The organism is Corynebacterium sp. HMSC077G07 (genome assembly GCF_001809225.1).
GTDB lineage: Bacteria > Actinomycetota > Actinomycetes > Mycobacteriales > Mycobacteriaceae > Corynebacterium > Corynebacterium jeikeium_D.
Genome location: NZ_KV796550.1, coordinates 1 through 57671, shown reverse-complemented (window position 1 = coordinate 57671; position 57671 = coordinate 1). Strand labels below are relative to the sequence as shown.

Below are 57671 nucleotides of genomic sequence, written 5' to 3'. Positions count from 1 at the left end.
GCTCCTGAGTCAGGAAGGTTTCCCACTTCTGAGTCTTGACCCCTTCGGAAGTCACGGCCGGATCGCTCCAGTCGGCATAGAAGGAGCCGTCGCCAGCAGCCGGCGCAACCAGAGTGATGTTGTCATTGGCGAAGGTCTGAGCAATGTGACCCGACCAAATCCAACCGGACGCGCCCTTATTAAAGCCCCACAGACCGTCGAGCATGTACAGGGACGCATCGCCGCCACCAGTAGCCGCCTTAATCTGAACCGGAATATTGCGGTTCATAGCCGGCGAGAAGACCTGGCAGTACTGAACCCACCAGTTGTATGGATCCCACTCACAGCCTGGACGCAGTCGATCACGGTTTGGATCAGCACTCGCATCCTTCGCGGATGCGAGCATGATGCCACCAAACACCATTGCAACAGCCACAAGGGCAGCTACGACCTTCACCGTGAAGTTACGACTCACTGCAGTAAAGCTCATCGTTCTCCTCTTTACTTTCGGACTTACCTCCGCGCCAGACTTTTCGGAGGCAGTCGCTTACGCGAGCTTTCGCTTTTCTGCTTCCAGTTGTGACGCGACAACTGGAGACCCCACAAAAGAATCTCGAGTATGTAACGATACTCAATCGTTTCCCTACATCCAAGTTTAAATCGTAATCATTCCGTAATATTTCTCACATTTCTCCCCAAAACTATCCACCACAAGGAGAAACAATGTTTACCAGCATGGAATTACAAAATTGTAATTCTGCCCCCGGCTGATCCGTAGGACTAACTGAGAAACCTAAAACACGCCTACAAGAACCCCAAACACAACCTAAGTACTAACGAGGTACAGAAAAGCCCATGCACCCCTCGGTGCATGGGCTTTCAGCTACCACCCGAACCCGACGAGAACCCGACGGAAATCGCAGTTCGCTTAAAGGGAAAAGAACAGGAAACTACCCCAGAACTGGAACAGCGTAGACAGCGATGGCAATGGACAGCAGCCACAGCACAGCCAGTGCCTGCAGCGGACGGTCCTTGAGCGCAATCTCATCCGGGCTTCCTGCATCACCACGGTCAACGTCGGCTGCGAAGCGCAGGATGGCCACAGTGAATGGAACCATCGAGATCTCGTACCAAATAGCCGAAGTCGACGAAGTGCCCGGCGTGCGGCCCATCTCAAAGCCCCACAGCGCGTAGCTCAGTACCACGGCGGTCGCAGCGAGGGTCCACACAAAGCGCAGGTAAGTCGCGGTGTAACCCTGCAACGACTTACGAATCTTCTTACCTGTGCGCTCCGCCAACAGCAGCTCAGCGTAACGCTTACCGGCTGCCATGAACAGCGAACCAAAGGCCGCAACCAGCAAGAACCACTGGGACAGGTTGATGTTGGCAGCAACACCGCCGGCCATTGCACGCAGCATGAAACCCGAGGACACCAGCGCAATATCAATCACCGGCTGATGCTTCAGACCAAAGCAGTAACCGAGCTGCAGCGCAATGTATACAGCCACAACAATTGCTAGCCCCGGCCCCTCAGAGGCAAACCAGGACACCGCAATCGAACCAATAATCAGCGCGACCGCCATAATGTACGCCATGCTCACCGGCAGTACGCCAGCGGCAATTGGGCGGAAGCGCTTGGTTGGGTGCGCACGATCAGCCTCGACATCGCGGGCATCATTAATCAGGTAAATCGACGATGCTGCCAAACAGAAGGCCACAAACGCCACCAGGATGTCGACGGTCAGCGTGCCGATCGAACGTCCCGAGTCCATGATCTCGTTGCCGGCTGCCAGTGGAGCCGCAATGACCAGGACGTTCTTCACCCACTGCTTCGGGCGAAGCGCCTTGATCATGCCGTCCAGCAGATTCTTCGGCGGATGCCCCTGCGGGTGCGCAGGCTCATCGATACCGGAAGTGTGCGGCTCGGACCCAATCCTTGATTGAGAAGCTCGCAGCTGGTTGGCCGACACATTGGCCAAGTTGTCGTTCTCCGCCTGTGTCACTGTGCATTCCTTTCCGCAATGGAGGGCTGTCCACCCTGGTTATGCTGCGCCTTTTTCGGCTCGATGACCTTATCACCTATCTTGTCCACCGCAAGAGCAGTGGCTGTACCCAGCGCTGCTCCGAGAGCGACATCGGTTGGGTAATGAACTCCCAGCACCAGGCGGGAGAGCATGATTGCCGGCACACCCACAGCCGGGGCTGCCGGGTAACCCAACTTTGCAATCCCCACCAGCGCCGCCGTCGTCGACGTCGCGTGCGAGGACGGGAAACTCAGCTTGCTCGGCGTACCAACGCCGATTGCTATACGACGATCATGGGGACGCGGGCGACGGACAATGCGCTTAAGCACCACCGATGCCGCATGCGAGGTAAAGGCGGCCACACCGACCTTTGCCCAGCCAATGCATCGCTCCTTATCCACCGCCGCCCCGAGGGCAGCGAGCCCCATCCACCCAAGGGCGTGCTCACCGAAATAGCTCATGGCACGCGCGGTGGGCAGCACACCCGGGACGTCGTTAAGCGTGTGCTGAATATTAACGAGAACGTCGGACTCACCGAACGGATCGCCTTTAATTTTCGAAGACATTCGCCCAGGCCTTCCTACTGGTCAGATCGTCATAGGCTGCGCGGTAGCGTGCCTGCATTTGCTCGAACCGCTCGTCAACCTGCTTTTGCAGCTCCCAGGATTCTTCCAGCAGAGCCTTGGCCTTGTCGCGGTCACGCTGGCGATACACCACGCCACGGCCGTCAGCGGTGGTGACCGTTGCGCCATCCAGACGCGACAGGGAGAACCAACGAGCCTCCAGCGGCGCCAGGTTTGCCTGCGGCACCGCATGGTGCTCGGAGTTTTCCGGGCGCACGCTGTGAAGCAAGCCCTTGGCCAGCCAACCGACCTTCTTCAGCTTGCCCAGGCGACCACCGACATCCTTTGTCGGAATCCCCGGAATACCGGAGGGCTTTGGCAGATCGCCTGCACTCGGCAGCACAACCGCGTCGGGGAAGCTCTTGCGCAGGGCATTGATGCGCGGCAGCGAAGATTCGAGAATGTCGAACAGATGCTCCGGACCTGCCAGGAAGTCCTTCATGGCTTCGTTTTGGATGGCAACAGTGGAGTACTCCAGGCACAGGAGGTGCTTGAATGTGGCCTTGCGCATGGAACGCACGATACCGGCAGCATTGCCCTCGTGCTGAAGAGCCGCGACAATCAAGCGGTTGCGCAGGTGGAAGTACGCCTGCCAGTCAATGGCGTCGTCCTTGTCCGACCAGGCCATATGCCAAATTGCGACGCCCGGCCACGTGGCCGTCGGAAAGCCTGCCTTGCCTGCGCGCAAACCGTATTCGGCATCGTCCCACTTAATAAACAGTGGCAGCGGCTGACCGATCGTCTCAGCAGCGACGCGCGGAATCAAGCACATCCACCAGCCGTTGAACTCAACATCGATGCGACGGTGAAGGTCCTTCGAATCAACAACCTCACCGGTTGCGTTGGTGCCATGCTCCCCGCGATCGCGCAGCGGGTGCGCATAAAAGTCGTGGTCATAGTGGACGTGCGGAGCGGAAGTCCACATGAAGTCGTGGCGGCCGATAACTTCACCCATCGAGTGCAAGTGGCTGCGCTCCTGCAGGTTCAGCATCTGACCGCCGACCAGCATCGGGGACTTCGCGAACCGGCCGACAGCAACCGCACGCAGAATGGAATCCGGTTCGATGGCGATGTCGTCATCCATGTAGAGAATGAACGGACTATCGGTCGCACGCTTCGAATCCGAATCCGGACCGCCCAGGGCCTCATACATAATGCGGGAGTACCCGCCGGAACCACCGAGATTTCCCTGCGGGAAGATACGCAGGCGGTCACCAAAGTGCTCGGCGACAGCATCGAAGCCCGGCTCATCTGCCGGGTGCTTAGTGCCCTGATCAGGCATCAAAACAGCATCGATGATGGCATCGACCTCAGGATCCGAGGACAGCGCCTCAAGAGCAGCAACTGCGTCGGTCGGGCGATTGAACGTCGGGATACCGATAGTGACGCGCCCCTCCGGCGCCGGGTGCTCCGTGCCGTCCGGGTACGTCTGGCTCGGCGCCTCGATATCGGAGTACCAACCTGCGGAGTGGATTACCACGTCCGTCTCACAGGTGAGGTCGAACCAAATCCAGCCGCCGTCTTCAAATTGCGTCAGCGGTACTGGAATTTCGCAGACGTGCACATCCTTGCCGTCCACCTTGGCTTCTACACCTTCGGCCGCCGCACCCAGATCACCGACAACTTCGCCGGTCACGGCGATGCGTGCACCGTCAATCTTCGAACGGTAAATGTCCACACGCGCAGTACCAGACAGCTCTAGGCGCAGGACAACATTGTCCAGATTCGTCCACCGGCGCCAGTAGCTGGCCGGAAAAGCATTGAAGTAGGTTTCAAAACTAACTTCATCACCCGCCGGAATAGTGGCTGAGGTGCGGGAATGTGCTTGCACACGACCGGCATTAGTCTCCGGCTCAACCAAGTAGAGCGAGCGGACATCACGGGGCTCACCCAACTTTGGCAGCAAAATCCGCTGCAGGCGTTCAACGGCAAGGCTTGACGACGTTGTCGGGGTATGTGTCCGCTTTTGTTCAGGCTGTGATGCCATGAGACGTATCAACCACTTTCCGAAAGGTCTACCGGGGGTGTTGCCGCCGATAAGTTACCGACGTTTCTATCTCATAGCATCCTAGTGCCCGTGGCGGATTGCCTCTTGTTGCCACGCTAGCGACAGCCCAGAATGTGAAAGCCCCTACGCGCTGCGGACTATCTGCTGCACATAGGGGCTTTTTCGTTCAGTTTGTAGTTTTAAGCTCCGAGGAAACCTTCGATGCGGGCCTTGGAGTTCTGGAGGTTACGATCCCAGGTCGGCCAATCGTGGATACCGGTCTGCTCGTATTCAAACGTGGCATCCAGACCGGAGGTACGAGCACGCAACTCAAACTCGCGGGTGGACAAGCGGGACAGCGACTCCAGCGCAACGCCGCCGGCCTTCGGGACGACCCGGTAGAGATTCTTCGGGTCACGAACCTCATCCGGAACACCATTTGCCGAGGTAATAACCAGATCCAGCCCCTTCATCTTCTCGACATTCAGGTACGGATCATTACGGACACGCTCCGCTGACATAGGCGCACCCCACATGTCGAAGGAGCTGTAGCCAGCCGACAGCTGAGCAGCCTCAATTGCCGTGGTCATACCCGGCGCAGTGGTGTGCAGGTAACCGGAGAAGGCAAGAGCCTGACCGAACTGGTCTCGGTGGTTGTATGCCAGCGACAGTGCAGCAGATGCACCCATGGACAGACCTGCAATGGAGTTACCAGTGCGAGAAATGCCGAACTCACGCTCAAGGTAAACCGGCAGTTCCTGAGTTAAGAAGGTCTCCCACATGTTTACAAACGGACCGTGCACACTAACCGACGGACGCTTCCAGTCGGTGTAGAAGCTACCGCCGCCACCACCTGGAATAACCAGGTTGACGTTGGATCCTTCAAAAGTACGTGGGGCGTTACCGTGCTCCACCCAGTCAGAGGCATCAGCCGGGCTACGCAGACCATCTAGCAGGTAGAGAGCCTTGTTACCACCATTGGCAGAGGCCACAATCTGAACCGGAATATTACGGTCCATGGCCGGCGAATAAACCTGGCACTTCTGGGTGAAGTACTGGTACGAATCCCACTCACAACCCGGGCGCAGCGAGCCTCGGTCACCCGCCGCGCTCGCGGCCGGCGCCATGGTCAATGCAGACGCGGCCACAGCTACTGCGGACGCAACGGCTGCAACCTTTCGACGCCAACCACGGAAAGTAGAGGTGATTTTCACGTGTGCATTCTCCTCACAATGTGCGATTCCCCACGGCCGGTGGGAACTATCAGGCGTGTTTCCGCTTCAGGGAATTACCTTAAGAAACAATAAATCTTCGACAAACTTACCCGCATTCACTGTCGTTTTCCAGCAGAACACGTCGAGACCCCACTTTTCGGCGGGTTCTGGTATCCGCATTTTTACTGCGCAAGCCCCCGCAGCTCGCGCGACTCCCGCGCCCCGCGCCAGGTAATAATCGCGCCAGCCGCCGCGATTAGCACGATGCCCAGCGCCATGGACCAAGTCACTCGGTCACCGGAAAACGCCCAGCCCAGGATTGCACCGATGACCGGGTCCAGTGCAAAGAGCGTGCCGACGACCGCCGCTGAGACAATCCCCGCAGCGATGGTGTCCATCACGTAGGGAATAACAGCGCCAATAAACCCGGAAATAACGATGGTGGCCCACATCGAACCGTCGACAAGCGGTGCAGCGGAAACAGAAAATGGCGCGAGCACGATTGCTGCGACGACCACTGACAGCGCCAGGTCGGGCATGCCGCCGCCCTCGGTGCTGCCCATTCGGGCGGAGAAGAGCGTGTAAGCGCCGAAGAAGATTGCACCGATTGCGGCGTAACCAATGCCGATAATGTCAAGGTCATTGGAGGGCTGGGCAATCAGGGCAACGCCGATGAAAGCGACGATGGCCCATAGGCGGGAGCGCCACATTTTCAGCCCCAGGAAGGACACGACGCAGGGGCCGAGGAAGTCGATGGTGACGGCGACGCCCTGCGGGAGGCGCGCGATGGCTGCGTACACCATCATGCTCATCATGCCCATGGCGATGCCGTAGACCACGATGTTGATGGCGCGGGCGCGGGTCATCCCGGACAGTTTTGGCCGGAACAGAACCACCATAATGATGGCGGCGGCGGTCATGCGCAGGCCCGATATGCCCGGCGCGCCGACCGTGGAAAGCATGCCAGTGACCAGCACGGCTGCAGCCTGGGTACCAAGAGAACCGATAAGAACCAGAATGACAGGTGCCACTGGCAGGGTGAGAAACTTGTTCACACGCTGCAGCAATGGCCCCTGCTGGGGAACTTCGGTTTGGGTTTTCTCACGCGACACTCGCGCAATACTAGCGCGGGAGCCGGAAGCGGCAAATTAGTGCCCGCGCTCCTGCTCGATTGCTTCGCCGTCGTTGAAGAACGGCGCAATCTTGTTGTCGAACATCGACAGTGCAGAACCGATTGCCATGTGCATGTCCAGGTATTGGTAGGTGCCCAGACGACCACCGAAGAGAACCTTGTTCTCCTGCGCTTCTGCTGCAGCGAGCTTGCGGTAGGCCTCCAGCATCTCGCGGTCTTCCGGAGTGTTGATCGGGTAGTACACCTCGTCGTCATCGTCGGCGAAGCGGGAGTATTCCTTAACAATTACTGTCTTGTCCTTGACGTAATCGCGCTCCGGGTGGAAGTGGCGGAACTCGTGGATACGGGTGTACGGCACATCCGCATCGTTGTAGTTCATCACTGGAGTGCCCTGGAAATCGCCGGTGTTGACAACCTCCATCTCGAAGTCCAGCGTGCGCCAACCCAGCTTGCCCTCTGCGTAGTCGAAGTAGCGGTCCAGCGGGCCGGTGTAGACGACCGGGGCGTCCGGGGATACAGCGCGCAGTTCGTCGCGCACCTCGAACCAGTCGGCATCGACAACGACGTCAATCTTGTCGGAGGTCACCATGTTTTCCAGCCAGGCGGTGTAGCCGTCGACAGGCAGACCTTCGTAGGTGTCGTTGAAGTAGCGGTTATTAAAGGTGTAGCGAACTGGCAGGCGGGTGATGTTGCCAGCCGGCAGGTTCTTCGGGTCGGTCTGCCACTGCTTGGCGGTGTAGTGCTTGACAAAGGCCTCGTACAGCGGGCGGCCAATCAGGGAGATGGCCTTTTCCTCAAGGTTCTTCGCGTCACGTGGATCCAGGCCATCGGTCTGGTCCTTAATCAGCTGACGAGCCTCGTCCGGGCTGTAGTACTTGCCGAAGAACTGGTTGATCAGCCCCAGCCCCATCGGGAACTGGTATGCGGTGCCCTTGTACATAGCGAACACGCGGTGCTGGTAGTCGGTGAAGTCAGTGAACTGGTTGACGTAGTCCCACACCCTCTTATTAGAGGTATGGAACAGGTGCGCACCGTACTTGTGCACCTCGATGCCAGTCTCCGGCTCTGCCTCCGAGTAGGCGTTGCCGCCGATGTGGTTGCGGCGTTCGACAACGAGCACGCGCTTACCCAGCTCAGTGGCGGTCCGCTCAGCAACGGTCAAACCGAAGAAACCCGAACCGACCACGATGAGGTCGTAGGTGTTGTCCTTGATGTCCTGTAGGGACTTCGGAGCAAATTCATTGGCAGTGGTGTTCTTTTCGCTACTCACGCCTTAAAACCTATTGCATTTCCATCCGGTTTGCGGGTGTACACGCGGGCTTTACGACGTCCACGTGAGCCCAGCCCAACGTTCGTTTGGTCACATTATTTGATAATTTTCCCAAAATTAACGAGGAAACACAGATGTCTCACTAGATTTTTTTAGTCACACTGGTAACATCCTCCTCAGAATTTTCTGTTGCTTTGCAACTTTCCTTCCCTTCGACCCCGGGTAGACCTCGGGTCGATAACCCTGTACCCCATTTTTTTGGAGCTTTTACCGTGCCAACTCGCCGTCGCATCAATGCCCCGTCGATGGGCCGTCGCACCTTCCTCTATGGACTGGCAGCTACTACTGCCGCAGCTCCGCTAGCAACATGGGGTATTCGCCAGGCCCCTACTCTGGTTGAAAGCCCAGGCGTAGGCCCCATCGCGGCCAAGATCTCAACATCGCCGCTGGTTGACGCTGTCACGATGATGATTGACGACGCAGCCGTCGGCACGCATGCCATTACCGATGCCCTGCACCCGCTTCGCGGATTCGTGAAGGACATCACCCGCGACGAACCGTTCTCCCAGTTCGCCCTGACCTGGCCGGGCGATGACAATCTGCAGCTCTACGTTCGCGCCGAGCGCGAAGACGGCAGCTTTGGCCCGTGGTTCCACGCTGATTCACACGGTCCGATGAATAACTCCGGGCAGTCCGGCACCGAGCTGCTGTTCGTTGAGCCCACCCGTCGCGTGCAGGTGTCGACTGTCGGCCTGAACCTCCTCGAAGGCCTGGATCCCCGCAACATCATTGGTATCGACAACCTTGACCCCGCCACTATCGGCGATTCCCTGCAGGACCTCGTCAGCGCTACGGCCGCATTGTCCCTCAACGCTGTCCAGGCAGTTTTCATCGACGGCGTAGAGCAGGTCGGCGAGGTTATTCAGCCAGTTGCGTACGAGTCGTCGATTGCCGGCGCGCCAAATGTAATCAGCCGTGCAGCGTGGGGCGCAGATGAGTCCATCCGCAGCGGTTCGAGCTCCTACAGCACTTTCAAGGGCGCGTGCATCCACCACACCGCGGGTTCCAATAACTACTCAGAGTCCCAGGGACCAGCCATTGTCCGTGGCATTTATGCCTACCACGCAAATACGCTGGGCTGGGGCGATATTGGCTACAACGCGCTGGTCGATAAGTACGGCAACATCTACGAGGGCCGCTACGGCGGCCTGGACAAGAACATCGAGGGCGCACACGCAGGTGGCTTCAACAACGGCACCTTCGGTATCTCGGTGATGGGCAACCACGACCAGCTGGAGATTCCGGATGCGGCCGTCACCGCACTCGGCGAGATGGTCGGCTGGCGCATGAAGGTCGGTGGCGTCGATCCGATGTCCACCGCCGCACTGACCAGCGCCGGCTACTCGAAGGCACGCTACAGCTCCGGCCAGACCGTGAACCTCCCGGCCATCTTCGGTCACCGCGACACCGGCTACACCTCCTGCCCGGGCACCTTCGGCTACCAGCAGATGGATGCCATCCGCGCTGCAGCCAAAGCCAAGTTTGATGGTGCCGGTGGAGCGGATATCGCCGGCCGCTCGACGGATCCGAACAACCAGGACGGAGAGGCCGCCAGCATTCCGCCGATTCCGGGCACCGGCGAGTCGGGCGACAACGGCGGTTCCCTCGGAAACGTGGAAACGCCCACGCCAGGCGAGGTTGTTGGTGAGTTTCTAACTGAATCCCTGCCAACCAACCCTGCCGAAGCTACGCAGACCTGGTTCGCACCTCAGAACTAACCCCCCCGCTTATCTAATCCAGGCATAACCACATCACATTTGTGGTGTAACACCAGATTTTCGCAATCACCCAGGAGTTATTACCGTGTTTAGTCGCCGCCGCATCAATCGCCGCGCAGGTGCCAAGCAATCCTTGGTACTCGCTGCCGTGGCGACCCTTGCCCTGACACCCGTTGCCGTTGTCGGCGCAGGTGCCGCTTATGACCTCATTGAGGAAAACGGCGCCGGCCCCATCGACCCGGTTGTCCAGAGCAAGTCGCTTGCAGACAGCGTCTCCGTTCTCGTCGAAGATGCAGCAATCGCAACGCAGTCGCTTGCCGACGAAGCTCATCCCAACCGCGGTGTCGTCAAGGAAATTACCTCCGATACTGAGTTTTCCCAGTTTGCGCTGACGTGGGCCGGTGACCCTGATATCGCCAGCTTCGTCCGCGCCGAGCGAGCAGACGGCTCCTGGTCCGACTGGTTCAGCGTTGACCCGGACTACCCCGCTGAAGGCAATGGCAACGGCCTGAACGGAACGGAGCTCATCTACATCGAGCCAACCAAGCGCGTTCAGGTTTCCACCCACGGACTTAACATCTTCGGTCCGGGTTCCGGCGTGGATCTGAAGGACATCAAGGGCGCTGAGAAGCTGGATTTGTCCAAGCTCAACCTCGACGAGATTAATGCCGAGGGCGCCAAGAAGGCCGTGGAGGATGCAAAGGATTCCGCTACGGATGCGGCCAAGGATGTCGCCGAGGCCGCTTCCGACTACCAGCAGACTCCGGATGCAGCTCCTGGGGACGCACTCGATGACCCGACTGCTCCGAACGCTAACGACGCTGCAAATCTGGACTCGCCGAACCTCCCAGTGAAGTGGACGGACATCGAGCCGGTCGCCGATGAACTGCCGATCGACCAGGTCGACGCAGTGCTAATCGACGGCCAGGCTGCTGCATCCGGCATCGACCCAATTGTGGATGCCAAGAATGTCACGGGCATGCCGAAGGTCATTACCCGTGCCGGCTGGGGCGCCAACGAGAATAACCGCTGTAAGGGCGCGGACTACGACAGCAAGCTTGTCGGTGCCACCGTGCACCACACCGCCGGTTCAAACAACTACTCCGAGAGCCAGTCCGCTGGTATCGTCCGCGGCATCTACCAGTACCACGCACAGACTCTGGGCTGGTGCGACATCGGATACAACGCCCTTGTCGACAAGTACGGCAACATCTACGAGGGCCGCTACGGTGGGCTGGATAAGAATGTCCAGGGCGCACACGCAGGTGGCTTCAACACCGGCACTTTCGGCATCTCCATGATGGGTAACTACTCTTCGGTTGCTCCCAGTGAGGCTGCACTGAACTCGGTGGGCAATATGATCGGTTGGCGCCTGAAGGTCGCCGGCATCAAGCCGACCGGCCAGATCCAGATGACTTCGGGTGGCACCAGCTACTCCAAGTACGGATACGGTAAGCAGGTCACTCTGCCGACAATCTTCGCACACCGCGACGTTGGTAACACCACCTGCCCAGGTGATGCTGGCTACACGCAGATGAGCAAGATCCGCTCGATTGCCGAGAAGAAGTACAACTCTCTCACCAGCGGAAAGATTGATAATGAGGGCCCTGACGGCTTGATCGACCTCCTCGTTCCGCAGGATGAAAAGGACGATAAGACCGCCGAGGACACAGACTCGCAGTCGAGCACGTCGACCTCGACCACTTCGACCACCTCGGCATCCACGGGTACGTCCACGACCTCGTCCTCCGAGAAGTCCTCGAGCGCATCGAGCACCACTTCTTCGACAACGTCGAGCTCCGACTCGACCACCTCGGGTACTTCGAATACCTCGGAGCCAACCGACGCCACGAACACCGGTGACACTGCTACGGCTGACTCCTCCGCACCGTCGGCAAGCGAGCAGAGCAACTCCTCCTCGCCGAGCGCATCCGACGAGCAGCAAAAGGCACAAGCTCTGGAGACAGTCTCGGGTGCACGTTCGATGCTGGCCTCGGCGCTGGGCATGCTCGGCGCACCGGGGCTCGGACAGACCGCCGATGCGATTCTGGGTGCCGTTGGACGCTCGATTGAAAACGGCCCATCGATTGCTGACCTGCCGGTCCTGATTGACCAGATTATCACTATCAATGAGCAGAACGACCTGGCTGCCGAATGGCGCCAAGTCTCCGAGGAAATGGGCTCCGTTCTCGGTTACGCAATGTCCGGTATCCAGAGCGGTTCTACCGTAGCGAACAATGCTGGCCAGGCCGATGCCCTGCGCTACGTGAAGTTCTCCAACGGCGTAATCACCGACTCCGACACCACCGGCGCGCACGCTATCTGGGGCAAGATTGCTGATGAGTGGGCCCGCCAGGGCTTCGAGGTCGGCAAGCTGGGTGCCCCGACGAAGACCCAGGTGGTCGATGGAAACATCGAGCGCGCTGAGTTCCAGAACGGTTCAATCACCTTCGACCGCACCACCGGCGAAGTCAAGACCGAGCTGAAGTAAACGCTGTCGAGCGCTGGGTGAGCTAGCTGGCGCGGGAAAACCTCGAGGCTAGCTAGAACCAGCGCTCCAGCACACGAGCAACACCGTCATCATCATTGGTGGCGGTGATTTCGTCTGCAATCTCCTTGACGTTGTCAGCCGCATTGCCCATGGCCACACCCGTGCCCGCCCACGACAGCATCTCGATATCGTTCGGCATGTCACCGAAGCAGACCACATCTTTCGCGGTCGCTCCGACCAGTTCAGATACGTATTCCAACCCGGCGCGCTTAGTCACGCCCGGCGCGGACACTTCCAAAAGCCCGTCCGGCATGGAGTAGGTCACGTGCGCCAAGCTCGCGTCAATTGCGGAAGCGACCAGCTCATATAGCTGGGCACTGTTCACATCTGAGTTTCGCAGCAAGAGTTTCGTCGCGGGTTCTGACAACACGGCCTCTTCAGCAAGCTCACCGTGCTCATCCGATTCCCACGCATGGTCATAGGACGGCGCCACCACAAAAAGCTCATCGATGGCATCATTCGCCGACGTCCCAGCGCGCTCTGCCGCAATGCCGATTCCACCGATGGATCGCGCCGCTTCGCGCGCATGCTTGACGACGTATCGCAGCGTCTCCGGCTTCAGTGTGTTGGCGGCAACCACTTCATCACGGCCGGAGTCGTAAATCACGGCGCCATTGGCACACACGCACAACGGCTGAACCGGCAGCTGCTCGAGCACTGGTTGCAACCACCGAGCCGGCCTTCCCGTGGCCAGCACCAACGGGGTTCCGCGGCGTAGCATTCGCGTGACGGCCTGTCGCAGGCGGGGAGTTACCCGCTCCCGCGAGTCGATGAACGTCCCGTCAATATCCGAAGCTACGAGTAGTGGGTGTAGTCTCTCGGTCACTTCGAACTACTTGCCGTCCTCGCTGTTGTCATCTTCACCGTCATCGCAGAACCGGTCGTGCAACAACTGCAGCGTTGCGGCTACTCCCCCATGCTCGACAGTGTCAATTACCCAGTCCGCGTTCTTCAGCAGGGACCAGTCCGCATCGGCCGTAACTACCGGCATGCCGACACGCTGTGTGGCTTCCTCAAAGTTCGAGCGACCGGCGAAAAGAATCGCGGTTTCTTCCTTGCGAGCCTGCTTGCGCAGCGTGCTAACCACCGCATTTGTGACGTCCAGTTTGCTGGCGCCCTCCGGGAGTTCCACGACCTGCAGGTCAACCGACTCCAAAGCCGATAGATTCGGCTTATCTCCCGGTTCGTGCAGAACAACGATTGTGGCTCCGGCATCGCCGAGCTGCTGCAAGGCCTTCATGTTTTCTTCGCTGGTATTGCCCGCGTCGTCGGCAAGCGATGCGGGGTAATCGAAGATGAACGTCTCCGGCTGAGCGGTGATAAGCCTGTTCAAGCGCTGTGGAAGCTTGTCGCGGATCATCATCGACTGGCCGATAAGACGGTAAACGGTCTGCTGCGTCTGTTCGACACCGGAGGCGGAGGCCTTCTCTAGTTGCACGTACGCTTCGCGGAAGGTCACGCGCATCGAATCCGTGGCCGTACGCACGGACTCCTTGCTCTCCTTAGCACCGGCGACAACATCATCAGCCATCTGTTCCACAGACTGACGGAACTGCGCCAACAAGGCGGTCGTCTGTTCCCTTCGGCGAGCAGACTCCGCGCTCATCGTTTGCGAGGCATCGAGGAACTGCTGCCTGGTCTGATCGCCGAACTCACGCGCACTATCGCCGAATTCACGTGCCGACTCGGCTAGCTTTTCCTTGAATACGGCCAGGTCACCGCGCAAATGACGGATACGCTGACGCTCTTCTTCGACTTTCAGGTCCTCTGCCTGGGCCTCTTCGAAAGTCGGTGCGCCGCCGCCAAGGCGAGCCGGTACCCAGTAGGCGCCCTTCGGCAGGGGACCTTCTTCAGCTGCATACTCGTCCCAGAGCTGACGGACACCCTGATCCATGATTTCGTGTAGCTTTTCGGTGGCTTCTGCCGGATCGCCCTCCGGGGTCCACGGCGGCAAAACCGTAATATGAATCGGAGTATTGCTGCGGCCGAGATGCTTGGGGTGCCCCTTCGTCCACACGCGCTGGGATCCCACAATCAGCACTGGGATGATGGGCTTGCCGGTGCGCTGCGCCATACGCACCGCACCCGACTTCAGATTCTTGACTTCAAAGCTGCGCGAGATAGTCGACTCCGGGAAGATGCCTACCAACTCGTCGTTTTCCAGCTTTGCGCAGGCCTCTTCGAAAGACTTGGAGCCGTCGGTGCGGTCGACCGGAATGTGCTTACAAGCACGCATGATTGGGCCTGCAATCGAATGGTCGAAAACTTCCTTCTTCGCCATAAAACGGACAAAACGACGATGCTTGCGGAATGGAAGACCGACATAGGTGAAGTCCATGTATCCGGTGTGGTTAGTAACGAGAACGGCGCCAGAGTCTTTCGGCACGTTTTCCCAGCCCTTAACGGTGAACTTCAAACCTTGGGCAAAGAAGACGGTGCGCGCCAATCCGATAATCGTTAAGTACACAGGATCCTTGAACATGGCCTTTACTCTACAATCTTTCGCACCCCTTAGCGGGGCAATATGTACTGGTATCTGAGACTCGTGAATAAATGTCGTTACAGGCTCATATTCATGTGTAAATGCGAGCGCAGTTCCAGTCATCGCCTCTCAAATACGCCACACGCCCGCCGTGCACCCATTGCCCACCCATCAGCCATCTTTGATACCCCCATTATGGGGGGGTTCATTGCCAGCCGACTTTCAGTCTAAAAGTGGAAAACCTCTATTAACATAGCCATCTACCTGCGGAAAATCGGACAACATTACTGGCGCGATTTTCGTGACTTTTTGCCCCATTATTTATATCTACGTAACCGTAGGTTGGCGCTCACAAGTAAGCCGAGTTTTGGTAACCTGAGCCGTGAGCCGAGAAATTCTCTTCGACGAAAAATCAACGCCCCCACCGGGAAGGATTGGAAAATGTCGTCCTCTTCATCTCTCGCCCCATCTGCAGTTCTAAATAAGGAACAGCATGAAAAGACCTGGGAGAAATTCGGTACCGAGCAATACGACGTCGTCATTATCGGCGGCGGTTCTGTAGGCGCTGGCGCTGCACTCGATGCCGCAACCCGTGGTTTGAAGACTGCGGTCATTGAAACTCGTGACTTCGCAGGCGGTACCTCCAGCCGCTCCTCCAAGATGTTCCACGGCGGTCTGCGCTACCTGCAGATGTTGGACTTCCGCCTGGTAGCTGAATCCCTGCGCGAGCGCGAACTGTCCATGTCGCACCTGGCACCGCACCTGGTTAAGCCACTGCGCTTCGTCTTCCCGCTGACCCACCGCGTGTGGGAGCGCCCGTTCATGGCATCGGGCTTCTTCCTTTACGACGTCATGGGTGGCGCCAAGCAGGTTCCAATGCAGAAGCACTACTCCCGCAAGGGAACCCTGAAGCAGGCTCCGGGCCTGAAGGAAGATGCCGTGGTTGGCGGCGTTCGCTACTACGACACCCTGGTTGACGATGCCCGTCACACCATGACTGTCCTGCGCACCGCTGCTCACTTCGGCGCTGATGTCCGCACCTCCACTCAGGTTGTCGACTTCGTGAAGGAAGGCGAGCGCATCGTCGGCGCGAAGCTCCTTGACACCGACACCGGCGCCACCACCACCATCCGCGGCAGCGTTTTCGTCAATGCCACCGGTATTTGGTCCGATGAGATTGAGAAGCTGGCTGGCGTCACGGGCAAGTTCCGCGTCCACACCTCCAAGGGTGTCCACATTGTTATTCCGAAGTCCGCTCTTGAGGGCTCGGTGGCAATGACCTTCGTGACCGAGAAGTCCGTCCTGTTCGTTATCCCGTGGGGTGAATACTGGATTATCGGTACCACCGACACCGACTGGACCATGAATTTGGCCAACCCGGCAGCTACCCGCGCTGACATCGACTACATCCTCGATCACGTCAACGCCAAGGTTCGCCGTCCAATTACTTACGACGACATCGTCGGTGTCTACTCGGGTCTGCGGCCACTGGTGGAAGGCGACTCCGACTCCACCACCAACCTCTCCCGCAACCACGCTGTTGCCCACGTTGCCCCGGGCATGGTTTCCGTCGCAGGCGGTAAGTACACCACCTACCGCGTCATCGGTGCTGACACCATCGACGCTGCAGTCCAGGACGTCCCCCGCAAGGTACCGGAGTCCGTCACTGCAGATGTCCCGCTGCTCGGCGCTGACGGCTACCACGCACTGAACAACCAGAAGCCAGCCCTGGCCAAGCAGTTCGGTATCACCGAGAAGCAGGTCGAGCACCTGCTCAACCGTTACGGCTCCCTCATCTACGAGGTTCTGGCTCCGACAGCCGAGGACAAGTCCCTGCTCGAGCCGCTGGAGGCTGCTGAGCAGTACATGCGCGCTGAGGTTCTCTACGCCGTGACTCACGAAGGCGCAATGCACCTCGACGACATCCTGGAGCGCCGCCTGCGTGTCTCCATGGAGTACGCACACCGCGGTGTCGACAGCGCCCGGGCCACCGCTGAACTGGTTGCCCCAGCTCTGGGTTGGGACAAGGACACGATGGAGAAGGAGATTAAGGTCTTCATCGAGCGTGTCGAAGCAACTCTGGCAGCTGAACGTGAGCTGACTGACAAGGCCGCTAACGAGATTGCTGCTCATGCAGTGGAGACTCGCGCGGACGTCGATGTCAGCCTCGACCGCTAGTTTGCCCCTCCCCCGGTGGCCGTACTAGTTAGTTCTTAGATGGCCACCAACGCTGTAGCCATAACGAAATAGCTTTCCCTCTTGGGAAAACGGCTTTGCACTTCAAGGGGCTAATGGGCTCGAAATAAAAGTGCCGGCGAAAAGAATCAGTTCTCGCCGGCATTTCTTATACCTAAAAGTTTACGTTGCACGATTCCTCGTGGCCTTTCCCGGTCACGACGCACAGAGAGTTTCACATCTCATGGAGACAATCACAGGATCCCAGGCATTCCTCTGGGAGTTTTTCGGAACCGCCATTCTAATTCTGCTCGGTAACGGAGTCTGTGCCTCTATCAACCTCCGGACTACTCGCGCAGCAAACGCTGGCTGGATGGGCATCGCCTTCGGTTGGGGTATGGCAGTTTTCGCTGGCGCATCGATTGCCGACGTATCCGGTGGCCACTTGAACCCAGCGGTAACCGTTGCCCTAGCAATCAAGGGCAGCCTGGCCTGGAGCCTGGTCCCTTACTATGTCGCAGGTCAGCTGTTGGGCGCATTCGTAGGTGCAATCCTGGCATGGGCCGCTTTTAAGCAGCTGTTCGACGCCAATGGTGTCGACGAAAACGGCAACCCAACCAATGCGAATGCCGAAACTGGCGGCAACTTCTTCACCGCGCCGGTTCACCCAAATAACTTTTGGAATGCCGTCACCGAGTTCATCGCGACCTTCGTTCTGCTCGCATTCATCCTGTTCGGCCCAGCCGGCGGCGAACTTGGCCCGCTGACCTACTTCGGTGTCTCGTTCATCATTGTGTCGATTGGTCTTTCCCTTGGTTCCCCGACCGGATACGCCATCAACCCTGTTCGTGACCTCGGCCCGCGTTTGGCCTACGCTTTCGTGCTCCCGATTAAGGGCAAGGGCGATGCGAACTGGGCCTATGCATGGGTTCCGATTGTCGCACCGATGCTGGCAGCCGTGGCTGCAGGCGCTCTTGCCTTTGCCATCGGATAACGGGAATATGAGAGATATCGCACAATAAAATATCGCAAGCCTGAACACTCACATTTACACACAATTTCGCTAGGAGTATCCCCCATGACGCACAGCAAATACGTCCTCGCCATTGACCAGGGAACTACTTCCACCCGCTGCATCATCTTCAACCATGACGCAGAAATCGTCACTGTTGCACAGATGGAACACAAGCAGATTTTCCCGGAAGAGGGCTGGGTCGAGCACGACGCTCAGGAGATTTGGACCAACACTCGTCGAGTAGTCAGCGAAGCTCTCGCCGATGTCGACATTGCTTCCCAGGATATTGATGCCATCGGTATCACCAACCAGCGTGAAACCACTGTCGTCTGGGACAAGAACACTGGTGAACCGGTCTACAATGCCATCGTCTGGCAGGACACCCGCACGAATGAGATCTGCAAGGAACTCATGGGGGATGAAGGCGCTGACCGCTGGCGTGAGACCACGGGCCTACGTATCAACTCCTACCCAGCTGGCCCGAAGGTGCGCTGGATTCTCGACAACGTCGAGGGAGCTCGCGAAAAGGCTGAGGCTGGCGATCTACTCTTCGGCACCATCGATACTTGGCTGCTGTGGAATCTCACCGGTGGTGCAGAGGGCGACAACGGCGAAGACGCAGTTCACGCAACCGACGTCACCAACGCCTCCCGTACTCTCCTGATGGACCTCAAGACCCTCGAGTGGGATGAGGACATTTGCCGTGAAATTGGCATTCCGATGTCGATGCTGCCTGACATCCGACCGTCGGTAGGCGACTTCGGCCGTATCCGCGCCCGCGGTTCTCTTGCGGAGCGACCGATTACTGGCATCCTCGGCGACCAGCAGGCCGCCATGTTCGGCCAGGGCTGCTTCGGCGAGGGCGACACCAAGAACACCTACGGCACTGGGCTGTTCATGCTAATGAATACTGGTGAGAAGCCGAAGTGGTCTGACCACGGACTCATCTCCACCGTCTGCTACCAGGTCGAGGGAGAGAAGCCGGTCTACGCGCTCGAGGGCTCCGTCTCCATGGGCGGCGCACTTGTTCAGTGGCTGCGTGACGAGCTGCAGATGATTCCGAATGCGGCATCCATTGAGAACAAGGCAAAGAGCGTCAAGGATAACGGCGGCGTGTACATCGTGCCGGCCTTCTCCGGTCTTTTTGCTCCTCGTTGGCAGCCGGACGCTCGTGGCGTCATCGTCGGTTTGACCCGTTTCGTCAACCGAAACCACATTGCCCGTGCTGTGCTGGAGGCTGCTGCGTACCAGACCCGCGAGGTCCTCGACGCCATGGTCGCAGAATCCGACACGGACATCACAACGCTGAGCGTTGATGGTGGCATGACCATGAACGAGTTCCTCATGCAGTTCCAGTCCGACATCCTGAATGTCGCTGTCACACGCCCGAACAACATTGAAACCACGGCCCTTGGTGCGGCATACGCTGCGGGCCTTGGCATTGGCTTCTGGTCGAACCTGGATGAGGTCAAGGCTCACATCACGATTGACAAGAAGTGGCGTCCGAAGATGGAGGCCGAAGAGCGCGATCGCCTGTTCCACCAGTGGAACCGTGCCGTTGAGCGCACCTATGGTTGGGTCGAGGATACGGATGCTGAGGAGGCACCGAAGCCTGAATAAGTCCTCGTAAGAGCCGAAAAATAGCCCGGAAAACCTATTCGGTTTTCCGGGCTATTTTTATTATAAATTCAGGGCTTGTTTGTTATAATAAAATTATTATAACTATCATCCACTCCTCGATTGAAAACAGAAAAGAGCAATCATGCGTCGCGCATCAATTTTCACTGCGAGTGTGACCACCGCCCTGACTTTGGCCCTGGCCACCCCGGCAGCATCAGCAGCCCCAACGGACTTCATCAAGAACCCGCTGGAACCAACTCCCGACCCGCAGTCCACTGCAATGGTCGAGCTGCCCACCACCCCGGCACCAACCACTACGGTTGACGGACGCCACGTTACGGTCACCGACGGCTACATGACCTCACAGGATGGCAAGGGCACCCAGATTTACTGGAAGTCCAACACCATCCCGAATGCCAAAGCCACTGTCGTCGTCGTGCATGGCGCTGCAGAACACCTGGGTCGCTACGAGTGGGTAACCGGCAAGCTGCTGAACGCCGGCTACAACGTTTACCGCATTGACCACCGTGGGCACGGCCACTCGGGCCAGGTCGAAGGAACCCCAGTTGCCCGTGGCCATATTGATGATTTCCACTCGCTTGTCGATGACCTGCACATGCTCGTCGAAAAGGCCAAGGCGGAGAACCCGAGCACGAAGACCTTCCTGCTCGGCCACTCCATGGGCGGCCTTGCCGTGGACTTCCACGGCATCAAGTACCCGGGCAGTGTCGATGGCATTGTCGCCAACGGTGGTGGCGCTCTTTTCAACCCCTACGGTGGCACGGACGAGGGCGAAACCATCACCCCAGAGGCCATGACCGATGTCCAGCGCGAGGCGCAGCCGACGATTTACCAGCGCCTGCCATTCCAGGACATGACCACATTCAACACTCGCATGCTCAAGGAAGTGCCGAACCGCACCGAGATGCGCGTGCCATCACTACCCGGCAGCGACTTGATTCAGCTTGGCAACCCGCTGGGTTCGAAGACCTCTTCTTCGCAGGCAGTGCGTGATGAGTACGAAACTGATCCGTACAACAACTCCAAGCTCTCGCTCGGCATGGCTCAGCAGATGGCTTTTGCCGCCACCTACAACGGCACCAACTCCGTCGACTTTGTTGAGCCGACCCTGGTCATGATGGGCGGCCAGGATGAGATTGTGCCGCCGTTCTTCTCGCGCGACTGGTACAACGGCATCTCGTCCACCGACAAGCAGCTGATCGAGTTCGAAGGCCAGTTCCACGAGACCTTCAACGAGCCGGCACAGCACGAGGCCATTGCGACGGCTATTGCCTGGCTTGATGCGCGTATCTAATTGAACGCTAAATAGGAACCGAACCGCTTCCTAGCAGTTACGAGTTCTCCATAGAGCTAACCCGGTGGAATGAGGGGCGATTGCCTTCTGGCAATTGCCCCTCATTTTCTTTGCCCTGCCCTCTCCGCGCCGTATAAAGCATGCAGTACTTGACAATACAAACTACTGTGCGTATAGTTGGTATTACAAGGTACTAGGTATGAAAAGTATTCTGCCTGGACAGATTCCTCCATACCGCCGGAAAGAAAGCACAACGCTATGCCCAAACGTCCACAGACACAACTGAAGAAAGGGGTACTTGAGCTCGCCATTCTCAAGCTGATTTCTCGCGAAGAGCTCTATGGCGCGGCACTCGTCGCAAAGCTCAACGCCTACCCCCACCTCAGCGCGCCCGCGGGAACCGTCTACCCCCTACTCTCGCGGCTGACCACCAACGGCTTGATTAGCAATCGCTGGGAGGAATCCCCCAAAGGGCCGCCGCGCAAGTACTACTCACTGACAGCCAAAGGAAAGCAAACACTCACGCAACTGCATCAGGACTTCATCGACCTATCCGCCGACATGACCGCACTATTTTCCGAGGAGCCCCAATGAACACCTACCTCACTGCCATTGACCACAAACTGCGCGAAATCGGCATATCGCACGCACAACGCAAGGCGATCATCGCCGAGCAGGAGAGTCTTCTGCAAGAGCTTAACGACGTCCACGCGGACCTGACCGAAGAGCTGGGAACGGCGACCGACTACGCAAATTGCGTAGCCGAACAAGTTGGCGAACCAAACACCTTGCGCAGGTACCTCTCCAAACCGCTTCGGGTATTTACCAAAAGCGGTCGCGCTTCCCTGTGGAACATGGACGACCCGCGGATCCTCCAACCTCACCTGTTGGGTTTTGGCTGGTCTATCAACTGGGCCGCAGTAGCGACCAAGCTGGGGATTGTCCGACCGGACGATATTGACGGTGAGGTTATCTCTGAAATTCCAGCTCGCACACTGCAGGCGACCGCTCTTCTCCCCGCGGCCGTGACGGTTGCGCACGGAGTCGCACTGGCTATGTCCTGGAAGCAGTTGCCTGCAGAAGTCCACACCAAATGGAAGCTAAACGGCGAGGCAGTTCAGAAGACAGCACCGAAGGAAACTCTGCTTCTTCCCTTCGTGGTTTCTACGGTCGGAGCTGGATTTTCAGCTGCTTCGCTGCTCAAGGCAGATGACCGTGAAGACGCGCTGCGCGTTGCGTCCCTAGGCGCGCTCGCAAGCACAATTGCGCCATCTCAGCTGATCGGCATTCTCACGGAAGAAAACTCCAAGCTCAATCCAGCATTTGTGCGAGCTGGCGTTGCCCTCACTTCGGCCGTGGCTTCGTCTGCCTGCCTCGTCCTGCCCCTCCGAGCTGGGCTGAAGGCTGCGTGGAAGAAAGCTGGAGCAGCTTAAATCACGGTGCAGGATACATCAGCAGGTGAAAGACACATCAGCAAAATTGCTGTAATCCCGAATGTTGTACACAACCTCTACCACCTCGAGTGAGGCTATCCCCCTGGTTCAGTTGTGTTTTCGGTTGTGTTTCTACTCTCAACCTTCCTGGTGTTTTTACCTTCTCAATCCCCCAATTAATTTTTTAGCGCAGCTAAACAAGTCACGCCTGAAAAAAGCCACTTCACGACACAGGCGTCACCTCATGCCAGCTGTGGAGGTGGCATGAGGTGACATAGGTGTCGTGAAGTCGCGGATGAACTGGGGCGGGGCCGCACCTGCTTAACCGGCTCGCTTAACCGGCTCGCTTAACCGGCTCGAGAACTTCCTTGCCCATCATGAACGGGCGCAGCGCCTCCGGAATCACCACAGAACCATCGGCCTGCTGGTGGTTTTCCAGAATGGCGACCAGCCAACGCGTCGTGGCCAGCGTGCCATTTAGGGTGGCGCAGTACTGAGACTTGCCATCGGCATCGCGGTAGCGGGTCTTCAAACGACGAGCCTGGAAAGTCGTGCAGTTCGAAGTCGAGGTCAACTCGCGGTAGGTGTTCTGCGTCGGCACCCATGCCTCGGTATCGAACTTGCGGGCAGCCGATGCACCCAGGTCACCACCAGCAACATCGATGATGCGGTACGGAACATCGACCGCGGCCAGCATCTCGCGCTCCATGTTCAGCAGCTTCTGGTGCTCTGCCTCCGCCTGCTCCGGCGGACAGTAGGAGAACATCTCCAGCTTGTCGAACTGGTGTACGCGCAGGATACCGCGGGTGTCCTTGCCGTAAGAGCCCGCTTCACGACGGAAACAGGAAGACCAACCAGCGTAGCGACGCGGCCCCTCCGACAGGTCAATAATCTCGTTGGAGTGGTAGCCGGCCAGCGCGACTTCCGAGGTACCGACCAGGTAGAGGTCATCTTCCTGCAGGTAGTAGATCTCATCGGAGTGCGCACCGAGGAAGCCAGTACCCGACATGGTCTCCGGACGAACCAGCACCGGCGGCACCATCAGCTGGAAGCCATTCTGAGTTGCCTTCTGAGCAGCCAGGTTCATCATGGCCAACTGCAGCATGGCACCGTAACCGGTCAGGAAGTAGAAGCGGGAACCGGAGACCTTGACGCCACGCTCCATATCAATAAGACCCAGCGACTCACCGAGGTCCAGGTGATCTTTGGGCTCAAAGTCGAACTGTGGAATCTCACCGATTTCCTCCAGCACGACAAAGTCATCTTCGCCGCCGGCGGGCGCACCCGTAACGATGTTGCCAATCAGGTACTGCAGGCGCTCGACCTCAGCCTCGGCTTCCTTCTGCTCCGCTTCGGCTGCCTTCACGGCGTCGGAAAGCTCCTTGGCCTTCTCCAGCATGGCCGGGCGCTCTTCCTTCGACGCCTGACCAATCTTCTTGCCGAAGCCCTTCTGCTCTGAACGCAGCGCGTCGGTGGAGGCAATAACCTCACGGCGCTTAGCGTCAGCTTCCAGCAGCTGATCGACCAATGCCGGGTCCTCACCACGGGTGCGCTGGGACTCGCGGGCTACTTCAGGGTTTTCGCGAAGAAATTTGAGATCAATCACGTCCCCTAGAGTACCTGGTTTACGTCGGCAAGCAGGCACAAGGCTTGCTAGAGTGCCGCTTCCGCTCCTGAGGCGACCAGCAGCGCGCCGAGGACGAGGAAGATCACGCCGGCGACAGTGTCAATCCACGGCCCTGCCAGCACCATTCGCTTGACGACGGCATCCGTCGACACCACGATTGCGATAAATAGGAAGAAAGCGATTTGGGAGACGATTAGCACCAACGTACAAAGCACAAGCGTCCCCACGGATGCGCCTGCGGGAATGAACTGTGAAAGCACTGCCGCGAGGAAGAGAACAATCTTCGGGTTCGACATGTTGGTGAAAAAGCCCTGGCGGAACGTCGCCTTCGGCGACCGGAGCGCCTCGCTTCCCAGGGCTGGTGCGGCACCGGCGCGCAGTTCGCGGAGAGTATTGATGCCTGCCTTGGCCATACTGATACCCATGTAAATGAGATAACAGCCACCGACAAGCTGGATTACGCCCATCAGCAAAGGATTGGCGGTGATGACAGCTGCGAACCCAAAAACTGTGAGGGTCATCCAGATAGTGGCGCCAGTACTGATACCCGCAACCGCTGCGATCGCGTGCTTTCGGGATTTGGTGGCAAGGCGCAGGATTAAGAAGACGTCAGGCCCTGGTGAGGCCATACCAATAATGTGGACGCCCAGCAGGCTGAGTAGTGCAGTCCAGGTCAAGACTCGTGTCCTCGGGTAGCGAACAAATACCGGACTATTGTAGTGCCTGAAGTTATTGAGCAAACTCGGACCGCAAACTCGGACAGAGCGTTACCTTGTCCACAGGCTCATTGGCGGTGCACAATGGGGTCACTATGGCTGATGACAATATGAACCAGGATCGCGAGCACGCTGCCGCCACAGACACTGACTCCGGTGCAGGTACTGGCGCAGATGCCAGCGCTGGTGCATCCTCCGCAGCCGGCAACGATGCCAACGCTTCGAATAACTCCCGTGGAAGCTGGGGAATGCGCGCTTTGTCGACGGCAATGCTGGTTGGCGCCGCGGGAATGGCATTCGCGCTGCAAGCGGGAGTCATCGAGCCACCGAGTGGGCCACTTGGGGGCAAGGGTTCGTCGGCAAGCGCGTCATCGTCGACAACGACGACCATCGTCGACAAGGAGACGACGGCGTTCACCAGCGCAACCGCGGGCAACTGTCTGGACTGGAATCTGGCAGAAGATTTGAATGTTTCTGACTTCCGCGTCGTGCCCTGTGAGCAGCCGCACGCTTATGAGGTCGCCAAGAAACTGAATCTCGCCGATTACGAGGAACATCCGGGGCAATACGCCAAAACTGCCAACTACCCGACAGCGGACAATTTGGTGGCTCTGCAAAATGGCGTGTGTCGCAACACTGTGACTGAATACCTGGGCGGCCAGTACGATCCAGACGGTCGATTTATCACGGCGCCGATCATTCCTTCACCTAGCCAGTGGGAAAAGGGTGACCGAACCTTCCTGTGCGGTATCCAGGTCGTCGATGAAGACGGCAACACGGCGCACATGTCCGGTCCTGCGGCCGGGCAGGACCAGTCCCGCGTGTTCGAGGGCGGCCGCTGCGTGACATTGGACGAAAACGGCGCCATCCGCCAGGTGCCGTGCGTGGAAGATCATCTGATGGAGTCGACGGGAGTTGTCAATCTCCGCGACCATTTCGGTGACAACGTCCCCACTGACCAGGAGCAAAATGATGTGCTCGCGGAACAGTGTGTGACTCTCGCGCAGAATTACCTCGGCGGTGACGACCCGCTGTATAACTCCACGCTGCTGCCATTTTGGACATCACTGTCGCAGGAGTCGCTCAATGCCGGCTCGCGCAGTGTGAACTGCTGGTTGATTAAGGACAATGGCCAGGGCGGGTTCTCCACTCTCAACGGCCACGCTAACGAGTCCTTCACTATCGACGGCCAGCCGCCCGTAGCTCCGCCACCGCGCAATCCGCTGCGGGAGGAGCAGGGTGACGCTGGCGCTGGCGCTGGCACAGGTGACGTCGGTGAGGTCGGTGCCGACGGTACTGGCGCAGGAGCAGGCGCTGCGGATAACGCAGTCGCTCCCGCCGGACAATAGAACAATCGGCCAGTAAAACAAGAGGACATTGCGAGGCAGCACCATAAATGGTTGACGTTAGCCCGGAGCGGTTCGATGCACTTGTCGATGAGGCCATCGACCGCATCCCCACGCAGTTTCTCGACCAGCTCGATCAGGTCATCATCCAGGTCCACCCGTATAACCTCGACGAACCCACACTGCTGGGCCTCTACGAGGGCATACCTCTGACCGAGCGTTCTAACAACCACTGGGGTCCGCCTGACCAAATCAGCCTGTATCGCGACATGCTCTGCCGCATCAGCCGCACCGAAGAGGAGCTGGTGGAGCAGATTCGGGTCACTCTCCTGCATGAGATCGGGCATTATTTCGGCCTCGAGGAGGAGGATCTGGACCGACTCGGCTACGGATAAGTTTGTCCCGCCGTGCACGGTCTCGTCCCTCTCGCGATGCTGTCCCCTCCCCTCTTCTTCCCTGTAGCCTTAATAACCATGAGCGACAACTCGAGCGAGAAGCCAGAAATCAGGGTCGGCGACAGGGAGCGCAACGCTGCCATGGAGCGTCTCGGCAATCATTTCGCTGATGGCTACTTGGATGTCGATGAGTTCTCCAAACGCGCCGAAAGTGCTGCTTCCGCTAAAACTCGGGCAGAACTGCAAACTCTCTTCGCGGACCTGCCCGCTGAGGTCTCCCCCGAGAGTTCACAGGGCACCCCGGCTAATCCGCAGCATCAAAGTGTCGATCAAGAGCTGCAAAACCTGATGAAAAAGGGCCGCCAGCTCAACATTGTTGATTCTGCTGCAGGCGTTATCGTATGTGTCACTATCGTTCTGATGTTTTTCACCAATATCGATAACGCGTGGCTCGGCTTCATCGTCGCTGCGGCCGTTGCCCTTATCGGGCGCGCCGCCTTGAACATCAATGATGACGAAGAAGAGCTCCTCAACGAAATCAACGAAGAGGAATCCAAGCGTCGCACGGAACGCCTACGCCTGGCAGCGCAGAAGCGCCGCGAGATTCAGGAAGGCCAGCAGTAACGGTCAGCAGTAACGGTCGCCGTTTCGCTCCCTTCTAGGGCAACTCGCTGTCGCCCCAGCGACGCACATCCCACGCGCGCGGTTCAATGCCAGCACGCTTGCCGACGGCCGCTGCGTTCGGAACCAGCTCAATTCGCTCGGTATTGGCAATGCGGTGTCGCAGTGCGTATTCCGGATCCACCCCGGTCAGATACTGCCCAATCAGACGAATAGCCGCGCCGTGGCTGACAATGACGACATCCTTGCTGCTGCCCTCCCTGGACTCCTTGGATTCACCACCTGTCGCTCCTGCCTGCTCCAGCAGCTGCTGTAGCGTCGGCAGGTATCGGTTCAGCACGTCAGCACCGGATTCACCGCCGGGAAGACGATACTCCAGCTCCCCATTGAGCCACTGGTAGAAGGCGCGCATGTACTCCATGTGCGCATCGCGATCATTGCGCCCCTCAAGGTCGCCGGCCTGAATCTCGTGGAGACCACCCTCATGGCGGATGCGAACGGAAGTCTCTCCCAGGCGGTGCAGACTCGCGACCGCGCCTGCACCAGTTTGGCGTGCACGCAGGGCATGGGATGTGACGATGTCACCGATTCTGTGGACGTCGGGAAGCAAAAGACGTCCCAGACTGCGCGCCTGCCTCACACCGAGGTCGGTGAGCGGTGCGCCCGGCAATGCGGTATCCAGGCGGCGGTTGATGTTGCCGGTGGTCTGCCCGTGGCGGATGAAAATGATGCGCTGGGAATCAACCGGCATGACAGATTCAGGGCGGTCTGGGCGGTCATCGAGGAAAGGCAGCTGTCCAACTGGATTTTCGGGCGCGGCGGGTGTCATGTTTTACCTTCGTCCTTCCTTGAGCGCGTCGACCCATTCAATTGACTGGGAGATATCCGGCGGCGGGGTCATAATGCTGCGGCGACCGCCCTCAGCGACCGGCCAAGATCCCAGATACCGCAGGTCTTCGGCGTATTCGTGCAGTGCCGCGAGAGTCGCCGCAACCTGTGCATCATCAACGTGGCCGTTGCAGTCAATGTAGAAGCGGTAGAGGCCGAAGAGCTCTCGTGTCGGCCGCGACTCGATGCGGGTGAGGTTGACCTGTCGCACTGCGAACTCATTCATGGCGCGCATCAGTGTGCCGGGCTGGTTCGGCAGCGTGAAGGAGACCGAGGTCCGGTCGGCACCGGTGCGCGGCGTCGGCACACCAGGGCGCCCCACCAGCAGGAAACGGGTTCGGGCACCGCGCACGTCGGCGACCTCAGTGGCCAGCGCCTCAAGTCCGAGCAGCTCACCCGCGCGGGCCGGGGCAGCGCAAGCGTCGTGGGTACCCTCGGCGACCTGGTGAGCCGCCGCCGCATTGGAGCTGGCCTGATGAACTTCCACGCCCGGAAGGTTGGCATCCACCCACTGTTTGACCTGCGGATACGCCACAGGATGTGTCGTAAAAGTACGCACCTGTTCCGCCGTCGTACCGGGACGGACCAGGATAGAGAAGACCACCCCGACCTCGGTTTCACGGAAAACCTGCAGCTCCGGCCCAGCAGCGAGGGCATCAAAAGTTGGTGTGACGGGACCGTCCACGCTGCTTTCGATAGCCACGCAGGCAAAGTCCGCTTCCCCTCGGCGCACGGCTCCAAGCGCGGCCGCGGGACTATCCACCGGCACCGCATTGACCGCGGATTCCCCTGCCGGATCAATCTCGCCAGCACGCGCCATGTCCCACAGCGCCTGCTCGGTGAATGTGCCCGCAGGACCCAAATAAGTAACCGTCGTCATAAGCTCAGATTAGAGGGCTTCTACACTTATTGCATGACCTTTTCTTCCGAGATGCCCGCCCGCGCCCTCACTGAAGCCGTGCGCAGTGGCGCAATCTCGGTATCGGAGATCGTTTCGGAATTCGCCACGCTTGCCGACGACGCCGCGACCAATCCCGCCCGTTTCGGTATTGCCACGTCCTTGGCCGAGCACGCTGTCGACCGCGCGCGCAGCCTCACTGCCGAATCCGAACCCGCCCGGCGCGCTAGCCACGGACTCCCGCGTGACCTCCTAGGTCTGCCAGTGGCAATCAAGGACCTATTCACCATCGCTGGTGTCGAATGCACGATGGGCTCGACCAACTTGGCTTTCACCGCCACCGAAACCTCGGAACCCGTGGCGAAACTGCTGGCTCGCGGCGCGGTCCTCACGGCGACAACGCACACCTCCGAGGTCGGGATGACGGCCTACACCGAGCCGATTGGCTACCCGGCCCCAGAAAACCCCTACTTCGCCACGCCCAATCAGCTGTCCAATCAGCCGGATACCACGCCACGCACTCCCGGCGGTTCCTCGGGCGGCAGCGCGGTGGCTGTCGCAACTGGTGTCGTTCCCGCAGCTCTGGGCTCTGACGGCGGCGGTTCTATCCGTGTGCCCGCCGCCTGCTGTGGCCTCGTTGGGTTGAAGCCAGCACACGATATTGCGGGTGGAAATCTCTCCACGCCCGCCTTCCTCACTCGCACAGTTGATGACGCAGCGCTACTGGCCGGAGTGCCCTTTTCCGCAACCTCGCATGCTTTCCGACGGCCCCAGCGTCCCCTTCGCATCGGTGTCACTGTCAGCCCTTTTCATGCTGAGGTGGACGTCGATAAGCGCTGGGCAAACGGTGCGTGGGCGGCGGCTGACCGTCTTGCCGACGCCGGGTACGACGTGGTGGAAGTGCCCAGCCCCTACGATCCGGCAGGTCCGGACGTGTTCGAGATTTTTCGACGGACCATCACGCGAATGGCCACGAAATTGCCGCGCGCGGACTACTCCGAGATTGTGCAGTGGATTCGAGCCTGTGGCCAGGAGATTTCCGCAGCGGAGGCGACGGCGACACATCAGCAGCGGATGGCTCTGCCCGGCGCGATTCGGTCGCGTTGGGAAGTCGATGCGGTGATTACGCCAACGCTGGCGTTTGATCCGCCGCGTATTGGGCATTTCTCTGCGTTGGCGCCGTCGGAGGACTTTGACGAGCAAACCCGGTGGACACCGTGGTTGTCGCTGTGGAATCTGACTGGGTGGGCGAGTGTGTCGGTGCCGATTGCTGTGCCGGGTACGAGCGGTGCCAGCGCCAACACAGTGCACCCCGCCACCAGCGTCAATATCGGTGCGGTGCGCTGCGGCGAGGCAGAGCTACTGGAGATGGCTAGCGTGCTGGAGGCTGCTAACGCCAACTAGCGCACGTACTTCGCCGCCATTGCCGCCGCCTGTCCGGCGTATCCGCCACCAAAAAGCACCGCGTGCATGAGCACGGCGTAGAGCTGATGGAGTTCGCAGCTCTCGGCGAAATCCGGCAGGGGATGTACGGATTCGTAGCCACGCAAGATCTCGTTGAAGTGCGTTGCCCCGAATAGCGCCAGCAGTGCCAGATCTTCCTCGCGGGCTCCGCCGTGCGCTGCGGGGTCAATCAAAATCGCGCCGTCTGCATCCCACATGAGGTTTCCCCACCACAGGTCACCGTGGACACGCGCAGCGTCTGGCTCGTTGTCGAAATCTCCAGCCAAGAGTCGCTCAATGAGCTGGTCAAAGATGTCTAGCTGACGGTTATTGTAGGAGCTTTCCAACTTTCCCAGCGCTGGCAGCAGACGCCCTTTGGCCCAGTATTCACCGAAGCTCTCCCGTGGAGTCAGGTCCATCTGCAGTGGCTGATCCAGTGGACCGAAGTAACCGTGCCCCTCCCACCCATCGGGGCCGGCACCCCAGCCAGCAGCGCCCAGATTGTGGGTAATGGCCAACGATTTTCCGAACTCGTACGCTGCCTGCGGAGTCGGCACCGTCGACTCAATTCGACGCAATTTCAGCGCATGCCCGCTCACGCCCAGCACCTCCACTACGCGCGCACCGCCGTCAGCTTCACCCTCGCGCAGCCAACCCAGCCCCGCCGCCTCACAGGCGAAGAAGTCCCGCGGGACACCATGTCGGCTCTTGACATAAACATCCGACTCGTTGACTGCACGTTCGTTGTTCTGGTTCATTGCGGACATATTTCCAGCATATTCTTCTTCGTTCCCAACCCCTTTCAGCACGTCGCATGCAGGGTAACGCCAGCGCTACCAAGACTTGTATTGCTGTCTCGGTTCTCTTAGTCCGCTGTCGTTGCCTATTCTTTATTGGTATGGAAGGCAACTTCGACGACTCGCGCATTGCCCGCGACCGATACGGTAGGCCGCTTAAAGATCGCTATGGCCGCCCCATCTACCGCCGTGTGGACGAGGCGTCGCCGAAGCATGCCCGCCCCCGTGAGGCCGATTCGCGTGGCGCTTCACGACGCCCCATCCCGCCCCGTTCCGACCGCCCATCTAGGGCAGGGGCAGCCCGCCCAGCGCCTATGCCTCCGCGCAGGTCTAGGCCGCAACCGGAACGTCGGCAGGCGCCACTGAACGAAACGCGCATTGAGTCCCGTCCACCGGTGAACCGGGCCGGTAGCGGACGCGCTGGCAGCGATCCGCGGTTTCCCCCGCCCGGATATAACCCGGATGCGGATTTCCAATCTTCCTCGCACGGCTCGTCACAGGACTACTACAGTGCCCCACAAGCAGCGAGTTCTGGCCGTGGTGGACGCCGTGGCAGTCGTGGCGGCGCCGGCGTCAGGTCTGGGTTCCGCATGCCACGCTTGCGACTGCCACGCTTGCGCTTTAAATCCATCATCCTGCTTCTCGTCATCTTCCTTGTCGTCACAATGGCACTTGTCGACATCCGCCTGACCAGGGTCGATGCGTTCTCCGGTCTGGCAGATCGTCCTGCCAATACGATGTCCTCCAACTGGTTGCTTGTCGGTTCGGACTCTCGTACGGGCTTGTCAGAGGAAGATGCCGCCAAGCTGTCGACGGGCAGTGGTGATTTCGGCCAGCGCACCGACACCATCATGATTGCCCACATTCCGGTGCTCGGTAAGCCGAAGTTGGTCAGTATCCCGCGTGACTCCTTCGTGGATATCCCGGGCAATGACAAGAACAAGATCAATGCGGCATTCGCATTTGGTGGCCCCCAGCTACTCATCGACACTGTAGAGAAAAACACTGGAATTCACATCGACCACTACGCCGAAATTGGCTTTGGCGGTTTCGCCGGTGTCGTCGACGCTGTCGGTGGTATCGAGATGTGCCCTGAAGAAGCCATCGACGATCCGCTGGCAGGCCTGAATATCCAGGCCGGTTGCCAGAAATTCGACGGCGCGGGCGCCCTGGGTTACGTGCGCACGCGTGCTACCGCCCAGGGAGACTTGGACCGCGTAGAGCGGCAGCGTGAATTCATGAGTGCGCTGATGGGACGGCTGAAATCACCTGCGGTATGGCTCAACCCCTACCGCTGGATTCGCCTGGCCAATGCTGGCACTAAGGCCGTGTTCGTCGGCGATGGTGACCATGTCTGGCATCTGACCTGGCTGATGTTGCGCATGCTCTTCGGTTCCGATTCCCTTACCGTGCCTACCTCAGGCGCCATGGATACCGGTTATGCGGGCAATGTGCTGCTCTGGGACGAAGTCGAAGCGCCAGCACTTTTTGCGGAGCTGAGATAGCCAAGAGGGCAGCTAAAACAGCTTCGGATAGCTTTCGAGACAACTAACGCGTGTGACTTAGCATTTTGCTGAGCCACACGCGTTAGTTCTTAAACCAGCTACGCCTAGTTCCGAATGGTCACCTGACGGGACACGATGGTCTCACGGGACTTGCGCTCTTCGGCGGTCAGCGGCTCTTCGCTGGCCAGCGCCTCAGCGATACGCTTGTCGGCCTCTTCCACGGCAGCAATCCAGTGGTCGTGCGGCTTGGTGTTATCCAGGTCCCAGACCGGCACCAGCAGGCCATCGGTGCGGAAGACACCAGCGAACTTAGTGCCCTCTCCCAGCGAAAGGTTGTCCGCAGCGTGCACGCGTGCCAAGGCGTCCAGCAGTGGCTTCTCATCTTCACGGCGCACCCAGCGGATGTGAGCGCGCTCGCCCGGATCAATCCACCACACAGCGCCAGCGACCTTCGCGTCCAGGCGGTATGACGGGAGAATCGCGTCGTTAGCCACGGCCAGGTTCTGCTCGATCATCGGGGTGCGTTCAATGCCCTTGGGAATCCACCACTCGAAGTCCTGGTGGACCTCCATGTTGTCGAGATCCACGGCGGTCAGGACGTCGGTAAGCGGTGCAGCCTCGCCGTCAGTAGCGGCGGAGAGCTGCTGACCCGACTCTGCGTCGCGAGCCCACGCCAGCGCACGGGAGAGATCCGCAGCGCCGTCATTGGTGCGAGCCTGCGTCTGCAGCGCGACGAAAGCCTCATTGCCCTGGTCAGCGGCACGCGTCAGTGCGGCTACGCCACCCGGCAGCACGGTGCAGACCTTGATGTCACGCTCAGCGTCAGCGACCGTGACCGGAATGACCACAGCCGGTGCGAACTCGCGGACAGCCACGATGTCAGCCTCTTCGTCGAAGTCCTTGAACGGACGCGGATTGCCCAGCAACGCTGCACGCTCAGCAGCGCGGGCTGCCAGCTTCGCCTGACGGCGGCTCATGCCCTCCGGGGCCTGATTATTCTTCTTACGAGATTTCTTTCCCACAAGGCCACAGAATACCTATTCGCAGTCCGTAATTCGCGACTGCCTGGGCTACTTATAAAAATCGTCGACGAATTCGCTCGCCGTTCCTTCGAAAAGCTGCTTGTCGACGGCCAACGCGCCCGCCTCCCCCTGTTCATCGGTAGCTTCGCTGGGGATGAAGCCCTTGGACCAAAAACCGGGCTGGGTGCGCTCGCGACCTGCCCCAACGGGAATGTTGCGATGCACTTCCTCGGGAGCCAACACGTAGCGGAGTAGCCGCGCCGTAAGGGCAGTTGTCACACAAGCTAAAACAGTGATGATTCCGGCCTGGAAGTACGTCCTGGACACGTCGGCAGCGATAAACCAACCCGTTGCAAGGGGCCACAAAACGCAGGCCAGATACCAGATAAAGCGACCTGGCCCCATTACGGCAGTGACTCCTGTTTCAGCCAACGCGACCACGGGCCCCGTGATGTTGCGCACTGGCCACATGTGCATCGTGCGCACATCCGTTGCCGTGCGCGACAGCAGTGGGCGGGCATACGTTGCGCGGTCACGCAGCACCTGGAGGGTCTTGTAGACCGAAAAACCCAGCCCAATGAGGGAAACCATTCCGCAGAGACCGAAAGCCCATGCTCCCAGTTCGCCGAGGAGGGAAACCACCAGATCCTGACCTGGACTCAGAATGCTCATCCAGATGAATACGGTAAATGCGGCGAATACGCCAGCGCCGCTCATTGCCCATCGAAAGACACTGTCCGCACGCTTGCGAACAATCTCATCGGCCTTCCAGCGCGGCGTCGCACCTGTGATGGCCGAATCCGAGACAGTCGGCTGCCAGCTCTGCTGCGGTGGCAGCACCACCTGAGGTGGGGACTGCTGTGGCTGCTGTTTTGGAGACTGCGGCGGCACAGCCCACCCCGCGTTTTCTGCCTGTTCATTAGACATTTTCCGCAGGGCTCCTCTCGTACGCGCGGCCGGCTTCTTCCGCAGTCTTTTCTCCCACGGTGTTTTTAAGTGCGCTCCCCCTAACCTACCTAAACTAGCCCGGCCCCTACCCCAGCCACTAGTCCGACCAGCTGCGAATCTTCCGCAGCATGATGCGGCTCTTACGCTGCGAACGTCCCATCTTCCGGGCCAGGTTGTTCAAAATCGCGATGGCCTCGGTAATGTGCGGCCCCTTGTTCAGCATCACGCACTCGGCACGCAGGGCGAAGGCCGCATCGGTAATCTCCGCGCGGGACGGCAGGCCGGCCTTGGCCATGTTCTCCAGCACCTGAGTACCCAGAATGGTCGGCACACCGGCTGCCTGCGCCAGCGTCAGAATCTGGCCTGGGACCTCACCCATACGGTCGAAGCCCAGCTCCACAGCCAGGTCACCACGAGCAATCATCAGACCGGACTTGGCGCGCTTCATGCTGGCGATGATGATTCCCGGCAGATTCTGGAATGCCGGAATAGTCTCAATCTTCAGCACAACACCCAGGTTCCGAGCCTTCGACGCCAGGTCCTCGCGGCCCGCAGCCTCATGTTCCGCCGCAATCTCATCGAGCACCTTGTAAACGTACTCAGCATCCCCCTGCGTGCGAATAAAGCTCACCGCAGCAATATCCGCATGCTCCACCACAAAGCGCAGGTGCTCAATGTCTTCGTCGGTAAGCGAATTGAGTGGCAGGTCGGTGTTCGGCAGATTGATGCCCTTATGCGCCGCCAGCGGCTGACCATTCGGCTTCGTACGCAGGACACGCAGCCGGGCATCGACGTGACTATCTTCGCTTGACGACGTCTCGGAGACCTCAACCACCTCAGCGCCGAGCGCACCGTCGTCGAAAAGCACCGGATTGCCCGGCTTCAGAGCCGCCACGGCAGACGGCAGCGAACAGGAGACGCGTGGAATTTCATCGTCAGTGCGTGGAATGGTGGTGATTTCCTCGCGGCTGGTGAGAATAAACTCATCACCGGTGTGGAAGCGCAGCTTTTGCACGGTCGGTGGCACGCCACCAGCGCGCGTGACCTCGTAGTTGCTGCGCAGGTGTGTTCCCTCGGCAATCCAGGCGTTCTTTTCGCCCTCGGCGAGGACAGCCTCGACCTCGCCCTCGGAGTCGGTGTCGATGCGCACAACAGTGAAGTGACGCTTCGCCGAGCGGGAGTCATGCAGCGTAATGACATCGTCAAGCTGCAGCTGTTCCAACCACCCCTGATCTGCTTCCAACGGCAGTGCGGGACGCCCCGGCAAATCGCTCGGAGCTGGCTTGGGGTGCTCATCCAGTCGCGGAGTCAGCCAAATCTTGGACTTGGAGATGACCGTGCCAGCGTCGTCACGCACAACACGGGCGCGCCCCACACGCGGCCCCGGTTCGATATCGCCCGTGCGCAGCTTCGGACCAGCCAGATCCATGGACACGAAGATGCGGCGACCGGCCTTCTCAGCTGCAGCATTGACGTTGTCAATCATGCGGCTCCACTGCTCAGGTCCGTCGTGGGCGCAGTTGATGCGAGCGAGATCCATGCCAGCGGCAGCGAAGCTCTCCACCAACTCTGCATCGTCGGCGGCCTCGGCGGGCAGGGTCACCATAATGTGCGAAGTGACATCCGCGCGCTCCTGACCGAACAGCTCGGTGGCGTTGTTATCCAGGGCAATATCCGCGCGCTCATCGTCGGCAATAATGCGGGCGACATCGATGTCTGAGGTGCGCCCCGCCAGCGCCAACAGCGCGTTGAGAGCGAGCTCAAGGCGCCCCCGGGTGAAAGTCTCCACCGTGGTCAGACTGGTCACGCCGAGGTCGTGCAAGCTGTTTTGCAGCTCACGGATGTCAATTGTGCGCAGGTGTGCGTAGTGCAGCAGGTTTTCCGCGTGCCGACGGCGCTCTTCCGGCACCTCTGCGAGCAGTGCAGAAGCCTCCACCGAGACGTCGTCCAACTCTGTGATCAGATCAGTGACCTTGCTGATGAGGTCATCCAGACGCGGTACGGCCGCGCCGCTTTCAGTGTTGTCAGTTGCTGTGTCTTGAGGGCTCTGCGCTGCCATAGAGAAGGCACTCCTGTGTTGAAGACGAAGCGTTGGCCAGAGTCGGCCACGCGGGCCAATAGAAGGTGGGCATTCTCATTCTCAAATGAGACGGCCGAAAGCGCATGTCGAGAAGACATCTACTCTCGCTACCAGCAGTTACTTCCAGAATGGATCCTGCACATCTCGGAGCGTCTGAATGGACTTGTCCAGCTGCTTCTTTTCGTATTCGTCCAGCTCAAGCTCGATAACGCGGCGAATTCCTCGACGGTTCACAATGGCTGGTGTTCCGATGAACACGTCCTCATGACCGTATTCACCTTGCAAGTATGCGGAGACCGGCAGAGCTACCTCTTGGTTCTGGAAAATGGCGCGCGTAATGCGGGCCAGCCCCATACCGATTCCGTAGGAAGTGGAGCCCTTGGCATCGATAATCTCGTAGGCGGCATCACGGGTTCGGATGAAGATGTCCTCCAGCTCGTCGTGAAGCGTGGGGTCGGCGGCGAGGCGCTTGGACAGACTGACGCCTGCAACGTTGGCGCTGGACAACACCGGCAGCTCGGAGTCGCCGTGTTCACCAATGATGTATGCGTGCACGCTCATCGGGGAAACATCGTAGTATTCACCCAGCATGTAACGGAAACGTGCGGTGTCCAGGATGGTGCCGGAGCCGAAGACACGGTTGTGTGGCAGCCCGGAGTACTTCCACGCGGCGTATGTGAGTACGTCGACGGGGTTGGAGGCGATCAGTAGGAGCCCATCAAAACCGCTGGCCATGACGGAATCGACGATGGACTTCATAATTTTCATGTTCTTGTCCACCAGCTGTAGGCGAGTCTCGCCGGGCTTTTGTGCTGCGCCTGCACAGATGACTACCAGCGCGGCATCGTCACAGTCGGCGTACGTGCCCTGAGTGACTTTGGTGCGCGACGACGCCCACACGACGCCATGGTTTAAGTCCATGACGTTGCCCATCGTCTTCTTTTCGTCGATGTCAATGATTGCCAAATGGTCGACAGTGCCTTGGTTGACCAGTGAGTACGCATATGCCACGCCGACGTCGCCAGCGCCGATCAGCACGACCTTATTTCCTGTGGATAGCTTCATAGCCCTCGGATCCTTCTCAACCGATTCGGAAAACGTTGCGACACCCCACAGGCTACGCTTTGTGCGGAAAACTGGCGCGAGATGAATAAACCCCGTGGAAAAAATTTTGCCATGATGGGAGTTATGGGATTCCTGCGTCGCGCATTTACTTCGATTGCGCCCTCGATTGCGTCTACGGGCAACACACCTGTAGCTCAGCCAATCGAAACCACCAGGACAGTGCGAGCTGCACGAGCAGCGCGAACGGGAATTACAGGAGTCGCTGGCACAGCTGGCATGGCCAAAGCGCTGGGCGCAGTCGGCACCGGCAGTCTGATGGCGACCAAAGTCTTTCGCGAACGTCTCCTAGGTACCGGCCCTGGCACTATCCGCAGCGCACTGCGAGCGGGCATTCCCTCCAACCCCGGTCTAATTGGTGCAGAAATTGCGTCATGGGCTGCCTTTAGCCCCTCGCTGATGCCGCGTACTCGGATCGCCACCGTTACTGTGACCTTCCTGGCACAGCTGGCGGGCCATGTCACCGGGGTGGCTATCGGCTATGGCTACAACACGACGATGCGGCGTCTGGCCAGCACTCCGCTCAGCCGCTTTGCGCCGGCACCTCGACACGAGCGCGCACTGGCCGTGACCTGGCATGTTGCCACCACGGCCACCACCGCGGCGCTGTGGCTGCGCTCCATTTCCCAGCAGCGCGAAATTGGCCGCCTGGTGGGCAAGGATGAGCAGGAATCCGCACGCAGCCAGTTCGCCTCCACAATGATTGCCAGTGGTCTCTACCTGACCACTCGGGGGCTCTCCGCGCTGGCCAATCGCGGCTATGACTTACTGCGGGACAACCTCCGCCCCTGGCTGCCGCGCGGTCTCGCCCCGGTTCTCAGCGGTGCCATCGTCGGTGGTGCCGTGGCCGCCAGCATTGATCGACTGCTTATCCGTCGGACTTTGGAGTCCATCGCCAAGAAGTCCCGATACCTGAATACCCTGGTAGTTCCAGGCCGCATGCAGCCCTGGGAGCCGGAACGTTCCGGGAGTCCATGGTCTTTGGAGCCGTGGTACGCACTCGGCGCCGAGGGGCGCGTCTTCGTCGCCGAAGGCCCCCGTGCCCGAGATTTGGCGGTGGTCACTGGCAAGCCGCTCTCCGAACTGCAGGAACCCATCCGCATTTATGCGGGCAAGGTGCCAGGTCGTTCTCTGCGGGAACAGGCGGAGCTCATCATCCGCGAGATGCACCGCACCGGCGCGTTTCGGCGCGATCATCTGGTTGTCTTCACCACCACCGGCACCGGTTGGGTGCCACCGTGGTCGGCGCAGGCTGCAGAGTTCTTGACCCTTGGCAACTGCGCCACTGTCGCTCTGCAGTACTCTGACCTCCCCTCCCCAGTGGCATGGCTAACGGACCACGAAACCCCAATCGCGGCTGGCCACACCCTTATCCATCGGGTGTTGCAGGAAGTCGACAAGATGCCGGAGAACGACCGGCCAAAGGTCTACGTCGCCGGTGAATCCCTCGGCGGGTTTGGCGGTCTCGGCGCATTCGAGAATTCCGCTGACATGCTCGCACGCGTCGACGGTGCTGTCTGGACGGGCGCACCACAGTTCTCCGCGATGTGGAAAGAGCTGACGCACCGTCGGACAAAGGGGTCTCCGGAAATCGCTCCAGTCATCGACGAGGGGCGAAACATCCGCTTCGCTACGCGCCCCGACGAGCTGTACCACTCCTTCTATGGCACCAAGTTCGGGCCGTGGGAATTCCCGCGCGTCGCATTCCTGCAGCATGCCTCTGACCCCATCGTTTGGTGGGATTACCCACTGGCCTGGCGCCGCCCCGACTGGCTTGCAGAGCGCGTCGGCCGCGATGTTCTCCCCTCCATGCGCTGGCATCCGTTCGTCACCTTCTGGCAGGTGCTTATCGACGGCCTCGCCTCCGTCACCGTCCCCGGTGGTCACGGCCACCGGTACGAGGAAGAAATGTTGCCAACGTGGGCTTCCATCCTCGACATTCCGCTTGACGACGACCTGGGTGGCGCAGCCGGAATGCGCTTCAAGCGCGTGAGTAAGTGGATTCGCCGCACTCAGCCGCCGCGTTCATAAACTTGTGACAGATATCCCTGAACAGCATTTTTTATGAATTTCGCATTAATTGTATTGCTTAAATGGTTGCGCATCCACTCATCTTGAGTACCATCGACGGCACAACCTAAAAACGTGTTGAGGAGGAGTTTTCCTAATGACTAAGTACGAACTTCCTGAGCTGGATTACGCTTACGACGCTCTGGAGCCGCACATCTCCGGCGAGATTATGGAGCTGCACCACAGCAAGCACCACGCTAATTACGTCAACGGCGCCAACGCTGCTCTGGAGAAGCTCGCTGCTGCTCGCGAGTCCGGCGACTTCGCAGCTGTTACCGGCCTGTCCAAGGACCTGGCCTTTAACCTGGGTGGCCACACCAACCACTCCCTGTTCTGGAAGCTGCTGTCCCCGAACGGTGGCGGCCAGCCGACCGGTGAGCTGGCTGAGGCTATCGAGCGCGACTTCGGCTCTTTCGAGAAGTTCCAGGCTCACTTCAACGCTGCTGCTCTGGGCCTGCAGGGCTCCGGCTGGGCTGTTCTGGGTTACGACACCATTGCAGAGCGCCTGGTTATTGAGCAGATGACGGATCAGCAGGGCAACCTGTCCATCAACCTGAAGCCGGTTCTGCTGCTGGATATGTGGGAGCACGCTTTCTACCTGCAGTACAAGAACGTCAAGGCTGACTACGTCAAGGCTGTCTGGAACGTCTTCAACTGGGATTACGCTGCAGAGCTGTTCGCAGCTGCCAAGTAATTTCAGCTAACAGCGCGCGGCTTTTTACGCGTCCCTGCCGCGCGCTAAAGATGGCTTACCGGCTCGCTGACGGGGCTTACCCTCAGCGGGTCGGTTTTTTGTGTCTTGTTTGAGACCACTTTTGGTATTTCCCGGGCGGCACACGTAGCCGTCGTTTAGCGTTAGTGCCCATGAACACCAGCAACAATGTCAACGTCGCCTATGAACACCTCGCCGTAGCTGATTCAGAGGCGGCGAAAATCGCTGTCGTCAGTTTGGACCGCGGAGACAAACTCAACGGTCTAACACTTGAGATGCTGACCGAGCTGTCCGCCGTCGCCCGGAAACTGGCAGCTGACCGTGATCTGCGTGGCGTAATCCTACGTGGCGAGGGCAAATCGTTTTGCGCTGGACTCGATTTCGCCTCGGCATTTAAGAAGCCCTCACGCATCCTGCGCTCATTCGTCCCCGATATCCACGGCACAAACCTGTTCCAGCGCGCCTGCTGGGACTGGCGAGGCCTGCCGGTGCCGGTCATTGCGGCGGTGCATGGGCACTGCTACGGCGGTGGTCTACAGATTGCACTAGGTGCTGATTTCCGCATTACTACGAGCGATGCCAAGTGGTCAATCCTCGAAGCGAAGTGGGGACTGATTCCGGATATGTCCGGTATGCGAACCATCCTCGATGAGGTCAGCGCCGATACTGCACGTTGGCTGACCATGTCTGGCGAAGAACTCAACGGCAAGGAAGCAACTGAGATCGGTCTGGCGACGTGGGCCGTGGACACGGAGGACGCTGCACTCAAGCTGTCCAAGGAGAAGTTGGCACAGCTGGCGACACGCTCGCCGGATCAGCTGGCGGCGACGAAGCGGCTTTTCCGCGATGTGCACCGCTCTCCTCGCGCAACATTCCGTGCCGAGCGCACACAGCAGCTGCTGCTGTTAGCCCGCAAGAACACGGCCATTATTCGCAATGCTGCGATGAAGAAGGTCTCACCTAAGTTCGCCCGGCGCGGCACGTGGGCGCGTGGTTAGCGCGCTAAGGAACCGGCAGGTCATCCCCATGCGGCAGGTCCGCGGCCGCGCGCTGTGAATCCAGCCAGTCGCGGACGTGGGCTACCGATCGGCAGTCATCGCCGTTGTAGCGCAGCAGCATGGCGCGAGCCTCGGCTTGCGTGAGCTTTTCAAAGGACTGTTCCGAGACAAAGTCAAGGTCAGTGGCCGTCGCAATGCGATACAGATCCAGCGATGCCTCGCCGTCAACATCGGCGTCGCGCCAGTGGAAGCCCGACCACGGGGCCACGACTTTAAGCCCCATGCCGACGGTGGAGAGGATCTGGCGACGGGCGACCTTCAGCATGTCCACCCAGTCCTCCGAGGCAATGAACTTGTCCACTTCTTCGCGGGTCGGCACCCGCACAATCTTTGTCGGGCCAGCTGCCTCGGAACTGGAACCAGCCGCATCGCCTGTAGCCAGCTCCGCCGAATCTGCGGGCACCACAAATTCCTGGCCGCCGAACCGGGTGGCGCTCTGACGCAGCCAATAGTTCTCACCCTCTGCCGCCCAGCAATAGGCGCGGAAGGTCTTGCCTTGTTCATGCGCCGCATTTCGACGACGCATCAGGTAATCCCAGAAAATCGCAAAGTTCCTGGCCTCTGCCGTGCCACCGAGCCCTTCTGGCCCCGGTGGCTCCCAGGTGATAAACCCGCGGTAGTCCTCCCCAGGCACCCACGTTCCCCACAGGTAGGCGCCATCGTTGGGGTACGCCTCCATATCGATATCCATCTCAATATCGCCACGCGTGGCCGATGTCTTAGCGGCTACCCGGAGCGCGTCGACGTCGGCAAGCCGCGCCCTCGCCATCCACACCTGCTCCTTGCTGACGTGCGGAGTGTTGGTACTGGCCTGCGCCAGTGCCGTGACTGTGTCGATGCCCACACTGCGCAACCGCATGGACTTATCGCCAGGTAGGAGGAGGGAAATATCGTCACTTGCGGTCAGCTCATCCAAGCAAAGGTCGTGGTGACGGCAGGTTCGGCACTCCCGGATGCGCCGTGGCGCCAGCGGCCAGGTGCCTGGCGTAAACCGTGACGGTCGCCCCTGAGTGGCAGCGACGGCATCACGCGCATCCCGCAACGCCATCCGGTACGAGGCCACGCGCGAACCTTCATCGGCAATGACAATATGCCGTGTATCCAGGTTCATCCCGGTGGCACTAATCGCCCCCACCAGACCACAGGACACGCCCAGGCGGTGCAGTATCGCCGCTGCCTGCCCAAGCTTCACAGCATCGGGTCCGTAATGCCGTAGCTTCCACTCGTCCGTGACAACCATCGCCTGACGCAGGGTCCGCCCCATCACGCCAGCACGCCCGAGCCGATCAACGCCCAGCAGTCGCACCTTCATCGCCGCCGCACGCGCCGCATTGCTTGACGACGGCTTACGCCGCCGGCCCGGTTTGCGCGCAGAGAGCAGGTGCCGTGTGACAACCAGGACCGGCATGTACGTCGGTGAGGTCGTCTGTGGTGAATCATCGACCTTGACCAGCAGATCGGGGTGGCAAATCTCGTCGATTCCCGAGTACACCCCACCGGGAATCGGACGCTCATGCATGAGCACGCCACCGGTGATGACGCTTTCTCCGCGGGCGATGGCCTCAAGGGTATCCAGGTGAGCGTCCGGTCCCGAGGCCACTGTGTACAGGCCGGGGATGGACGCGATGGACGTCGGCAAGCGGTGCTCATGGTGAGAAGCAGGTTCGACTAGCCGCCCCTCGCGGAGGTCGAGGCTCAGCCGGTAGCGGCAGCCGATGAGGTCGCTCGCGTGGAGAAGCGGGCGCGAAACGGATGAATCAGTCACAATGAGAATTAGCGTATCGCCACTCGGTAGGAAGTTTCACGTTAAGCTTGGATAGCAAGAATCGTGATGCAGCCACTGCATCTGGCAAGCGCACTCCGGCGCGGTGGGGTTTACGGGTTTTCCGCCCCACTTTTCCGGAGGGACTATCTGCGAGCAACTAGGCGAAGGAAAAAATGAGCTTCTTGGGTGACATCCGTGAGCGTCGGCGCGAAACCGCCAAGCAGGTGAAGGCTGCCAAGGCGAAGGCTAAGGAAGAGGCTCGCCACGCAGCTCGACTTAATCGCAAGGCACATAAGGCTGAGGTCAAGGCCGCTAAGCGCGACCAGAAGCACCAACACAAGCTGGAGCTGAAGGAGGCCGCTGGCCGCGTTCGTTCTGAGGAAAAGCTCGGTAAGAAGGAACTCAAGCTGGAAAACCGTGCTCTGAAGCGCGCGGAGAAGATCCGCAAGGCGAGTGCCAAGGACGAGAAGAAGGCGCTGGCCGCCAAGCAGCGCCACCAGACCAAGATGGCCGAGAAGATCCTGCAACAGCAGCGCAGCCAGGGCTTCAACAAGGACAAGGCAAAGTCGTGGATCGGTGGCGCACGCCTGCTGGTACCGGTGCTGGTTCCGCTGGCCTACCGCGCCATCACTGCCATTCAGCGCCGTGAACACTCTTCGGCCGCGCAGAAGTTCGGTGTTTCCGCTAATGATGCCGCTCGTTACCAGGGGCACGGTGCGCCGCTGCTGGCCCGCATTGAGGCCACTCGTGGTTCACTGACAGAGCTGCGTAAGTCGGGTGTCAAGGGTACCGATGGTTTTATCAAGGACGCCAACTCGCGTCTGGATGTCATGACTGACGCCATTAACACTGCCGAGAAGATGACCCCGGAGCAGCGTCGTCGCGCACACCACTCCATTACCGCAGAGCTGGATTCTCTGGATCGCCAGATCATTTCGGAGCTGGGCGCGTAAACCTGGCCGCTTCGGGTTAAGGCCACTCGCCGAGATTCGTCGAACTAAGCGCGACTGTTGTTGAGCAGCAATAGTCGCGCTTTCGCTCTTAGTACCCCCGTATCGGGCTATTTTCTCCCTCCGATGGCGCTACGGACTGAGAACTACTGTAATGAGGGCTATGCCATCTTCAGATAAATCTCAGACTGCAGCCTCGGATCTGAACGGCGCAGTCTCGAACAGCGACGCAACAGCCCAAAAGCCATTCACCCCTACTCGTCGTGCCGTACTGCGTGCCGGCGCTACCGGTGCTGCTGCTGGCGCCATCGGCCTGGCGACCGCTACTAGTGCGGGGGCCAATCCTGAGTCGCAGTCCCCAGCTAATGCTGGCGGTTCTGGTGGTTTTCAGGTCTTCCAACACGGTGTGGCCTCTGGCGATCCACTGCCGGACTCCGTTCTTATCTGGACTCGTGTGACATCGCACCCAGGCGACACCGCAGGTGCAAACCAGGGCCGCCCTGTTGCACTGAAGTGGGAAGTCGCTTCTGATGAGGGCTTCGGCAACATCGTTGCCTCTGGTGCCCTGAACACCGACCCGGATGCTGACAACACCGTCAAGATCGATGTCAAGGGTCTCTCCGCTGATTCCTACTACTTCTACCGCTTTACCGTCACCGCTGGTAATCACGCGGGCCAGGTTTCCCCGATTGGCCAGACTCGCACTGCGCCGCCGGTGAACTCCTCGCCAGATCACCTGGGCATCGCGCTGACCTCCTGCGCTAACTGGGAAAGTGGCTTCTTCTCCGCTTACCGCGATATGGCGGAAAATGACCGCATCGACATCATTATGTGTGTCGGTGACTACATCTACGAGTACGAGGCCGGTGGCTACTCCGGCAAGGGCCCGGTTCGTGACCACAAGCCGGCTCACGAGATTATTTCTCTCGCTGACTACCGCCTGCGCTACGCCACCTACCGCACCGATGCGGACCTGCAGGAAGCTCACCGCGCAAAGCCGTGGATTGTGACCTGGGATGACCACGAGGTCGCCAACGATGATTGGCACAGTGGCGCTGAGAACCACGACCCGGAGACCGAAGGCGACTACGTTGCCCGCCGCGACGCCGCTATCCAGGCTTACCTGGAGTGGCTGCCGGTTCGCGCTGTCCCCTTCTCCCAGGGCGGCAAGCTCTACCGCAGCTTCCGTTTCGGCGATCTCGCCGACCTGACCATGCTGGACCTGCGCACCTACCGTGACCAGCAGCTGAAGTTCATCCGCGCTGGCGAAACCGATGATGAGAGTCGCTCCATGCTCGGCTCTGAGCAGTTCAATTACCTGCTCGGCCAGTGGCGTTCCTCGAGCGCAAAGTGGCGTGTCGTGGGCAACTCCGTCATGTTCACTCCAGTGCTGGTTCCGCCGCTGGATCCGGAGGCCACTCGCGCTGTCACTGAGCTGCTGAGCTTGCCTCAGGACGGCCTGCCGTACAACTTGGATCAGTGGGATGGCTACGCTGCTGAGCGTCGTAAGCTGATCGACATCATGGGTAAGGAGGGCTACGACAACGTTGTCTTCCTCACCGGCGATATTCACTCCTCCTGGAACTGCAACGTACCGAAGGTCCCGGGCCAGTACCCGAGTGCCGGTATTGCCGCCATTGAGATTGTCTGTACTTCCGTCAGCGCCCCGAACATCGATGACATTGTGAAGCTGCCTCAGGACAACCCGATTTCCTTGGCTGCTACCGCTGGACTCAAGGCTGCGAACCCGTACGTCAACTACCTCGAGTTCGACCGCCACGGCTACACCGCTGTCTACTTCGGCCGCGAGGACGTTACCTCTGAGTACCGCCTCGTCGAGGTCAAGGAGGAACCGAACCAGCCACTTTTCGTCGCCGCTACCTACCGAGGCAAGCCTGGTGAGGGCATGACCCAGGCTTAAGCGCCTTCTCATCCTTTCGCTTTCCGACGACCACTGAGAGCGCACCCCGCATTGCGCTCTCAGTAGCGTAGTTGCTGTTCACGACGGCCCTGCACAACATGCAGGGCCGTCTTTTTATTACCCCAAGTTCTTGTGCACAATTAATCGAATTATTAACAAACCATGTATTCGATATAAGTTGCACAATCTAACTCAATTATCGTCAATAGACATTAAATTTCTTTGCACTTATACTGTGGGGGAAAGAAAACAGGGCTTGATATTAATTTGAAATTTCACCGTATTGAAGTTTCACCGTAAGCCTTCTTCATTATTACAAGTTCAGCACCAAGCTTAGGCAGGGATTCTATGGCACGCCGCGAACTAATTCAGTACATCGACGACCTCGATGGGACTCCGCTTGATTCCGCAGATCACCAAGTCGTTCGTTTCTCTTTCCGCGGTAAGAACTACATTCTCGACCTCTCTCAGGAAAATGCTGAGAAGTTCGAGCAGGTATTAGAACCGTATATTGCGAACGCTTCTATTGATCACAGCACGGTTGTAGCTCCGCGTAAGCGCTCTTCCGCTAATCCCAATGCCGCTGAGGCCCGTGATCGCAATCGCAAGATTCGCCAGTGGGCACGAGAGAATGGCATGGATGTTGCAGACCGCGGTGCGCTGCCAAAGCACATTATTGAAAAGTACGAGAGCGCTAACTAGTTCTCACCCAGGTTCGTTTGCCTTCCACTGGATGTCATCCAGCTTCACTATCTTAAAGACAGGGTCCCGCCACAGCGGGGCCCTGTTTTAAAGTTGGGGCAGGTGATTCGAGTCGCTAGGATAGCGGCTGGAATTGGCACACCGGCCTAATCCGGTTGTCTTACTTTTCTTATCCTTGACATGGAGGAGTCGGCCCGTGGTTATTTTGGAACCATTTGTTTGGCTGGTCTCGTTTGTCCTTAAGGCGTGGCACCTTTTACTGGCCTCAGTGTTTCACCTGCCATCTTCTCTGTCCTGGACGCTTTCTCTCTTCCTGCTGGTGTTTACGGTGCGTGGCGCTCTGGCGTTTCTCGCGTTCCAGCAATTTATCTCGGCGCGCAAGACGGCCAACCTACGGCCGCAGCTTTTTATACTCAAGGAGCGCTACCGCAGGAGCATCGAGCCGAACTCGCCACAATACGTAAACTTTGCCAGCAAGGAAATGCGCAAAGCCGAAGGTATTAAGACCTCCGTAATGCTGGCGCCCCTCTTCGTCCAGATTCCCGTGATTATGGGCCTTGTTCGCATGCTGAGGCACATGCTGCGGGCGTCTGAGGGGCCTGGACTGCCTGCGTCTCATAATGTCGGATTCATCTCTAAGGATGAGATTTCCGACTTCCTGAGCGCGACATTCTTGGGGCAGCCTCTACCCGCGTATCTGCGCATGGACCCGGAGCAACTACAAATCCTTGGGGGCAATCATGATTCGCTGTTAGCTTTCTGCATTATCGGCATCGTGGCAGCGGCCATTTTCACCGGTTTTAACTTGGTCATTTCCTACCGCCGGTTGCAGCGCACTCTCGACTATTCCAATAGCGTCAGTGTATTCCTCAGCAAATTCATGCGCGTAATGCTTATCTACGCACCGCTGATGATCCTCTTCGCGGGGTTCTTTGGCCCAACACCTGTGGCTCTAATTGTCTACTGGGTCACCAATAACTTCTGGACACTGACCCAAAATATTATTCTCACCCGCTATGTAGAAAAGACCTACCCACTCACGGACGATTTCCGAACTCTGCAAAACCACCAAAAGGGTGAATACGAATCGGAGCGGGAAGAAAAGAAGAAGTTAAAGCAGGCCAAGCGTCGCTTTTATATCAAATCCGCATTCGCTCCGTGGAAAATAAAGCAGTATAAGAGCGAATATGCCGCTATTGAGAAGGAATCGCGGGACCGTCGTAAAGCAAAGCAGGACGAAGAATATGCCCAGGCTTTGAAAATTGCGAAGGTTCGCTACATGGTGACCCAGATGAGGCCTGGCGCTCAGGACAATTTGCCGTCCCTGACGCAGGATATGAAGATTTCCTCGGGTATAGTTCCGCCGCTTCCCGGCCTGGCTAAAGTGCGGGCAGACATGAAACGACAAGCCGAGAAAGCACAAAAGGCGCAGAAGCGGCCGAAACCAATTCTGATTGCAAAGAACCTGGGAATGCTGCTCGGCCAGAATACGAAGAATATGGTTAAGAAAGCCACCGGCTCAAAGGAGTCGGACTGGAAACGCTTCCGGGATTAGCCCGTGAGCAAAAGGCGAGAACTAGGGCGCGTTAAAAAAGGGAATTAGGTATTTACGTGACCAAGTCACGGGCCAGGTCGCGCGCCATCTGCAGCGGGTTCAGATCCTTGGACATCTTGGCACCCGCGAGGCCGCCGTCGAGGTAGAGCAACAGCATATTTGCGTGAGCAGACGGCATACTAGATTCATTTTCAGTCAGCAGCGTGTGTAGCTGTTGCCAAACCCAGGAACGGTGATCGGCTGCGGCCTGACGGATGTCCTGCTCCGACTCCGTTTCCGGCCGCGGATATTCACTAGCCGCATTCTGGAAGTGTGAACCACGGAAGTCGATTGCCGGCTGCTCCGCAATACACTGATCAAAGAACGCGAGAATCTTCTCCGCCGGGGTATCCAACGAGGCCACTCGCTGCTCCCAAGCCTCCCGCCATTTGGCGTCGAGGTCTTGCAGATATGCAATGACTAGCTTGTCCTTGGATCCAAACAACGAATACAGGCTGGCTTTGGCCACATCAGCTTCCCGCAGGATGCGGTCAATGCCGACAACGCGGATACCCTCTGTTGTAAACAGAGTTGTCGCTGATGCCAGGAGGCGCTCCCGCGGACTGGGGCGGTTACGACGGCGAGAGGAAGCGCGGCCGCCTTTTGCGCCCTTGCCCGTTGTCGCTTCTGCCACGGCAGTACCTCTCGTCCTTCCAAAGTCACACCCCGTTCTAACAGCTGCTTACTCGCAAACACCGGCATTAGCGCCATTGCTTTCAGAGCACTGAACAGGGCGTTCATAGTCTGTGATATTCCATTGTAGGCGTATCTGCGACTGTGATTTTGTAAAAGAACAAACTAGTCAGTCTTTCAGCCTCTAGTCCTACTTTAGCGTGCGATGATTGCCGCCCCCAACAGATGTCGCGACAATCGCAGAACGCCAACGTCACGACAACCGCACAACAAAAAAAGGGCATCTCAATGTTGATGAGATGCCCCGCGCTCTAGCTCACTATCCAGTAGATAGCAGCGTTACGACGCTTCGTGCATAGTCGCGCTGTTTTGCTTGGCTTACTTGCGCTTTTGAACCAGGCCGACAATCCACAACAGGATCACGGCGCCGAGCAGACAGGTGAGGAAGCTGAAGAACTTTCCGCCACCGGCGACATCAACGCCGAACAGGGTGAGCAGCCAACCGCCCAAGAAACCACCGACGATACCAACGACGATATTCAGGACGACGCCCATCTGTTCATCGGTGTTCATGATCTTAGAGCCGATCCAGCCGGCAAGACCACCGATGATAATCCAGCTGATGAAGCCCATCGTGGGACTAAAGGAGGCAGCAAGAAGAATCTCGTTCATGATAGATATTCCTTTCCCGAAATCGTTCTGACTCAACTATAAGTCTTTCCGAAAACTCTTGCATACACTGCAAGCACTATCAGGCCATTTCGGCCACTGAGAAACTAGCGAGATAACAGTCGGATAGCCACAGGAAAACTCTTATAAAATCTGCACTTTCTGCATGAAAACAGGGTTTATGCAGACGAGAGGCCTCATTTGGATAAACCGAAGCCGGCCCCGACACCTGTCGGAAACCGGCTAGGTTCTACTTATAAATATTCGGTAACGGTTTCTACTCTCGGCGCTAACCGCGCCTCGACGACCGCCGCCGGCGTCTTTTCTCAGCCCCCTCGAAGGGCGCTTTAGGCGTCAGTCTCCGGGCGGACGACCATCATCGGGCAAGCAGCCGCCTGCAGGAGTGCACGCGAAGTGGAGCCGAGCAGCATGCCCTTGAAACCTCCGCGGCCGTGGCTGCCGACGACCAGCAGCTGCGAGCCTTCCGAGGCATCAGCCAGAGCACGAACCGGGCGGTCGCGGGTAACAACCTTCTTGATGGCCACTTCCGGGTACTTCTTAGCGTACTTCTCCAGACGGTGGCCGAGCAGAGCCTTCTGCTCCTCTTCCACAACCTGCCACTGGCTCTGAGCTGCAGAAAGGCCAGCCAGGGAAGCCTGTACCTGCATGTCCATCCAGGTGTGAACCGCAATCAGTTCGGCACCACGAGCATCGGCCTCACGGAATGCGTACTCCGTTGCCTTTTCGGAAATATCGGAGCCATCGACACCGACAACGACAGGACCGTACTTGGTCTCATCGGTTACCAGGTTGTCCTCGCGGACAACAACAACCGGGCACGATGCGTGGGAAACAACAGCGGCGGAAACCGAACCCATGACCATGCCAGAGAGCCCACCCAGACCGCGAGAGCCCATAACCACCATGGTTGCCTGCTCAGACAGGTCGAGCAGCATGTCAATCGGACTGCCCTCTTCAATCTGGTGGCTGACATCTACCGACGGTGCGAAGTCGAGGGCAATCTTCTTGGCCTCGTTAATCTTCTCCAGGGTCTCGGCCTCAAGATCGTCGTAAAGCTCCTGCGGCGGAACCATGCCCTCTGCGTAGAGGAACTGCGGCATGGAGTAGCTGCTGACCAGACGGAGCGGCTCACCGCGCTTCACTGCGGTGTTAGCGGCCCACTTGACGGCGGTCTTGGATGCCTCCGAGCCATCGACCGCGCACACAATGATGTTCTGCCTTGGCATTGATTGCCTCCTTATTATGCGATCCATAAAAATTGGCTCTCCGCGGCCCGACCGCAACGCAGCTACACCTATCGCACCTGCTTGGACGCCATTTTAATGGACAAGCTTTGCTATTTAGTCAACTCTTCCGAGCCAACCCTTTTATTACTTTCACCTCCACCCTACCCCCATTATGTTGCGACCGACAGGGCAGAATGTTGTCCACCTACGCCATTAGGGGCGGTACCAACACAGCCCTGCGCCAGCAGCTCCGCTTGCCCGCCGGGTGAATCCGGGGCACCTGTTAAAGTCAGCCGTATGCGTCGCATGCCACTGCCCATTCGCGATGGGCTCAACCCCTCCCGCATCGCCGCTCCCGGGCGTCGTGGCGATGCCCCCACCCGTGCGTGGGATCTGCTCGCAGGCGCTATCGCAGGTCAAACCCACCGCCACCCAGACGATGATGAAACGGCTGTGGCCAAGCGTTTTGCAGATGGGCTCGTCGTTCGCGCCAACTCAGTGCCCTACAGTCCAGATGACATGGTGAAGCCCGGCGCGGAAATGTGGTTTTACCGCACCCCGGCACCGGAGCGCACAATCGCGGGGCCGATGCCGATTGTCTTTCAAGATGACAACCTTGTGGTCGTCGACAAGCCGTCGTTTTTGGCAACGATGCCGCGCGGCCGACATATTACGGAAACTGCTGTGGTTCGCCTGCGGCGGGAGCTGGGTAATCCGGAGTTGGTTCCCGCGCATCGCCTCGACAGGCTGACGTCGGGGTTGCTCATCTTTACCGCCCGGCGCGAGGTTCGCGGCGCCTACCAGGGGCTTTTCGCATCGGGGGAAGTCACTAAGCGCTACCACGCACTGACGTCGCCTACACCCATCGCTGGCGCGGCCAGCGAAGCCCTGCCCGAGACCCCACTGGAATTGCGCACACGACAGCACAAAATTGCTGGCCAGATGCAGGCTTATACTCTCGAGGGCGAGCCAAACGCCCACACCATCATCGAGCGCATTTCGCTTGTCGACGTGCCTTCGGACGCCGACGGCCTCGCTGCCGACAGTGGTCGCGTTGCGCTGTGGCAATTGAAGCCCATCACCGGACGCACTCATCAGCTGCGGCTGCACTTGAGTGAACTGGGCTTTCCCATCCTGGGTGACCAGTACTACCCGGAGATTCTGCCGCTGGAGGCCGAGAATGCCTCGGAGCCCCTGCACCTGGTCTGTGTAGAAATGAGTTTCGCTGACCCCGTGACTGGTGAACAACGAACGTTCCATTCCCGCCGCAGCGTTTTCAATCCGCTTTCGCTGCCGGATATTAATTCGCCGTTGATCAAATCTAATTAGAAGAGAGCCCCTCCCCCATGTCTGCCAAGCATGCAAAACGCCCCACCAAATCATCCGCTGAGTCTTCTTTGAAGCATTCCGCCCCACCAGCGGCGGCCTACGCTGAGGGGCTCACCAAGAAGTACGGTGTCGGCAATGCCGCTGTTACTGCACTGGACCATGTCGATATCTCTTTTGCCGCTGGTGAGTTCACCGCGATTATGGGGCCGTCCGGGTCGGGTAAGTCGACATTGATGCACTGCATGGCCGGCTTGGACTCCGCGACGTCGGGAAGCGCGTACATCGGCACGACGGAACTGTCGAAGCTGTCGGACAAGGAGATTACGGCGCTGCGGCGTGACCGCCTGGGCTTTGTGTTCCAGTCCTTCAACTTGGTGCCGACGTTGACAGCGGCGGAGAACATCACCCTGCCTATCAATATCGCTGGTCGTAAGGTGGATAAGCAGTGGTTCGAGGAAATCACCACGCGCCTCGGGCTTAAAGAACGGCTTACGCACCGCCCCTCGGAACTGTCCGGTGGCCAGCAGCAGCGTGTCGCCTGTGCGCGTGCTATCGTCAGCCGGCCGGAGATCATCTTTGGCGATGAGCCGACGGGCAACTTGGACTCGAACTCATCCCGTGAGGTGTTGACGATTCTCCGCGATGCGGTTGATGACATCGGCCAGACCGTTGTCATTGTGACGCATGATGCCACCGCCGCATCCTACGCAGACCGTGTTGTGTTCCTCGCGGATGGCCGTGTGGTTGACGAGCTTCGCAACCCCACGCCCGCCGATATTTTGGCGCGCATGGCAGATATTGAGAATCTTTAGGAAGGCAGGTCATCTCTCCCCATGGCATCATCGTCTTCCACGCTAAGCCGCGTCGCCTGGCGTAATATCACCTCGCACAAGTTGCGCCTCGTGCTCACAATTATTTCGGTCGTGCTGGGCACAGCCTTCATCACCGGCGCATTTGTGTTCACATCATCGCTGGACAAGGCCTTTAAGGGCGCAATGAGTACCGCTTATGACGGTGTCGACGTGGTGGTGACGGCCCCAGCTGACAATCCCGGTGCTCTCACCGAAGAAACCGCGCAGAAAATCGAAAGCTTCCCCGGGGTCCGAGCCCTCAACATTGGCGATCCCAACAACAGCATTACGGCCACGGGAGCCGACGGCAAGCCGATTCAAACCAATGGTTCGCCATCGATGGGTCTTCCCTACTATCCAGCGGCCGAAGCGGTGGGCAACAAGGTCACGGTTACCGAGGGGCACGCGCCGGAAACACCAGGTGAGGTGGTCGTCAACTCCACTACCGCCGAACTCGGCAACCTCCACGTCGGCACTGAAATCAAGGTGGCCACCCGTCTCGAGCGGGCGACGGTGAAGGTCGTCGGCATCGCCGATACCTCCATCGACGAAACCGGCTACCTCGCGGTCTTTTTCACCCAGAATCAGTGGCGAGAGCTCTACGGCGCGGACAGCCATATGGACATGTTCACCCTCGCCGCCGATTCCACCACTGACGCTGCCACGCTTACCCGTGATGTCGCAGAAGCATTCCCCGAGCTCAAGGTAGAGGCAGGCTCTAAGCTCGCCGACGAGGCCTCCGAACGTGTCTCCTCTGCCTTAAGCTTTGTCAACTACTTCCTCATCGCTTTCGGGCTCATCGGGCTGCTGGTCGGGATCTTCATCATTTCCAATACTTTCACCATGCTGGTCACTCAGCGCATGAAGGAATTCGCTCTCCTCCGCGCCCTCGGTGCTTCACGACGACAGCTCACTGCGTCCGTCCTCTTGGAGGCATTCATTGTTGGCCTCATCGGTTCCGCACTAGGTGTCATCACGGGATTTGGGCTGAGCCAGGGGCTATTCATGCTTCTCGATGCCATGAGTATCTCCATGCCCGGCGATGGCCTGACATTCGAACCGGTGGCAGTCATCGTTCCTCTCCTTGTCGGCGTGGCCATCACCATGATCGCCGCCTGGACGCCGGCCGCCCGCGCTGGCGCGGTCCCTCCTGTAGAAGCCATGCGCTCTGGGGATCAAACAACCAGCAATAGCCTCAGTGCTAGGACGTGGACCGGTACTGTGCTGGCGTCCGCCGCGATCGCAATCATTGCCTGGGCATTGCAGTGGAACGACGCAGAAACCAAGATTCGTGCCGTCTTCGTTGGTGTCGGTGCAGTGATGGCCGTAGCCTCCGTCTGGCTTGTCGGCCCCGCGCTGTCCATGCCTCTGATCGGAGGACTGGGGCGCGTCGTAGGTGCGCCTTTTGGAACCGTCGGCAAGCTTGCGGCGACGAACTCCCACCGCAATCCGCGCAGAACGGGAACCACATCGTTTGCACTGACGCTCGGGCTTGCGCTGGTGACTGTGATTGGCATGTTCGGTGTGTCCATGAAGGAGGCGGTCAATGAGTGGTCAGAGACCAATCTGACGGCTGACTTCGTGCTCTCGCCACCTCTGACCGCGCATTCGGCCCTGCCGCTTGGGGTCGAGGACGCAGTGAAGGATATCGATGGTGTCGACGACACCGCAACTTTGTCGATTGGTGCGCTGCTGGTGATCCCGCCTGAGGAAGCCGCCACGATGATAGCTTCCGACGGCGAACAAACTGAAGTCGGACCGGAATCTAGTAATGCGTCGGTTTTCAACTCCAACGTCGGCAAATGGTACGGCACTCGCGCCATCCAGGGCTCCCTGGATCTGGCCGAGTCGGATGCGGGAATTGTCATCAGCGAATCAACAGCGAAAAAGAATAGTTGGAACGTTGGCACTGAACTCGCAGTGGTTTCCAAAGGCGGCATAACACGGCTCCCCGTCACCGGCATTTTTGCTGACACGAATGATCCCGGCCAGTCGATTATTGTCTCCGACGAAGCCGCCCATAAATATGTCAAAAGCAGCCACCTGTTGCCGTTCCAGACCTACGTCGATGTTTCTGATTCCATCGCGTCAGACAGCGGCTCCATGGATGAAATGAAGCAAAAGCTTAGCGACGCAGTTGCGGACTACCTCGTAGTACAGGTGATGACTGCTAAGGAGTTTGCGGGCCTCGCGAATGCCTCTATCGATGTCATGCTGGGAATCGTGTACGCGCTGCTGGCACTGGCGGTCATCATTTCGATTCTGGGAATTATCAATACTGTCGCACTCTCAGTTGTCGAGCGCCGCCAGGAGATTGGCATGCTTCGGGCCGTCGGCCTGCAGCGCTCGGGGATTCGCCGGATGATTCGCCTGGAATCTGTGGAAATCTCCATTTTCGGCGCGGTTGTAGGTATTGTCCTCGGCTTGTTCCTCGGTTGGTCACTGCTGACCGTGCTGAAGGATGAGGGCCTGAATACTATCGCGGTACCGTGGCTGCAGATTGTTCTCATGCTGCTTGGGTCTGCGCTTGTGGGCATTATTGCTGCTCTCGGCCCTGGTCAGAAGGCCGCGAAGACACCGCCCCTGGCCGCTATCGCAGACGAGTAGTCGCCGTTATATGAAAGCGCCCCGTGCAGATATTGTTTCTGCACGGGGTTTCTATTTCGCCTTATCGCCTACGCTGAATCAGCTATCCGGCTCACGCATTTCCGCTGGCAATTTATACGGCCGCGTTGGCCTTGCGAACCTCGCGTTCTCGATTCTTCAGCGCCTTATTGAGAAGCATAAAGAACCACACAAAGCCGACCGTCAGGATAATGTGGCCGAGCCCTGCAATTCCCGAGTACATCGCACCCCAGGCCTCCGGGCCTGAAACAACGTGCACGATACCGTTAGCCACCATCATGCCAATCGTCCAAACAATGCCGACATTCTGAACGATGAACCAGCGATCAAAGCCCTTGACAGCTGAAATATTGAATTGCCCATCCAATGCCAGCGCAACCAAGAAGAAAATCATGCCAAGAACAAGGAAATGCGTGTGCAGCGTATTGAGCTGCGTTTTATCCCCAAAATCCATCGCACGGGTAAATTCACGATAGAAAACGCCAGAAAACAGACCAAGACCGAGATACACCGAAGCAGCTGTGAATAACTTACGCATACTTCGTAGCCTACTCAGATAACACTGGCTTCTAAACAGACTAAACCCAGGGGGTTAAACGAAAGTTTGATTCCGCGAATCTAGACGGCCTCAAACTAACCGCGCGAATCGAGCCACCACACGTTTCGGCACAGTTTTGGATAGGGCCATCACTAGGCCATATAGGCCGGGCGCTACCTCCGCCCGACCCCTCTCCGCTCCACGTAACGTGCGCTCCACTAGATAATTGAGATTCTGCTCCGGCATGAGACGCAACTTCACCGACTTCGCCTGCTTCACGACGTCCCGTAGCGCCTTGGTCTTAACCTTTCCCGGGTAGCAAATAGTTACAGTTACACCATTAGGTTTCAATTCCTCTCTAAGGCAGATACCCCAGTGCCGAATAAACGCTTTCGATGCTGTGTACACCGCCAGCCCTGGAGTTGGTGCTACAGCTGAGATCGATGAAACGAAAATGATGTGGCCGTTCTTTTCGAATAAATCGTTTAGCGAGTAAACCGCTGCGACCGTACCGCGAATATTCGTCTGTATCATTTGATCAGCCTGCGAAAAATCCTGGGTTTTAACATCGCCATAATTCGCATACGCGGCATTGAGGATTAAATAAACTATCGTCGCGTGATGGCGGTCAACATGATTCCGGAGTTTATCGCCAAAATCATCATCGGACTGATCTAGACAAAGATATCGAAGACGAGGACCTTGCCTCTGCGAGAACTCAGCGTCCTCACCGGAAGAATCATCGTTGTAGCTACGAGAAACACACCAAATTTCATCTAGGTCTGGACGTAGCTGCCCAAGTTTATCGGCAAAGACGGCGCCTATGCCCCGAGATGCTCCAGTCACGATTCCCACTCGCATGAATTCCAAGATACAGCCGACTGAGTCGAGCAATTAAAACGGCGACGACGAAGCGTGCCACATAGGAATGAGCAAACGAACAAAAAATGTCGCATTAAAACGCTAGTTAATGTTGTTTACTCGTGGGCACAAAAGTGGGC

47 protein-coding genes (1 of these 47 running past the window's edge) are annotated in these 57671 nt (G+C 58.7%); 23 read left to right on the top strand and 24 right to left on the bottom strand.

Translation table 11 applies throughout. The features are described 5' to 3' along the window. The 7 genes from HMPREF2562_RS09955 to glf form a co-directional block, all read right to left on the bottom strand. Nucleotides 1-469: the 5' portion of an alpha/beta hydrolase gene (locus HMPREF2562_RS09955; protein WP_070549944.1), read on the bottom strand. It extends 575 nt beyond the left edge of the window; 469 of the gene's 1044 nt are visible here — the first part of the coding sequence; it begins with the start codon at nt 467-469; the stop codon falls past the left edge of the window. 460 nt (nt 470-929) lie between these two features. Then, on the bottom strand, nt 930-1934 hold the full coding sequence (locus tag HMPREF2562_RS09950) for a decaprenyl-phosphate phosphoribosyltransferase (protein ID WP_070549996.1): 1005 nt from the start codon (nt 1932-1934) through the stop codon (nt 930-932). Between the two features lie 44 nt (nt 1935-1978). Next, complete coding sequence (locus HMPREF2562_RS09945; RefSeq protein WP_070549943.1) at nt 1979-2569, bottom strand: phosphatase PAP2 family protein; 591 nt, start codon at nt 2567-2569, stop codon at nt 1979-1981. Beyond that, complete coding sequence (locus HMPREF2562_RS09940) at nt 2553-4613, bottom strand: glycosyltransferase (RefSeq protein WP_070549942.1); 2061 nt, start codon at nt 4611-4613, stop codon at nt 2553-2555. The genes HMPREF2562_RS09945 and HMPREF2562_RS09940 overlap by 17 nt, the downstream gene beginning before the upstream one ends. A 200-nt stretch (nt 4614-4813) precedes the next feature. Further along, on the bottom strand, nt 4814-5827 hold the full coding sequence (locus HMPREF2562_RS09935; RefSeq protein ID WP_049171829.1) for an alpha/beta hydrolase: 1014 nt from the start codon (nt 5825-5827) through the stop codon (nt 4814-4816). A 182-nt stretch (nt 5828-6009) separates the two neighbouring features. Then, nucleotides 6010-6939, bottom strand: a complete 930-nt coding sequence (locus tag HMPREF2562_RS09930) for an EamA family transporter (RefSeq protein WP_239272136.1) — start codon at nt 6937-6939, stop codon at nt 6010-6012. Nucleotides 6940-6975: 36 nt separating this feature from the next. Then, a complete protein-coding gene (glf, locus tag HMPREF2562_RS09925) occupies nt 6976-8172 on the bottom strand; it encodes a UDP-galactopyranose mutase (protein ID WP_049171857.1) in 1197 nt (398 codons plus the stop codon). Nucleotides 8173-8501: 329 nt separating this feature from the next. Here glf and HMPREF2562_RS09920 point away from each other — a divergent pair, with 329 nt between their 5' ends. Then, on the top strand, nt 8502-10007 hold the full coding sequence (locus HMPREF2562_RS09920; RefSeq protein WP_049190956.1) for an N-acetylmuramoyl-L-alanine amidase: 1506 nt from the start codon (nt 8502-8504) through the stop codon (nt 10005-10007). A gap of 85 nt (nt 10008-10092) precedes the next feature. Beyond that, nucleotides 10093-12498, top strand: a complete 2406-nt coding sequence (locus HMPREF2562_RS09915) for an N-acetylmuramoyl-L-alanine amidase (protein ID WP_049190953.1) — start codon at nt 10093-10095, stop codon at nt 12496-12498. 52 nt (nt 12499-12550) lie between these two features. On the opposite strand, the gene HMPREF2562_RS09910 is transcribed toward HMPREF2562_RS09915, so the two are convergent. Together HMPREF2562_RS09910 and HMPREF2562_RS09905 are read right to left on the bottom strand one after the other, a co-directional pair. Further along, nucleotides 12551-13384 carry a Cof-type HAD-IIB family hydrolase gene (locus tag HMPREF2562_RS09910; RefSeq protein ID WP_070549941.1) on the bottom strand — a complete coding sequence of 278 codons (834 nt, stop codon included), beginning with the start codon at nt 13382-13384 and terminating at the stop codon, nt 12551-12553. A gap of 6 nt (nt 13385-13390) precedes the next feature. Beyond that, nucleotides 13391-15040: a 1-acyl-sn-glycerol-3-phosphate acyltransferase gene (locus tag HMPREF2562_RS09905; protein ID WP_070549940.1), complete on the bottom strand. Its 1650-nt coding sequence runs from the start codon at nt 15038-15040 to the stop codon at nt 13391-13393. A 441-nt stretch (nt 15041-15481) separates the two neighbouring features. Between HMPREF2562_RS09905 and HMPREF2562_RS09900 the strand changes: the two genes are divergently transcribed. The 6 genes from HMPREF2562_RS09900 (at nt 15482) to HMPREF2562_RS09875 (ending at nt 22598) form a co-directional block, all read left to right on the top strand. Next, complete coding sequence (locus HMPREF2562_RS09900; RefSeq protein ID WP_016421655.1) at nt 15482-17218, top strand: glycerol-3-phosphate dehydrogenase/oxidase; 1737 nt, start codon at nt 15482-15484, stop codon at nt 17216-17218. A 241-nt stretch (nt 17219-17459) separates the two neighbouring features. After that, on the top strand, nt 17460-18209 hold the full coding sequence (locus tag HMPREF2562_RS09895; RefSeq protein WP_172954626.1) for an MIP/aquaporin family protein: 750 nt from the start codon (nt 17460-17462) through the stop codon (nt 18207-18209). Nucleotides 18210-18293: 84 nt separating this feature from the next. Continuing rightward, the gene (gene glpK / locus HMPREF2562_RS09890; RefSeq protein ID WP_048732791.1) at nt 18294-19850 is read left to right on the top strand and encodes a glycerol kinase GlpK; all 1557 of its coding nucleotides are present in this window, start codon (nt 18294-18296) and stop codon (nt 19848-19850) included. A 142-nt stretch (nt 19851-19992) separates the two neighbouring features. After that, nucleotides 19993-21165 (top strand): alpha/beta hydrolase, encoded by a 1173-nt coding sequence (locus HMPREF2562_RS09885; RefSeq protein ID WP_048732793.1) that lies wholly within the window; start codon nt 19993-19995, stop codon nt 21163-21165. A gap of 258 nt (nt 21166-21423) precedes the next feature. Further along, nucleotides 21424-21759 carry a PadR family transcriptional regulator gene (locus HMPREF2562_RS09880; protein ID WP_049190945.1) on the top strand — a complete coding sequence of 112 codons (336 nt, stop codon included), beginning with the start codon at nt 21424-21426 and terminating at the stop codon, nt 21757-21759. After that, nucleotides 21756-22598 carry a DUF5808 domain-containing protein gene (locus HMPREF2562_RS09875; RefSeq protein WP_070549939.1) on the top strand — a complete coding sequence of 281 codons (843 nt, stop codon included), beginning with the start codon at nt 21756-21758 and terminating at the stop codon, nt 22596-22598. Before HMPREF2562_RS09880 ends, HMPREF2562_RS09875 begins: the two co-directional genes overlap by 4 nt. A gap of 334 nt (nt 22599-22932) precedes the next feature. Here the strand turns inward: HMPREF2562_RS09875 and serS are convergent, their stop codons facing one another. After that, nucleotides 22933-24204 carry a serine--tRNA ligase gene (gene serS / locus HMPREF2562_RS09870; RefSeq protein ID WP_048731242.1) on the bottom strand — a complete coding sequence of 424 codons (1272 nt, stop codon included), beginning with the start codon at nt 24202-24204 and terminating at the stop codon, nt 22933-22935. Nucleotides 24205-24251: 47 nt separating this feature from the next. Continuing rightward, the gene (locus tag HMPREF2562_RS09865) at nt 24252-24902 is read right to left on the bottom strand and encodes a LysE family translocator (protein WP_016421665.1); all 651 of its coding nucleotides are present in this window, start codon (nt 24900-24902) and stop codon (nt 24252-24254) included. 134 nt (nt 24903-25036) lie between these two features. Between HMPREF2562_RS09865 and HMPREF2562_RS09860 the strand changes: the two genes are divergently transcribed. From HMPREF2562_RS09860 to HMPREF2562_RS09850, 3 genes are all read left to right on the top strand, one after another. Then, a complete protein-coding gene (locus HMPREF2562_RS09860) occupies nt 25037-26290 on the top strand; it encodes a septum formation family protein (protein ID WP_240593260.1) in 1254 nt (417 codons plus the stop codon). A gap of 47 nt (nt 26291-26337) precedes the next feature. After that, a complete protein-coding gene (locus HMPREF2562_RS09855) occupies nt 26338-26682 on the top strand; it encodes a metallopeptidase family protein (RefSeq protein WP_038626990.1) in 345 nt (114 codons plus the stop codon). 78 nt (nt 26683-26760) lie between these two features. Further along, a complete protein-coding gene (locus HMPREF2562_RS09850) occupies nt 26761-27306 on the top strand; it encodes a DUF1707 SHOCT-like domain-containing protein (protein WP_038627001.1) in 546 nt (181 codons plus the stop codon). 34 nt (nt 27307-27340) lie between these two features. Here the strand turns inward: HMPREF2562_RS09850 and HMPREF2562_RS09845 are convergent, their stop codons facing one another. Together HMPREF2562_RS09845 and pheA are read right to left on the bottom strand one after the other, a co-directional pair. Further along, a complete protein-coding gene (locus tag HMPREF2562_RS09845; protein ID WP_070549937.1) occupies nt 27341-28132 on the bottom strand; it encodes a histidine phosphatase family protein in 792 nt (263 codons plus the stop codon). A 3-nt stretch (nt 28133-28135) separates the two neighbouring features. Then, the gene (gene pheA / locus HMPREF2562_RS09840; RefSeq protein ID WP_070549936.1) at nt 28136-29071 is read right to left on the bottom strand and encodes a prephenate dehydratase; all 936 of its coding nucleotides are present in this window, start codon (nt 29069-29071) and stop codon (nt 28136-28138) included. A gap of 33 nt (nt 29072-29104) precedes the next feature. Between pheA and HMPREF2562_RS09835 the strand changes: the two genes are divergently transcribed. Next, nucleotides 29105-30493 carry an amidase gene (locus HMPREF2562_RS09835; RefSeq protein WP_070549935.1) on the top strand — a complete coding sequence of 463 codons (1389 nt, stop codon included), beginning with the start codon at nt 29105-29107 and terminating at the stop codon, nt 30491-30493. Here the strand turns inward: HMPREF2562_RS09835 and HMPREF2562_RS09830 are convergent. Further along, on the bottom strand, nt 30490-31299 hold the full coding sequence (locus HMPREF2562_RS09830; protein WP_070549934.1) for a fructosamine kinase family protein: 810 nt from the start codon (nt 31297-31299) through the stop codon (nt 30490-30492). The two genes, HMPREF2562_RS09835 and HMPREF2562_RS09830, sit on opposite strands and share 4 nt — an antisense overlap. Nucleotides 31300-31430: 131 nt before the next feature. Here HMPREF2562_RS09830 and HMPREF2562_RS09825 point away from each other — a divergent pair, with 131 nt between their 5' ends. Continuing rightward, a complete protein-coding gene (locus HMPREF2562_RS09825; protein ID WP_306295205.1) occupies nt 31431-32834 on the top strand; it encodes an LCP family protein in 1404 nt (467 codons plus the stop codon). Between the two features lie 104 nt (nt 32835-32938). On the opposite strand, the gene HMPREF2562_RS09820 is transcribed toward HMPREF2562_RS09825, so the two are convergent. From HMPREF2562_RS09820 to HMPREF2562_RS09805, 4 genes are all read right to left on the bottom strand, one after another. Next, nucleotides 32939-33856, bottom strand: coding sequence for a DUF5926 family protein (locus HMPREF2562_RS09820; RefSeq protein WP_069359723.1), 918 nt, complete (start codon nt 33854-33856; stop codon nt 32939-32941). 48 nt (nt 33857-33904) lie between these two features. After that, nucleotides 33905-34783 carry a hypothetical protein gene (locus HMPREF2562_RS09815; protein ID WP_049190927.1) on the bottom strand — a complete coding sequence of 293 codons (879 nt, stop codon included), beginning with the start codon at nt 34781-34783 and terminating at the stop codon, nt 33905-33907. Nucleotides 34784-34901: 118 nt separating this feature from the next. After that, complete coding sequence (locus HMPREF2562_RS09810; RefSeq protein WP_049171694.1) at nt 34902-36863, bottom strand: pyruvate kinase; 1962 nt, start codon at nt 36861-36863, stop codon at nt 34902-34904. Nucleotides 36864-37001: 138 nt separating this feature from the next. Beyond that, on the bottom strand, nt 37002-37949 hold the full coding sequence (locus tag HMPREF2562_RS09805; protein WP_070549933.1) for an L-lactate dehydrogenase: 948 nt from the start codon (nt 37947-37949) through the stop codon (nt 37002-37004). Between the two features lie 81 nt (nt 37950-38030). Here HMPREF2562_RS09805 and HMPREF2562_RS09800 point away from each other — a divergent pair, with 81 nt between their 5' ends. The 3 genes from HMPREF2562_RS09800 (at nt 38031) to HMPREF2562_RS09790 (ending at nt 41786) form a co-directional block, all read left to right on the top strand. Beyond that, the gene (locus HMPREF2562_RS09800) at nt 38031-40037 is read left to right on the top strand and encodes an alpha/beta-hydrolase family protein (protein WP_240593264.1); all 2007 of its coding nucleotides are present in this window, start codon (nt 38031-38033) and stop codon (nt 40035-40037) included. 136 nt (nt 40038-40173) lie between these two features. Beyond that, the gene (locus HMPREF2562_RS09795) at nt 40174-40770 is read left to right on the top strand and encodes a superoxide dismutase (protein ID WP_005510435.1); all 597 of its coding nucleotides are present in this window, start codon (nt 40174-40176) and stop codon (nt 40768-40770) included. Between the two features lie 170 nt (nt 40771-40940). Continuing rightward, nucleotides 40941-41786, top strand: coding sequence for a crotonase/enoyl-CoA hydratase family protein (locus HMPREF2562_RS09790; protein ID WP_070549932.1), 846 nt, complete (start codon nt 40941-40943; stop codon nt 41784-41786). 4 nt (nt 41787-41790) lie between these two features. On the opposite strand, the gene HMPREF2562_RS09785 is transcribed toward HMPREF2562_RS09790, so the two are convergent. Further along, nucleotides 41791-43611, bottom strand: coding sequence for a ribonuclease H-like domain-containing protein (locus tag HMPREF2562_RS09785; protein WP_049193125.1), 1821 nt, complete (start codon nt 43609-43611; stop codon nt 41791-41793). A 173-nt stretch (nt 43612-43784) separates the two neighbouring features. Here HMPREF2562_RS09785 and HMPREF2562_RS09780 point away from each other — a divergent pair, with 173 nt between their 5' ends. The 4 genes from HMPREF2562_RS09780 to yidC all read left to right on the top strand — a co-directional run bounded on the left by HMPREF2562_RS09780 (nt 43785) and on the right by yidC (nt 48739). Then, complete coding sequence (locus HMPREF2562_RS09780; protein WP_016421682.1) at nt 43785-44564, top strand: DUF6474 family protein; 780 nt, start codon at nt 43785-43787, stop codon at nt 44562-44564. Nucleotides 44565-44724: 160 nt separating this feature from the next. Then, a complete protein-coding gene (locus HMPREF2562_RS09775) occupies nt 44725-46482 on the top strand; it encodes an alkaline phosphatase D family protein (protein WP_224783757.1) in 1758 nt (585 codons plus the stop codon). 348 nt (nt 46483-46830) lie between these two features. Then, nucleotides 46831-47184, top strand: coding sequence for a histone-like nucleoid-structuring protein Lsr2 (locus HMPREF2562_RS09770; protein ID WP_016421684.1), 354 nt, complete (start codon nt 46831-46833; stop codon nt 47182-47184). A 196-nt stretch (nt 47185-47380) separates the two neighbouring features. Continuing rightward, a complete protein-coding gene (gene yidC, locus HMPREF2562_RS09765; RefSeq protein ID WP_016421685.1) occupies nt 47381-48739 on the top strand; it encodes a membrane protein insertase YidC in 1359 nt (452 codons plus the stop codon). A gap of 52 nt (nt 48740-48791) precedes the next feature. Here yidC and HMPREF2562_RS09760 read toward each other — a convergent pair whose 3' ends face one another. The 3 genes from HMPREF2562_RS09760 to HMPREF2562_RS09750 form a co-directional block, all read right to left on the bottom strand. Next, on the bottom strand, nt 48792-49412 hold the full coding sequence (locus HMPREF2562_RS09760; protein WP_048731284.1) for a TetR/AcrR family transcriptional regulator: 621 nt from the start codon (nt 49410-49412) through the stop codon (nt 48792-48794). Between the two features lie 377 nt (nt 49413-49789). Further along, nucleotides 49790-50083, bottom strand: coding sequence for a GlsB/YeaQ/YmgE family stress response membrane protein (locus HMPREF2562_RS09755; RefSeq protein ID WP_049171710.1), 294 nt, complete (start codon nt 50081-50083; stop codon nt 49790-49792). Nucleotides 50084-50427: 344 nt separating this feature from the next. Further along, nucleotides 50428-51327, bottom strand: a complete 900-nt coding sequence (locus HMPREF2562_RS09750; protein WP_005510554.1) for a universal stress protein — start codon at nt 51325-51327, stop codon at nt 50428-50430. 297 nt (nt 51328-51624) lie between these two features. Between HMPREF2562_RS09750 and HMPREF2562_RS09745 the strand changes: the two genes are divergently transcribed. Genes HMPREF2562_RS09745 through HMPREF2562_RS09735 form a run of 3 tightly spaced genes read left to right on the top strand, consistent with a single transcriptional unit; the run spans nt 51625 to nt 56114 of the window. After that, nucleotides 51625-52656 (top strand): pseudouridine synthase, encoded by a 1032-nt coding sequence (locus HMPREF2562_RS09745; RefSeq protein ID WP_070546475.1) that lies wholly within the window; start codon nt 51625-51627, stop codon nt 52654-52656. A gap of 17 nt (nt 52657-52673) precedes the next feature. Further along, on the top strand, nt 52674-53468 hold the full coding sequence (locus HMPREF2562_RS09740) for an ABC transporter ATP-binding protein (protein ID WP_172954627.1): 795 nt from the start codon (nt 52674-52676) through the stop codon (nt 53466-53468). Nucleotides 53469-53489: 21 nt separating this feature from the next. Beyond that, on the top strand, nt 53490-56114 hold the full coding sequence (locus tag HMPREF2562_RS09735) for an ABC transporter permease (protein ID WP_070549930.1): 2625 nt from the start codon (nt 53490-53492) through the stop codon (nt 56112-56114). Nucleotides 56115-56226: 112 nt separating this feature from the next. Here HMPREF2562_RS09735 and HMPREF2562_RS09730 read toward each other — a convergent pair whose 3' ends face one another. Both HMPREF2562_RS09730 and HMPREF2562_RS09725 read right to left on the bottom strand, forming a co-directional pair. Then, nucleotides 56227-56670: a DUF2871 domain-containing protein gene (locus HMPREF2562_RS09730; protein ID WP_069359716.1), complete on the bottom strand. Its 444-nt coding sequence runs from the start codon at nt 56668-56670 to the stop codon at nt 56227-56229. Nucleotides 56671-56760: 90 nt separating this feature from the next. Beyond that, entirely contained in the window at nt 56761-57516 is a 756-nt protein-coding gene (locus HMPREF2562_RS09725) for an SDR family NAD(P)-dependent oxidoreductase (protein ID WP_168162083.1), read from the bottom strand. Between the last annotated feature and the right edge of the window lie 155 nt (nt 57517-57671).

What these genes read in the sequence shown, in the direction of transcription:
- HMPREF2562_RS09745 (WP_070546475.1), top strand. Translation starts at nt 51,625, where the DNA reads ATGCGTCGCATGCCACTGCCCATTCGCGATGGGCTCAACCCCTCCCGC.
- HMPREF2562_RS09855 (WP_038626990.1), top strand. Translation starts at nt 26,338, where the DNA reads ATGGTTGACGTTAGCCCGGAGCGGTTCGATGCACTTGTCGATGAGGCC.
- HMPREF2562_RS09885 (WP_048732793.1), top strand. Translation starts at nt 19,993, where the DNA reads ATGCGTCGCGCATCAATTTTCACTGCGAGTGTGACCACCGCCCTGACT.
- HMPREF2562_RS09735 (WP_070549930.1), top strand. Translation starts at nt 53,490, where the DNA reads ATGGCATCATCGTCTTCCACGCTAAGCCGCGTCGCCTGGCGTAATATC.
- HMPREF2562_RS09800 (WP_240593264.1), top strand. Translation starts at nt 38,031, where the DNA reads ATGAATAAACCCCGTGGAAAAAATTTTGCCATGATGGGAGTTATGGGA.
- HMPREF2562_RS09895 (WP_172954626.1), top strand. Translation starts at nt 17,460, where the DNA reads ATGGAGACAATCACAGGATCCCAGGCATTCCTCTGGGAGTTTTTCGGA.
- HMPREF2562_RS09940 (WP_070549942.1), bottom strand. Translation starts at nt 4,613, where the DNA reads ATGGCATCACAGCCTGAACAAAAGCGGACACATACCCCGACAACGTCG.
- glpK (WP_048732791.1), top strand. Translation starts at nt 18,294, where the DNA reads ATGACGCACAGCAAATACGTCCTCGCCATTGACCAGGGAACTACTTCC.
- HMPREF2562_RS09750 (WP_005510554.1), bottom strand. Translation starts at nt 51,327, where the DNA reads ATGCCAAGGCAGAACATCATTGTGTGCGCGGTCGATGGCTCGGAGGCA.
- HMPREF2562_RS09860 (WP_240593260.1), top strand. Translation starts at nt 25,037, where the DNA reads ATGGCTGATGACAATATGAACCAGGATCGCGAGCACGCTGCCGCCACA.
- HMPREF2562_RS09755 (WP_049171710.1), bottom strand. Translation starts at nt 50,083, where the DNA reads ATGAACGAGATTCTTCTTGCTGCCTCCTTTAGTCCCACGATGGGCTTC.
- HMPREF2562_RS09780 (WP_016421682.1), top strand. Translation starts at nt 43,785, where the DNA reads ATGAGCTTCTTGGGTGACATCCGTGAGCGTCGGCGCGAAACCGCCAAG.
- HMPREF2562_RS09825 (WP_306295205.1), top strand. Translation starts at nt 31,431, where the DNA reads ATGGAAGGCAACTTCGACGACTCGCGCATTGCCCGCGACCGATACGGT.
- HMPREF2562_RS09740 (WP_172954627.1), top strand. Translation starts at nt 52,674, where the DNA reads ATGTCTGCCAAGCATGCAAAACGCCCCACCAAATCATCCGCTGAGTCT.
- HMPREF2562_RS09790 (WP_070549932.1), top strand. Translation starts at nt 40,941, where the DNA reads ATGAACACCAGCAACAATGTCAACGTCGCCTATGAACACCTCGCCGTA.
- HMPREF2562_RS09900 (WP_016421655.1), top strand. Translation starts at nt 15,482, where the DNA reads ATGTCGTCCTCTTCATCTCTCGCCCCATCTGCAGTTCTAAATAAGGAA.
- HMPREF2562_RS09830 (WP_070549934.1), bottom strand. Translation starts at nt 31,299, where the DNA reads ATGTCCGCAATGAACCAGAACAACGAACGTGCAGTCAACGAGTCGGAT.
- HMPREF2562_RS09730 (WP_069359716.1), bottom strand. Translation starts at nt 56,670, where the DNA reads ATGCGTAAGTTATTCACAGCTGCTTCGGTGTATCTCGGTCTTGGTCTG.
- HMPREF2562_RS09775 (WP_224783757.1), top strand. Translation starts at nt 44,725, where the DNA reads ATGCCATCTTCAGATAAATCTCAGACTGCAGCCTCGGATCTGAACGGC.
- HMPREF2562_RS09810 (WP_049171694.1), bottom strand. Translation starts at nt 36,863, where the DNA reads ATGGCAGCGCAGAGCCCTCAAGACACAGCAACTGACAACACTGAAAGC.
- HMPREF2562_RS09850 (WP_038627001.1), top strand. Translation starts at nt 26,761, where the DNA reads ATGAGCGACAACTCGAGCGAGAAGCCAGAAATCAGGGTCGGCGACAGG.
- HMPREF2562_RS09795 (WP_005510435.1), top strand. Translation starts at nt 40,174, where the DNA reads ATGACTAAGTACGAACTTCCTGAGCTGGATTACGCTTACGACGCTCTG.
- HMPREF2562_RS09875 (WP_070549939.1), top strand. Translation starts at nt 21,756, where the DNA reads ATGAACACCTACCTCACTGCCATTGACCACAAACTGCGCGAAATCGGC.
- HMPREF2562_RS09905 (WP_070549940.1), bottom strand. Translation starts at nt 15,040, where the DNA reads ATGTTCAAGGATCCTGTGTACTTAACGATTATCGGATTGGCGCGCACC.
- HMPREF2562_RS09880 (WP_049190945.1), top strand. Translation starts at nt 21,424, where the DNA reads ATGCCCAAACGTCCACAGACACAACTGAAGAAAGGGGTACTTGAGCTC.
- HMPREF2562_RS09945 (WP_070549943.1), bottom strand. Translation starts at nt 2,569, where the DNA reads ATGTCTTCGAAAATTAAAGGCGATCCGTTCGGTGAGTCCGACGTTCTC.
- HMPREF2562_RS09805 (WP_070549933.1), bottom strand. Translation starts at nt 37,949, where the DNA reads ATGAAGCTATCCACAGGAAATAAGGTCGTGCTGATCGGCGCTGGCGAC.
- HMPREF2562_RS09815 (WP_049190927.1), bottom strand. Translation starts at nt 34,783, where the DNA reads ATGTCTAATGAACAGGCAGAAAACGCGGGGTGGGCTGTGCCGCCGCAG.
- HMPREF2562_RS09845 (WP_070549937.1), bottom strand. Translation starts at nt 28,132, where the DNA reads ATGACACCCGCCGCGCCCGAAAATCCAGTTGGACAGCTGCCTTTCCTC.
- pheA (WP_070549936.1), bottom strand. Translation starts at nt 29,071, where the DNA reads ATGACGACGGTTACTTATTTGGGTCCTGCGGGCACATTCACCGAGCAG.
- HMPREF2562_RS09835 (WP_070549935.1), top strand. Translation starts at nt 29,105, where the DNA reads ATGACCTTTTCTTCCGAGATGCCCGCCCGCGCCCTCACTGAAGCCGTG.
- HMPREF2562_RS09770 (WP_016421684.1), top strand. Translation starts at nt 46,831, where the DNA reads ATGGCACGCCGCGAACTAATTCAGTACATCGACGACCTCGATGGGACT.